This window comes from Sphingomonas larreae (genome assembly GCF_051400595.1).
Lineage (GTDB): Bacteria > Pseudomonadota > Alphaproteobacteria > Sphingomonadales > Sphingomonadaceae > Sphingomonas.
The window spans coordinates 281,420-336,450 of the sequence record NZ_JBLFFI010000002.1; the positions used below are offsets into that span (position 1 = coordinate 281,420).

Annotated in this window: 53 protein-coding genes (2 of these 53 running past the window's edge); 18 read left to right on the forward strand and 35 right to left on the reverse strand. The window is 69.5% G+C overall.

The annotated features are described in order from the left end of the window. Positions 1-587 carry the final stretch of a hypothetical protein gene (locus ACMGDM_RS09535; RefSeq protein ID WP_436803897.1) on the forward strand. 613 nt of this gene lie to the left of the window's left edge, so the window shows 587 of its 1,200 coding nt (coding positions 614-1,200); its start codon lies beyond the left edge, outside the window; the stop codon is at positions 585-587. Between the two features lie 345 nt (positions 588-932). Here ACMGDM_RS09535 and rplL read toward each other — a convergent pair whose 3' ends face one another. Then, positions 933-1,310 carry a 50S ribosomal protein L7/L12 gene (rplL, locus tag ACMGDM_RS09540; protein WP_436803898.1) on the reverse strand — a complete coding sequence of 126 codons (378 nt, stop codon included), beginning with the start codon at positions 1,308-1,310 and terminating at the stop codon, positions 933-935. Positions 1,311-1,378: 68 nt separating this feature from the next. After that, entirely contained in the window at positions 1,379-1,894 is a 516-nt protein-coding gene (rplJ, locus tag ACMGDM_RS09545; protein WP_219748368.1) for a 50S ribosomal protein L10, read from the reverse strand. A 401-nt stretch (positions 1,895-2,295) separates the two neighbouring features. Between rplJ and ACMGDM_RS09550 the strand changes: the two genes are divergently transcribed. Continuing rightward, positions 2,296-4,818, forward strand: a complete 2,523-nt coding sequence (locus ACMGDM_RS09550; RefSeq protein ID WP_436803899.1) for a PhoX family protein — start codon at positions 2,296-2,298, stop codon at positions 4,816-4,818. Positions 4,819-5,068: 250 nt separating this feature from the next. Here the strand turns inward: ACMGDM_RS09550 and ACMGDM_RS09555 are convergent, their stop codons facing one another. Continuing rightward, positions 5,069-5,926 (reverse strand): LysR family transcriptional regulator, encoded by an 858-nt coding sequence (locus ACMGDM_RS09555; protein ID WP_436803900.1) that lies wholly within the window; start codon positions 5,924-5,926, stop codon positions 5,069-5,071. A gap of 220 nt (positions 5,927-6,146) precedes the next feature. Between ACMGDM_RS09555 and ACMGDM_RS09560 the strand changes: the two genes are divergently transcribed. Continuing rightward, positions 6,147-7,148: a bile acid:sodium symporter family protein gene (locus ACMGDM_RS09560; protein ID WP_436803901.1), complete on the forward strand. Its 1,002-nt coding sequence runs from the start codon at positions 6,147-6,149 to the stop codon at positions 7,146-7,148. Here ACMGDM_RS09560 and ACMGDM_RS09565 read toward each other — a convergent pair. Beyond that, a complete protein-coding gene (locus tag ACMGDM_RS09565) occupies positions 7,135-8,040 on the reverse strand; it encodes a pirin family protein (protein ID WP_436803902.1) in 906 nt (301 codons plus the stop codon). The two genes, ACMGDM_RS09560 and ACMGDM_RS09565, sit on opposite strands and share 14 nt — an antisense overlap. Before the next feature lie 111 nt (positions 8,041-8,151). Between ACMGDM_RS09565 and ACMGDM_RS09570 the strand changes: the two genes are divergently transcribed. Then, positions 8,152-8,517, forward strand: a complete 366-nt coding sequence (locus ACMGDM_RS09570) for a hypothetical protein (protein ID WP_436803903.1) — start codon at positions 8,152-8,154, stop codon at positions 8,515-8,517. Between the two features lie 143 nt (positions 8,518-8,660). Here the strand turns inward: ACMGDM_RS09570 and ACMGDM_RS09575 are convergent, their stop codons facing one another. Then, positions 8,661-9,314 carry a TIGR02117 family protein gene (locus ACMGDM_RS09575; RefSeq protein ID WP_436803904.1) on the reverse strand — a complete coding sequence of 218 codons (654 nt, stop codon included), beginning with the start codon at positions 9,312-9,314 and terminating at the stop codon, positions 8,661-8,663. 23 nt (positions 9,315-9,337) lie between these two features. Between ACMGDM_RS09575 and phhA the strand changes: the two genes are divergently transcribed. Then, complete coding sequence (phhA, locus tag ACMGDM_RS09580; protein ID WP_436803905.1) at positions 9,338-10,195, forward strand: phenylalanine 4-monooxygenase; 858 nt, start codon at positions 9,338-9,340, stop codon at positions 10,193-10,195. A gap of 175 nt (positions 10,196-10,370) precedes the next feature. Here the strand turns inward: phhA and ACMGDM_RS09585 are convergent, their stop codons facing one another. After that, positions 10,371-10,520: a hypothetical protein gene (locus ACMGDM_RS09585; protein WP_436803906.1), complete on the reverse strand. Its 150-nt coding sequence runs from the start codon at positions 10,518-10,520 to the stop codon at positions 10,371-10,373. A 74-nt stretch (positions 10,521-10,594) separates the two neighbouring features. On the opposite strand from ACMGDM_RS09585, the gene ACMGDM_RS09590 reads away from it, so the two are divergent. Further along, positions 10,595-11,296: an NAD-dependent deacylase gene (locus ACMGDM_RS09590; RefSeq protein ID WP_436803907.1), complete on the forward strand. Its 702-nt coding sequence runs from the start codon at positions 10,595-10,597 to the stop codon at positions 11,294-11,296. A 143-nt stretch (positions 11,297-11,439) separates the two neighbouring features. Here the strand turns inward: ACMGDM_RS09590 and ACMGDM_RS09595 are convergent, their stop codons facing one another. The 5 genes from ACMGDM_RS09595 to ACMGDM_RS09615 form a co-directional block, all read right to left on the reverse strand. Continuing rightward, positions 11,440-13,473 carry a response regulator gene (locus ACMGDM_RS09595; protein WP_436803908.1) on the reverse strand — a complete coding sequence of 678 codons (2,034 nt, stop codon included), beginning with the start codon at positions 13,471-13,473 and terminating at the stop codon, positions 11,440-11,442. After that, positions 13,470-14,945: an ATPase domain-containing protein gene (locus ACMGDM_RS09600; RefSeq protein WP_436803909.1), complete on the reverse strand. Its 1,476-nt coding sequence runs from the start codon at positions 14,943-14,945 to the stop codon at positions 13,470-13,472. The genes ACMGDM_RS09595 and ACMGDM_RS09600 overlap by 4 nt, the downstream gene beginning before the upstream one ends. Positions 14,946-15,180: 235 nt before the next feature. Beyond that, positions 15,181-16,455, reverse strand: coding sequence for an L-fuconate dehydratase (locus ACMGDM_RS09605; protein ID WP_436803910.1), 1,275 nt, complete (start codon positions 16,453-16,455; stop codon positions 15,181-15,183). Positions 16,456-16,631: 176 nt separating this feature from the next. Next, positions 16,632-17,417: an IclR family transcriptional regulator gene (locus ACMGDM_RS09610; protein ID WP_436803911.1), complete on the reverse strand. Its 786-nt coding sequence runs from the start codon at positions 17,415-17,417 to the stop codon at positions 16,632-16,634. Between the two features lie 433 nt (positions 17,418-17,850). Further along, positions 17,851-20,178 (reverse strand): glycoside hydrolase family 31 protein, encoded by a 2,328-nt coding sequence (locus tag ACMGDM_RS09615; protein WP_436803912.1) that lies wholly within the window; start codon positions 20,176-20,178, stop codon positions 17,851-17,853. A 258-nt stretch (positions 20,179-20,436) separates the two neighbouring features. On the opposite strand from ACMGDM_RS09615, the gene ACMGDM_RS09620 reads away from it, so the two are divergent. Further along, complete coding sequence (locus ACMGDM_RS09620) at positions 20,437-21,300, forward strand: beta-keto acid cleavage family enzyme (RefSeq protein ID WP_436803913.1); 864 nt, start codon at positions 20,437-20,439, stop codon at positions 21,298-21,300. A gap of 316 nt (positions 21,301-21,616) precedes the next feature. Here ACMGDM_RS09620 and ACMGDM_RS09625 read toward each other — a convergent pair whose 3' ends face one another. Genes ACMGDM_RS09625 through ACMGDM_RS09655 form a run of 7 tightly spaced genes read right to left on the reverse strand, consistent with a single transcriptional unit; the run spans position 21,617 to position 28,132 of the window. After that, positions 21,617-21,976, reverse strand: coding sequence for an L-rhamnose mutarotase (locus tag ACMGDM_RS09625; RefSeq protein ID WP_436803914.1), 360 nt, complete (start codon positions 21,974-21,976; stop codon positions 21,617-21,619). Next, positions 21,964-22,692: an SDR family oxidoreductase gene (locus tag ACMGDM_RS09630; RefSeq protein ID WP_436803915.1), complete on the reverse strand. Its 729-nt coding sequence runs from the start codon at positions 22,690-22,692 to the stop codon at positions 21,964-21,966. The genes ACMGDM_RS09625 and ACMGDM_RS09630 overlap by 13 nt, the downstream gene beginning before the upstream one ends. Continuing rightward, positions 22,689-23,675: an aldo/keto reductase gene (locus tag ACMGDM_RS09635; protein WP_436803916.1), complete on the reverse strand. Its 987-nt coding sequence runs from the start codon at positions 23,673-23,675 to the stop codon at positions 22,689-22,691. Before ACMGDM_RS09635 ends, ACMGDM_RS09630 begins: the two co-directional genes overlap by 4 nt. Further along, entirely contained in the window at positions 23,672-24,481 is an 810-nt protein-coding gene (locus ACMGDM_RS09640) for an amidohydrolase family protein (protein ID WP_436803917.1), read from the reverse strand. The genes ACMGDM_RS09635 and ACMGDM_RS09640 overlap by 4 nt, the downstream gene beginning before the upstream one ends. Next, entirely contained in the window at positions 24,478-25,707 is a 1,230-nt protein-coding gene (gene fucP / locus ACMGDM_RS09645) for an L-fucose:H+ symporter permease (protein ID WP_436803918.1), read from the reverse strand. Before fucP ends, ACMGDM_RS09640 begins: the two co-directional genes overlap by 4 nt. Further along, the gene (locus ACMGDM_RS09650) at positions 25,704-27,335 is read right to left on the reverse strand and encodes an alpha-L-fucosidase (RefSeq protein ID WP_436803919.1); all 1,632 of its coding nucleotides are present in this window, start codon (positions 27,333-27,335) and stop codon (positions 25,704-25,706) included. The genes fucP and ACMGDM_RS09650 overlap by 4 nt, the downstream gene beginning before the upstream one ends. A gap of 2 nt (positions 27,336-27,337) precedes the next feature. Then, positions 27,338-28,132, reverse strand: a complete 795-nt coding sequence (locus ACMGDM_RS09655) for an SGNH/GDSL hydrolase family protein (protein ID WP_436803920.1) — start codon at positions 28,130-28,132, stop codon at positions 27,338-27,340. A 233-nt stretch (positions 28,133-28,365) separates the two neighbouring features. Between ACMGDM_RS09655 and ACMGDM_RS09660 the strand changes: the two genes are divergently transcribed. Then, a complete protein-coding gene (locus tag ACMGDM_RS09660) occupies positions 28,366-29,274 on the forward strand; it encodes a VOC family protein (RefSeq protein ID WP_436803921.1) in 909 nt (302 codons plus the stop codon). Positions 29,275-29,368: 94 nt separating this feature from the next. Here ACMGDM_RS09660 and ACMGDM_RS09665 read toward each other — a convergent pair whose 3' ends face one another. Next, complete coding sequence (locus ACMGDM_RS09665) at positions 29,369-29,830, reverse strand: DUF3429 domain-containing protein (RefSeq protein ID WP_436803922.1); 462 nt, start codon at positions 29,828-29,830, stop codon at positions 29,369-29,371. 4 nt (positions 29,831-29,834) lie between these two features. Next, on the reverse strand, positions 29,835-30,455 hold the full coding sequence (locus ACMGDM_RS09670) for a YbhB/YbcL family Raf kinase inhibitor-like protein (protein WP_436803923.1): 621 nt from the start codon (positions 30,453-30,455) through the stop codon (positions 29,835-29,837). 224 nt (positions 30,456-30,679) lie between these two features. Here ACMGDM_RS09670 and ACMGDM_RS09675 point away from each other — a divergent pair, with 224 nt between their 5' ends. Beyond that, positions 30,680-31,522 carry a hydroxypyruvate isomerase family protein gene (locus ACMGDM_RS09675; protein WP_436803924.1) on the forward strand — a complete coding sequence of 281 codons (843 nt, stop codon included), beginning with the start codon at positions 30,680-30,682 and terminating at the stop codon, positions 31,520-31,522. A 189-nt stretch (positions 31,523-31,711) separates the two neighbouring features. Here the strand turns inward: ACMGDM_RS09675 and ACMGDM_RS09680 are convergent, their stop codons facing one another. From ACMGDM_RS09680 to ACMGDM_RS09690, 3 genes are read right to left on the reverse strand one after another with little or no spacing between them, the layout of a single operon-like run. Beyond that, on the reverse strand, positions 31,712-31,891 hold the full coding sequence (locus ACMGDM_RS09680) for a hypothetical protein (protein ID WP_436803925.1): 180 nt from the start codon (positions 31,889-31,891) through the stop codon (positions 31,712-31,714). 39 nt (positions 31,892-31,930) lie between these two features. Next, positions 31,931-33,253, reverse strand: a complete 1,323-nt coding sequence (locus ACMGDM_RS09685) for a PQQ-dependent sugar dehydrogenase (protein WP_436803926.1) — start codon at positions 33,251-33,253, stop codon at positions 31,931-31,933. Then, on the reverse strand, positions 33,250-33,702 hold the full coding sequence (locus tag ACMGDM_RS09690) for a DUF2231 domain-containing protein (protein WP_436803927.1): 453 nt from the start codon (positions 33,700-33,702) through the stop codon (positions 33,250-33,252). The genes ACMGDM_RS09685 and ACMGDM_RS09690 overlap by 4 nt, the downstream gene beginning before the upstream one ends. 231 nt (positions 33,703-33,933) lie before the next feature. On the opposite strand from ACMGDM_RS09690, the gene ACMGDM_RS09695 reads away from it, so the two are divergent. The 3 genes from ACMGDM_RS09695 to ACMGDM_RS09705 all read left to right on the forward strand — a co-directional run bounded on the left by ACMGDM_RS09695 (position 33,934) and on the right by ACMGDM_RS09705 (position 36,100). Next, positions 33,934-34,527, forward strand: a complete 594-nt coding sequence (locus ACMGDM_RS09695) for a glutathione S-transferase family protein (RefSeq protein WP_436803928.1) — start codon at positions 33,934-33,936, stop codon at positions 34,525-34,527. Positions 34,528-34,652: 125 nt separating this feature from the next. Next, positions 34,653-35,363 (forward strand): helix-turn-helix transcriptional regulator, encoded by a 711-nt coding sequence (locus tag ACMGDM_RS09700; protein ID WP_436803929.1) that lies wholly within the window; start codon positions 34,653-34,655, stop codon positions 35,361-35,363. 80 nt (positions 35,364-35,443) lie between these two features. Then, the gene (locus ACMGDM_RS09705; protein ID WP_436803930.1) at positions 35,444-36,100 is read left to right on the forward strand and encodes an NAD(P)-dependent oxidoreductase; all 657 of its coding nucleotides are present in this window, start codon (positions 35,444-35,446) and stop codon (positions 36,098-36,100) included. A gap of 20 nt (positions 36,101-36,120) precedes the next feature. Here ACMGDM_RS09705 and ACMGDM_RS09710 read toward each other — a convergent pair whose 3' ends face one another. Beyond that, positions 36,121-36,810 (reverse strand): glutamine amidotransferase, encoded by a 690-nt coding sequence (locus ACMGDM_RS09710; RefSeq protein WP_436803931.1) that lies wholly within the window; start codon positions 36,808-36,810, stop codon positions 36,121-36,123. 204 nt (positions 36,811-37,014) lie between these two features. On the opposite strand from ACMGDM_RS09710, the gene ACMGDM_RS09715 reads away from it, so the two are divergent. The 4 genes from ACMGDM_RS09715 (at position 37,015) to ACMGDM_RS09730 (ending at position 41,604) form a co-directional block, all read left to right on the forward strand. Beyond that, complete coding sequence (locus ACMGDM_RS09715) at positions 37,015-37,521, forward strand: 2Fe-2S iron-sulfur cluster-binding protein (protein ID WP_436803932.1); 507 nt, start codon at positions 37,015-37,017, stop codon at positions 37,519-37,521. Next, positions 37,518-38,507 carry an FAD binding domain-containing protein gene (locus ACMGDM_RS09720; RefSeq protein ID WP_436803933.1) on the forward strand — a complete coding sequence of 330 codons (990 nt, stop codon included), beginning with the start codon at positions 37,518-37,520 and terminating at the stop codon, positions 38,505-38,507. Before ACMGDM_RS09715 ends, ACMGDM_RS09720 begins: the two co-directional genes overlap by 4 nt. Next, positions 38,504-40,843 carry a xanthine dehydrogenase family protein molybdopterin-binding subunit gene (locus ACMGDM_RS09725; RefSeq protein ID WP_436803934.1) on the forward strand — a complete coding sequence of 780 codons (2,340 nt, stop codon included), beginning with the start codon at positions 38,504-38,506 and terminating at the stop codon, positions 40,841-40,843. Before ACMGDM_RS09720 ends, ACMGDM_RS09725 begins: the two co-directional genes overlap by 4 nt. Before the next feature lie 74 nt (positions 40,844-40,917). After that, a complete protein-coding gene (locus ACMGDM_RS09730; protein WP_436803935.1) occupies positions 40,918-41,604 on the forward strand; it encodes an AcvB/VirJ family lysyl-phosphatidylglycerol hydrolase in 687 nt (228 codons plus the stop codon). A gap of 100 nt (positions 41,605-41,704) precedes the next feature. Here the strand turns inward: ACMGDM_RS09730 and ACMGDM_RS09735 are convergent, their stop codons facing one another. The 6 genes from ACMGDM_RS09735 to ACMGDM_RS09760 are packed head-to-tail and all read right to left on the reverse strand — an operon-like array spanning position 41,705 to position 46,729. Further along, complete coding sequence (locus ACMGDM_RS09735) at positions 41,705-43,126, reverse strand: efflux transporter outer membrane subunit (RefSeq protein WP_436803936.1); 1,422 nt, start codon at positions 43,124-43,126, stop codon at positions 41,705-41,707. After that, complete coding sequence (locus tag ACMGDM_RS09740) at positions 43,123-44,013, reverse strand: efflux RND transporter periplasmic adaptor subunit (RefSeq protein ID WP_436803937.1); 891 nt, start codon at positions 44,011-44,013, stop codon at positions 43,123-43,125. Before ACMGDM_RS09740 ends, ACMGDM_RS09735 begins: the two co-directional genes overlap by 4 nt. A gap of 5 nt (positions 44,014-44,018) precedes the next feature. Continuing rightward, positions 44,019-44,243, reverse strand: a complete 225-nt coding sequence (locus tag ACMGDM_RS09745; RefSeq protein WP_436803938.1) for a DUF1656 domain-containing protein — start codon at positions 44,241-44,243, stop codon at positions 44,019-44,021. After that, the gene (locus ACMGDM_RS09750) at positions 44,240-45,625 is read right to left on the reverse strand and encodes an FUSC family protein (RefSeq protein WP_436804258.1); all 1,386 of its coding nucleotides are present in this window, start codon (positions 45,623-45,625) and stop codon (positions 44,240-44,242) included. The genes ACMGDM_RS09745 and ACMGDM_RS09750 overlap by 4 nt, the downstream gene beginning before the upstream one ends. Then, on the reverse strand, positions 45,625-46,272 hold the full coding sequence (locus ACMGDM_RS09755) for an FUSC family protein (protein WP_436803939.1): 648 nt from the start codon (positions 46,270-46,272) through the stop codon (positions 45,625-45,627). The genes ACMGDM_RS09750 and ACMGDM_RS09755 overlap by 1 nt, the downstream gene beginning before the upstream one ends. Positions 46,273-46,276: 4 nt before the next feature. Beyond that, positions 46,277-46,729 carry a MarR family winged helix-turn-helix transcriptional regulator gene (locus ACMGDM_RS09760; RefSeq protein WP_436803940.1) on the reverse strand — a complete coding sequence of 151 codons (453 nt, stop codon included), beginning with the start codon at positions 46,727-46,729 and terminating at the stop codon, positions 46,277-46,279. Between the two features lie 134 nt (positions 46,730-46,863). On the opposite strand from ACMGDM_RS09760, the gene ACMGDM_RS09765 reads away from it, so the two are divergent. Next, positions 46,864-48,813: a putative bifunctional diguanylate cyclase/phosphodiesterase gene (locus tag ACMGDM_RS09765; RefSeq protein ID WP_436803941.1), complete on the forward strand. Its 1,950-nt coding sequence runs from the start codon at positions 46,864-46,866 to the stop codon at positions 48,811-48,813. 13 nt (positions 48,814-48,826) lie between these two features. On the opposite strand, the gene ACMGDM_RS09770 is transcribed toward ACMGDM_RS09765, so the two are convergent. Both ACMGDM_RS09770 and ACMGDM_RS09775 read right to left on the reverse strand, forming a co-directional pair. Further along, the gene (locus ACMGDM_RS09770) at positions 48,827-49,741 is read right to left on the reverse strand and encodes a crotonase/enoyl-CoA hydratase family protein (protein ID WP_436803942.1); all 915 of its coding nucleotides are present in this window, start codon (positions 49,739-49,741) and stop codon (positions 48,827-48,829) included. A 98-nt stretch (positions 49,742-49,839) separates the two neighbouring features. Then, complete coding sequence (locus ACMGDM_RS09775; RefSeq protein WP_436803943.1) at positions 49,840-50,094, reverse strand: hypothetical protein; 255 nt, start codon at positions 50,092-50,094, stop codon at positions 49,840-49,842. Between the two features lie 228 nt (positions 50,095-50,322). Between ACMGDM_RS09775 and ACMGDM_RS09780 the strand changes: the two genes are divergently transcribed. Continuing rightward, positions 50,323-50,643 carry a DMT family transporter gene (locus ACMGDM_RS09780; protein WP_436803944.1) on the forward strand — a complete coding sequence of 107 codons (321 nt, stop codon included), beginning with the start codon at positions 50,323-50,325 and terminating at the stop codon, positions 50,641-50,643. 47 nt (positions 50,644-50,690) lie between these two features. On the opposite strand, the gene gyrB is transcribed toward ACMGDM_RS09780, so the two are convergent. The 3 genes in view from gyrB to ACMGDM_RS09795 are tightly spaced (at most 50 nt apart) and all read right to left on the reverse strand, a layout consistent with a single transcriptional unit that may run on beyond the window. Further along, positions 50,691-53,183, reverse strand: coding sequence for a DNA topoisomerase (ATP-hydrolyzing) subunit B (gene gyrB / locus ACMGDM_RS09785; protein ID WP_436803945.1), 2,493 nt, complete (start codon positions 53,181-53,183; stop codon positions 50,691-50,693). A 50-nt stretch (positions 53,184-53,233) separates the two neighbouring features. Then, entirely contained in the window at positions 53,234-54,112 is an 879-nt protein-coding gene (locus tag ACMGDM_RS09790) for an alpha/beta hydrolase (protein ID WP_436803946.1), read from the reverse strand. Further along, on the reverse strand, positions 54,109-55,031 hold the 3' portion of the coding sequence (locus ACMGDM_RS09795; protein ID WP_436803947.1) for an MFS transporter. Its footprint extends 280 nt past the window's final position; the window shows 923 of its 1,203 coding nt (coding positions 281-1,203); its start codon lies off the right edge, out of view — the gene reads right to left on this strand; its stop codon occupies positions 54,109-54,111. Before ACMGDM_RS09795 ends, ACMGDM_RS09790 begins: the two co-directional genes overlap by 4 nt.

A 55,031-nucleotide genomic window follows, 5' to 3' on the forward strand; every position in this document is an offset into this window, starting at 1 on the left:
TGCCTGCACGCCAGCCGCGTCCGGCCGAGCCGGCGTTCCCCGCCGCCCCTACTTCGCGCTCGGCCACCCCGCCCGTCACTACCGCACCGCGCGCGCGCCTCGCGCTGGCGCTGCGCCCGCGCCGCGGCGGGATCAACCTGGTCACCGCCACGCTCGACGCCGAGCTCGAGATCGTCAACACGGGCGAGGCGACGGCGGACGCGGTCTACGTCGCCGCGCGGCTGCTGAGCGCGCATCGCGACCAGCAGGCGGAGCTCGACGCGCTTTTCGCCGAGCCGCATGTGCGTCCCGCGGTGGCGCCGTTCGCGCTCGCGCCGGGCGAGGCACGCGTGCTGCCGCTGTTGCTGACGCTGCCGCGCGCCGCCATCCGCCCGATCGACATGGGCGGGCGCGCGATGTTCGTGCCCGTTGCGGCGGTGGACGTGCGCTATGCCAGCGGGGCGGGGGATGCGCAGAGCGCCGCGGCGTTCGCCGTGGGCGTGGAGCGCGACGGCGCGGCCAAGCTCGCGCCGTTTTGGCTCGATGCGCCCGCGCGGATGCACGAGACGCTCGGCGCGCGCCCGCACGGCGAGCCGGTCCTGCGCTGACGGTGACTGGACGGGCGAACGAGCGGCGGCGGGGCCGGCGCTCGTTCACGCGCGCGGCCGGCCCCTATCACTTGGCCGTCATCCCGGACTTGGTCCGGGATCCACTCCTCCGCATACACCGCCAGACCTGCTCGTGCGGGCCGGTGAATCCCGAACCAAGTCCGCGATGACGGAGAAGGAGCGGTGAGAGTGGGGCAGACCTGCCATCGCTGACCGGTACCACGAAGCGTCGCGCCAACACCCCACACCCCACCAATGCGAACGGGGCGACCTTCCGCCAGGAAGGCCGCCCCGCTGCTGCTGAGTCCGTGACCCTGGGCGAACCCGCCGGATCCGGATATCGGCTTACTTGAGCTCGACGGTCGCGCCGGCTTCCTCGAGCTGCTTCTTGACCTTCTCGGCCTCGTCCTTGCTCACGCCTTCCTTGACCGGCTTCGGCGCGCCCTCGACGAGAGCCTTCGCCTCGGTCAGGCCGAGCCCGGTGATCGCGCGGACCTCCTTGATGACGTTGATCTTCTTGCCGCCGTCGCCGGTCAGGATCACGTCGAACTCGGTCTTCTCCTCGACGGCCGGAGCCGCCGCACCGGCGCCGCCGGCGGCCGGAGCCGCAACCGCCGCAGCGGCCGAGACGCCCCACTTCTCTTCGAGCAGCTTCGAGAGCTCGGCGGCCTCGAGGACGGTCAGCTCGCTCAGCTGGTCAACCAGCGCGTTCAGGTCTGCCATGATCTTACTTCCTATCAAGCGGGGACAGGTGCCCCATGTTCACAAACAAATGCCGGTCAGCAGCCCGATCAGGCGGCTTCCTTCTCCGCGTGCGCGGCGAGGACACGCGCGATCTGCGCGGCCGGTGCCTGGGCGATCGTGGCGATCTTCGTGGCCGGAGCCACGATGAGGCCGACGATCTTGGCGCGCAGCTCGTCCAGCGACGGAAGCGTCGCCAGTGCCTGCACGCCGGCCAGGTCGAGCGCGGTCGCGCCCATCGCGCCGCCGACGATCTCGAACTTGTCGGTCGTCTTGGCGAAATCGACTGCCACCTTGGCCGCCGCGACCGGGTCGGTCGAGGACGCCAGGCCGACCGGGCCCGTCAGCATATCGCTGAGCGAGCCATAGTCGGTGCCGTCGAGCGCGATCCTGGCAAGCTTGTTCTTCGAGACCTTGTAGCTCGCGCCGGCGTCCCGCATCCGGTTGCGCAAGTCGGTCGACTGCGCCACCGTCATCCCGAGGTTGCGGGTGACGACCACCACGCCGACCTTCGAGAAGGTATCGTTCAGCTCGGCGACGGCCGCGGTCTTCTGACTACGATCCATGCCATTCTCCACGTTGGGACAGAGGGCCGGGGCCGCCTGTCCGGGTACGGACCGCCGCGCGCGAGCGCCCGGCGGCAGTGTCCAGCGATGGGGAATGGGAGCCCTTACGGGCAGCGGCAGCACGCGCCATCGAGAGGCGCGCCGCGGCCGCGTTGGTCCTGTCCCCGTCTCGGCGGGGAATTAAGGCCCTGGAGCCACCCGCTGTCTCGGACGGTGCGTCATCGCCCGGGGGCGGGACGCGCGAGGCGGCACATAGCGGATCGTGCGCGCCAGTCAAGCCGCGGACGAGTGTCACGTAGGTGTAACTCCCGCGTCATCCGTCGATCATCAAACTGACGCGGGCCTGCCTTGTAGCGCGGCCAATAGGCCTAAGCACAAGCACATAGCGCCCAGGGAGCGTCATGACCGACCAGCAGCTCAGCCTCACCACTGCGTCTTACGACGATGGTGACGTCGATACCAACCCGACCCGCAACCCGCACCTCGCCGATCTCGTCGCGCGCCGTTACTCGCGCCGACAGCTGATGGGCGGGATGAGCGCGATGACCACCGCGGTGTTCGGCGGAGCGCTGCTGTCCGGCTGCGACGGCGACGAACAGGACATCATCACCGTGTCTGACGGGGTCAACGTCCAGACGCAGGGCGGCCGCGTCGTCACGCTCACCGCCACCGCCACCGACAACGCCAGCACGACCAAGTTCACGCAGGTCAGCGGCCCGACCGTGCCGGTGATCGCGAGCGGCAACTCGATCACCTTCACCGCGCCCAACGTCGCCCAGTCGACCGCGCTGGTGTTCGAGTTCACCGCCAGCGGCGGCAGCGGCTCGAGCAGCGCGCGCTCCACCGTCACCGTGCTCCCCGCCACGCTCGCCTTCACCGCGGTCGCCAAGAACCTCAACGACGTCGTCACCGTGCCGTCCGACTATCAGGTGACCGTGCTGTACCGGCTCGGCGATCCGATCGCGGCGGGCGTGGCGACCTATGCCAACGACGGCAGCGACGCCAACTTCGCGCAGCGCGCCGGTGACCATCACGACGGCATGTCCTTCTTCGGCCTCGCCGCGAGCGGCAACGCACCCGACACCACCAACAACACGCGCGGCCTGCTGGTGCTCAACCATGAGAACATCACCCAGGCCTATCTTCATCCCAACGGCCCGTCGCCGGCGCCACGCCCCGAGGCCGAGGCGATCAAGGAGATCGAGGCGCACGGCGTCTCGGTGATCGAGGTCACCCGCGCCAGCAACACCGGCGCGTGGAGCTATGTCCAGGGTAGCCCGCTGAATCGCCGCATCACGCCCAACACGCCGGTGCAGTTCAACGGGCCGGTGCGCGGCAATGCGGCGCTGCGCACGCTCTACTCGGTCGACGGCACGACCGGGCGCGGCACCATCAACAACTGCGCCAACGGCTATATGCCATGGGGCACCTATCTCACCAACGAGGAGAATTGGGCGGGCTATTTCCGCCGCACCGCCGGTGATGCCGCGGCCCGCGCCGCCGCGGGCAACGCGAAGCAGAACGTGTCGCTCACCCGCTACGGCATCAGCGAGGGCCGTGCCGGCAATTTCGGCTGGACCACGGTGACGCCGGCCGACCCGTCGAGCACCGTGTTCGCGCGCTGGAACGCCACCGCCACTGCCAGCGCGGCCGCGGACGGCACCGCCGACTTCCGCAACGAGCCGTTCCAGTTCGGCTGGGTGGTCGAGATCGATCCGTACACGCAGACCTCGACGCCGCGGAAGCGCACCGCGCTCGGCCGCATGAACCACGAGGGCTGCATGGCCGGCCGCGTGGTCGCGGGCGTGCGCCCCGCCTTCTACATGGGCGACGATGCGCAGAACGAATATATCTATAAGTTCGTCTCGGCGACGCCCTGGGTCGCCGCCGACGCGACGCCGAGCGACCGCCTCGCCACCGGCGACAAATATCTCGACACCGGCACGCTCTATGTCGCGCGCTTCAACGCCGACGGCACCGGCACCTGGCTGCCGCTGACCTTCGGGCAGAACGGCCTGACCCCGTCCAACACAAGCTATGCCTTCGCGGACCAGGCCGATGTGCTGATCAACACGCGCCTCGCCGCCGACGTGCTCGGCGCGACGCGGATGGACCGGCCCGAGTGGACCGCGGTCAACCCGGTCAACGGCGAGATGTATTGCACGCTGACCAACAACTCGTCGCGTACGCCGGCGACCACCGACGCCGCCAACCCGCGCGCCTATACCGACCCCAAGCTGCCGCAGGGCGACGTGGTCAACGCCGATCCGCCGACGAATGCGCAGGCGACGCGCGGCAATGCCAACGGACATATCATCCGTCTGCGCGAGTCCGGCGACACTACCGAGGCGACCGCCTTCACTTGGGACATCTACGCCTTCGGCGCCGGCAGCGACCTTGATCCCGCCAACATCAACCTTTCCGGCCTCGACGCCAGCAACGATTTCTCCTCGCCGGACGGCCTGTGGTTCGGTCTGCCGAGCAACGCCAGCGGCCAGGTCGCGCCGGTGCTGTGGATCGAGACCGACGACGGTGCCTATACCGACGTCACTAACTGCATGTTGCTCGCCGCCATGCCGGGCAGCGTCGGCGATGGCGGCACGCGCGTGGTCAACAACACGCTGACCACCGCCGCCAACACCACCTCGACGAGCACCACCACTACGCGCATCGGCGCGGCGCCGGGCAGCAAGCTCAAGCGCTTTCTGGTCGGGCCGAAAGAGTGCGAGGTCACCGGCATCACCTCGACGCCGGACGGGCGCTCGCTGTTCGTCAACATCCAGCACCCGGGCGAGAACGGCGGCCCGGCGAACATCACCTCGAGCTGGCCGGCGAGCCAAGCCGGAGCGATCACCACCCCGTCGCGGCCGCGTTCGGCAACGATCGTGATCACCAAGACCGACGGCGGTGTCGTCGGCCTCTAAGGCCGACGTGCGGGAGGCATCGCCGCCCGGCCGATGGCGGCGGCGGTGTGTTCTCGCACGCAGCTCGGTGGCTAAGGAGTCGCGAACCGTTTCTGTCGCCACCCCATGCCTTCTCTGTCGCCCCGGCCAAGGCCGGGGCTCAGTTCGGTGACGTCTCGGTAGAGCCACGACGGCCATCCCACCTGGACCCCGGTCTTCGCCGGGGTGACGGTGAAAACGGAGTGGTTCACCCAAGCCCTGTCAGCCCCTTTCACCGCACCCCGCGCGACCAGCCGAGCATCGCCGCCGCCAGCGCCGCGGTGGCGGGATCGTGCCCGGGCGCGATCACCACGAACTCCATCGCCGGCAGCGCCGGCAGAGCCGCGCCGGGCGGCAGCACGGCCAGCCCTGCGGGTAGCAGTCGCGCCGAATGCGGCATCACGCCCAAACCGGCGCGCGCCGCCGCGCTCAGCCCGGTGAGGCTCGCGCTGGTGAACGCCACGCGCCACGTTCGCCCGGCCTCCTCCAGCGTCGCGATCGCGCGGGCGCGCGTCACGCTCGGCGGCGGATACAGCAGCAGCGGTAGCTGCGCGTCCGCCTCGGCGCGCCAGCCCTCGCGCCCGACCCAGGCGATCGGCTCCTCCCACGCCAGCGTGCCGCGGCGATCTCCGCTGCGACGCTTGACGAAGATGAGGTCGAGCTGCCCCGCGTCGAACGCCTCGTAAAGGTGCTCGCTCAGTCCGGCGCGGAGTTCGAGGTCGACCTCCGGATGGCGGCGCGCGAAGCCGGCGAGCACATCGGGCAGTGCCGAGAGCACGAAATCCTCCGACGCGCCCAGCCGCAGCCGTCCACGCAGCGGCACCGCGGCGAGATGGCGCGACAGTCGGTCGCTTGCGGCGAGCACCGAGCGCGCGTGGTCGAGCAGTGCCTCGCCGTCCGGAGTGAGCGCGACGCGATGCGTGTCGCGGTCGATCAGCCGCCGCCCGGCCTGATCCTCCAGCCGGCGCACCTGCTGGCTCACGGTCGATTGACGAAGGCCAAGCGAGCGCGCCGCGGCGGTGAAGCTGCCGTGCTCGGCAACGGCAACGAAGGTGTGGAGCAGGTCGAGGGCGATGTCGGGCACGGTCATCACGTTAGATGATGACCGATATCGTGGCGATCGGCTTTCTGCATGAGCGGCGATCGCCTAAATGCAGGTGGAAGCAACGCTCATCCGCCTTATTCCGTCATTCCGCATTGGGGAGGTTCCAGACGCGCGAACCTCACGGCTGGAGGTGGGGCGTCAGCGTTTACGGATCATCGAAGCCGCATTCTCCGGGATCGACGCCCAACACAACGAAAGGCCCCGCATGTTCTCCCGCCCCTTCCGCTGGCCCCGCGTCGACCGCTACCTGCTGCTGCTGATCGCAACGGTCGCGCTCGCCGCGTTGCTGCCCGCGCGCGGCGCCTTCACGAGCGTCGCCGATGGTGCGGTGACTGTCGCGGTGGCGCTGCTGTTCCTGCTGTACGGTGCCCGGCTCGCGCCCGAGGCGATCTGGGCGGGGCTGACGCACTGGCGGTTGCAGGCGCTGGTGTTCGCCAGCACCTTCGTGCTGTTCCCGCTGATCGGTATCGCCACCGCGGCGGCGACGCGGCCCTTCCTGCCGACGCCGGCGGTGACCGGGCTGCTGTTCCTCACCCTGCTGCCCTCGACCGTCCAGTCCTCGATCGCTTTCACCTCGATCGCGCGCGGCAACGTCCCCGCGGCGCTGTGCAGCGCGTCGCTGTCTAACCTCGTCGGCACGCTGCTGACCCCGCTGCTCGTCGCGCAGCTGATGCCAGCGGCGGGCGGCGGCGTGTCGCTCGCCGCGCTGGAAGAGATTGCGGTGCAGATCCTGCTGCCCTTCGTCGTCGGCCAGCTGCTGCGCCCGCTGATCGGCCAGTGGCTGTTGCGCCACCCGAAGCTGACCGCGACGGTCGACCGCGGCTCGGTCCTGGTCGTCGTCTACGCCGCCTTCAGCGCCGGCATGGTCGCGGGGATCTGGACACAGGTGTCAGCGGTGGATCTCGTCGCGATCGTCGTGATCGCCAGCGTGATGCTGGCGCTGGTGCTGTTCGCCACCCGCGCCGCGGCCCGTGCGCTCGGCTTCAGCAAGGAGGATGAGATCGCGATCGTCTTCTGTGGCTCGAAGAAGAGCATGGCGAGCGGCATCCCGATGGCGGCGATCCTCTTCCCCGCCGCCTCGGTCGGGCTGATCGTGCTGCCGCTGATGCTGTTCCACCAGATCCAGCTGTTCGTCTGCGCGGTGCTGGCGCGGCGCTACGCCGAGCGCGCGGACACGCCGGCGCTCGCCGCGGTCACGGGTAGCTGACGGTCTTGGGCACCTCGGGGATCGGAATCCACTCCTTCTCGTCCCCGGGCACGCGCGCGAACTCGCCCGCCATCCAGGCGCGCTTGGCCTCGCGGATCGCGTCGCGCGACGAGTGGACGAAATTCCACCAGACGTGGCGCTTGGTCGAGAAGGCGGCGCCGCCAGCCAGCATCGCGCGCCCGCCCAGCGCCGAGCTCAGCGTCGCGGCGGTGCCGGGGCGCAGCACGTAAAGCTTGCGCGCCTCGAGCACGAAGCCGTCGAGCGAGGCCTCGCCCTCGGCGAGGTAGAGCGCGCGCTCGTCGGTGCTGACGTCGATCGGGACGCTCGCGCCGGGATCGAGCACGACATCGGCGTAGATCGTGTCGGCGTAGGTGGTGGTCGGCGCGCGTGCGCCCCACAGCGACCCCATGATGACGCGCGCGCGCGCGCCGCCGGCCTCCACGATCGGCAGGTCACCTGCGCCGACATGCTCGAACGCGGGGGCGATGTCCTCGCGCCCGTCAGGCAGCGCGAGCCAGGTCTGGATGCCCGCCAGCGCGGGGCCGTCCGCGCGGACGTCGGCGGGCGAGCGCTCCGAGTGGACGATGCCGGTGCCTGCGGTCATCAGGTTGACCGCGCCGGGCGTGATGCGCGCGTCGGTGCCGAGCGAGTCCTTGTGTTGGAACTCGCCATCGAACAGGTAGGTGACGGTCGAGAGGCCGATGTGCGGGTGCGGACGCACGTCGACACCGTCCCCGGGGGCGAGATGCGCCGGGCCCATCTGGTCGAAGAACAGGAACGGGCCCACCATCGTGCGCTCACGGTGGGGCAGGGTGCGATAGACCTTGAAGCCGCCGAGATCGTGGGTGGCGGGTTCGAGCGTCTGGAGGATCAGGTCGTCGCGGGTCGACATGGCGCGTCTCTCGAATGGCGGGTGATCGGGCTAGCAGGTTGGCGGCGTGGCGGAAACCTCCGGGCGGGATGGTCGCGGGAACGCGCGCGCGCGCCGCCCGTTGACGCGCGCATGACCCAGAAGAGCAAGCCGAAGGGCAAGAGCAAGCGCGGCCACAAGCCGGACCATCATCGCCGCGATCGCGCGATCGCGGCCGCCGGCCTAATCGGCGCGGTCGCCGCGGGTGTCGGAGCCGCGCTGAGGTTTGGCTGGTTTGACCGCTATTTCCCGGCCGACGATGCCGAGCATGCCGCGCCCGACCTTGCCGCGGACGCGCCGACGCCGGGCACGACCCGCGCCCCCGAGGCGTTCCGTCCCGACCCGACCGCGCCGGTGCCCGCGTCCGAGCGCGAGTCGCTCCGTCCCGCGACTGGCCCGGCCCCGACGCTCGCGGCGACGCGCGGCGAGATGGCGAACCAGACCGGCGCGGCGAACTGAGGCTGCAGGCGGGCGCTCCGTCCCGATGCCCCGGCGAAGGCCGAAGCCAATTGGGCAGGCTCTGGTAAATCTCGTGAGTGGCTCGCAACTGGGCCCAACCTCCGCAGGGGCGAAGGTCGAGAATTCAGCGAGGGCCGACCGGGCTAGAACCACCGCATTACGGTCGTAGGAAAGGGCGTCCATCGCCCGACGCGCACTCCCGCCGCCGCCAGCATGTTCCCGGTCCAGGCGTTGCACGTGGTGACCGCGTCATATCGCCCGGCGCCAGGGTAGAAAGCATCGTAGCTGTAATAGCCGCGCACCGCCGGGCCGGCGGCTCGACTCGCGCGGATCGCCGCCGCCAACCGGCGATATTCCTCCGGCCGCAGGACGATCGCGCGCACGTCGTCGCCGAGCAGCGGGCGCGGCACGTGCTCGACGTGGACGAGGGTCGAGTCGCTGCCGAACGCCGCGCCGAGCAGCACGCCCGGTCGCACATCCCACCAGGTCGGCGTGCCGAGGTAGAAGCCGCGCTCGCCCCAGCCGATCGTGATATGGTCATAGCCGGCATAGCGCGCATCGGCGAGGCCGGCGGCGGGGAAGTCGGCGGTCCAGTCGATCCCGGCGGCGCGCTTGGGCAACACCAGTCCGGTGTGGACGCCATTATCCTCCACCCAGATCGTCACGCCTCCCGCCGGGGGGCGCCAGCCATGATTGCGCGGGACCAGCCCGCCGATCGTTCCCGCCACCGCATAGCCGAAGAGCAGCAGCGCGAGCGCGGCGAGCAGGCGGCCGAGCGAGGCGGATAGTCGGGCCATGCGGCCATGCTATACCGTGCGGCATGACCGAGGAAACACACGTGCTCGATTCTCCGCCGCCCGGCGCTGCGGCCGACTGGACCGTCGCGCAGGACTGGTCGCACTACACCGCCGAGGACCATGCCACCTGGGACACGCTGTTCGCGCGTCAGCGCGCGCTGCTGCCCGGGCGCGCGGCGGACGCCTATCTGCGCGGCCTTGAGGTGCTCAACCTCTCCAAGCCGGGCATTCCCGACTTCGAGGAACTGTCCGAGCGATTGATGAAGCTGACCGGCTGGCAGGTGGTCGCGGTGCCGGGGCTGGTGCCGGACGACGTGTTCTTCGACCATATGGCAAACCGCCGCTTCGTCGCGGGCAATTTCATCCGGCGTTCCGACCAGCTCGACTACATCCAGGAGCCCGACGTTTTTCACGACGTGTTCGGCCATGTGCCGATGCTCGCTGACCCGGTCTTTGCCGATTATCTGGAGGCGTACGGCCGCGGCGGGCAGCGCGCGCTGGAGCTCGGCGCGCTCAAGCAGCTCGGCCGATTATACTGGTATACGGTGGAGTTCGGTCTGATCGACGATGGGGACGGGCTGCGGATCTACGGCTCGGGGATCGTCTCGTCGGCGGCGGAGACGCGCTTCGCGCTCGAGAGCGACAGCCCCCATCGCATCGGCTTCGATCTCAAGCGCGTGATGCGGACGGACTATCGTATCGACGATTTCCAGCAGAACTATTTCGTGATCCCGAGCTTCGACGCGCTGCTCCGCGCCACCGTCGAGACCGACTTCGCTCCGCTCTACGCCGAGATCCTCGCCGAGCCGGACATCGCGGTGGCGACGATCCTGCCCGACGACGCGGTGATCACGCGCGGCACGCAGGCGCACGTGCGCTGATCTCGCCGGGCAAGGAACCTCGGCCAGATCGCGTGCCAGGTCATCTTGGGCGCGTGCGCATGGTGGCAAGGCCGACATGTGGCGACGAGGTCAGCGTAACGGTGGCCGGCACAGGCTTACGCGGTTCGCGGCATCTCTCGGCTGAGCGATGCCGGGCAGCCCCGGAACGATCGGCTCAATCGTCGACCTGATGGTTGTGCCGGGTGAGCGTCGGATCGTGTGCGCTGTTCTTGAAGACGAGCAACACGGCGACGATCGCGACGACGCCGATCGCGATCGCGATCAGCATGCGTTTGGCGGCGAAACGACCGGGTTCACGCGGCATGGTGGGCTCCGTTGATCGATGAGGATGCATTTCGCCGCTACCCTGATGGCGCGGCGGCGGATATCACCTGGAGCATGCCGAACGTGCAGCGTCTCGTCGTCCTCACCGGTGCCGGCGTGTCCGCGGAGAGCGGCATTGCGACCTTCCGTGGTCCCGGCGGGCTGTGGGAGGGGCACCGGGTGGAGGATGTCTGCACGCCGGAAGCGCTCGCGCACGATCCCGCGCTGGTTCACCGGTTCTACGACCTGCGCCGCGCGGCGCTGGACACGGTCGCCCCCAACGCCGCGCATGACGCGCTGGCGCGGCTCGACGCCGCCTGGCCGGGCGAGCTGCTGATCGTGACGCAGAACGTCGACGATCTGCACGAGCGCGCGGGCGCGCGGCGCCTGCTCCACATGCATGGTGCGCTACGCTCCGCGCTGTGCGCCACCTGCGAAACTCGGCGTCCCTGGCGCGACGCGCTGCCGCCGGGCACGGGCTGCGACGCCTGTGGGGCGTCCGCGCTGCGCCCGGATATCGTGTTCTTCGGTGAGATCCCGTACGACATGGACCGGATCGAGGCGGCGCTGGCTCGCGCCGACCTGTTCGTCTCGATCGGCACCTCGGGCGCGGTCTACCCCGCCGCGGGTTTCGTGCGCATCGCCGCGGCCGCAGGTGCCGCCACGCTCGAGCTCAACCTGGAGCGATCGGCGGGAAGCGACTGGTTCGACGAGAGCCGGCTCGGGCCCGCGGGCGCGCTGGTGCCCGCGTGGGTCGACGAGGTACTTCACGGTTGAGGTGACCCGTACCGCATGACGCCGAGGCAGGTGAGGGACGGTCAAGCCGAGGATGACGGCAGGACTTGCGCAAAGCTTCCCTTGTAAGGGAGGAGATATCGCCTCGGCCTCAGGGCCGGTACAGCCTGAAGTGCCGTCGCGCGCTAACGGCGCCGGTCTGCCATCCGCACCACCTTGTCGTCGCTGGTCAACGCCCACAGCGCGGCGGCGAGGTCGACCTGGCGGAACGGCTTGGCCAGTTGCGGCAGGCCGAGCGCCAGGTCGCCGCCGGCATAGCCGGTGACGACCAGCACCGGCAGCGACGGTCGGCGGCGATGGACCTCGGCGGCCAGCTCGGCGCCGTTCATCCGCGGCATCATGTAATCGGTCATGACCGCGTCGACCTCCAACCCGGCGTCGAGCGCGGCCAAGGCTGCGGCGCCGTCATTCGCCTCGGTGACGCGATGCCCGAGATCGCGCAGCATCTCGGCGGTGCCGGTGCGCACCAGATCCTCGTCGTCGACCAGCAGGATCGCGCGGGGGCGGGACGGGGCGAGGGGTTCGCCCGTCGCACGGTGCGGGGCAGCGGCGCGTCCCGCGTCCGCCGCTGGCAGGTACAGGTCGGCGCGGGTGCCCGCACCGGGAGCGCTGGTGATCACAAAGGCGCCGCCCAGCTGCGCGGCGAGCCCGTGAACCATCGAGAGGCCTAGCCCGGTGCCTTTGCCGCGCTCCTTGGTCGAGTAGAAGGGCTCGATCGCACGCGCGAGCGTCGCCTCGTCCATGCCGGTGCCGGTGTCGATCACCGCGAGGCGGACATAGGCGCCGGGTGACAGCCGCAGCGGCGAGCCGGGGCCGACCGCCGCGGTCTCGGCCACGACGGTCAGCCGACCGCCCTCCGGCATGGCGTCGCGCGCATTGACGCACAGGTTGAGCAGCGCGAGCTCGAGCTGGTTCGGATCGGCCAGCGCGGGTGGCAGATCGTCCGGCAGCATCAGGTGCACCTCGACCCGACCGCCCACCGAACTCGCGATCAGGTCGCGCATCCCCTCGATCAGCGTGGCGGTGTCGACCGCGCGCGTCTCCAGTGCCTGCCGCCGCGCGAACTGGAGCAGACGCTGGACCAGCGTCTTGGCGCGCTCGGCCGATTGCAGTGCGCCGTCGATCAGCCGGGCGGAGCGCGTGTCGTCCGCATAGCGTTTTCCCAGCAGATCGAGCGCGCCGGTGATCGGCGTGAGCAGGTTGTTGAAGTCGTGTGCCACGCCGCCGGTGAGCTGGCCGATCGTCTCGAGCTTCTGCGCCTCGTGGAGCTGCGCCAGCGCGACTTCGCGCTCGCCGATCGCCGCCGCGACCCGGCGCTCGAGCGAGTCGTTGAGGTCGCGCAGCGCGACCTCGGCGCGTTTGCGCTCGGTCACGTCCTGAAAGATCACCGCCACCTCGCGCCGGCTCGCCGGCTCGACCCGGAACGCCGCCAGTTCGAGGTGTCGCTGCGTCGCCACCAGTTCGCGTTCGAAGCGGATCGACTCGCCGCTGGTCAGCACGTGGCGGTACAGCTCGATCCAGCCGTCTGCCTCGTCGGGCACGATCTCGCGGACGGTGCGCCCGACCACGTCGGCGATCCCGGTGTGGCGGGTGTAGGCGGGATTGGCCTGGAGATGGAGATAGTCGCTGAGCGGACCATGCGGTCCGTCGTGGAACTGGATGACGCAGAAACCCTCGTCCATCGTATCGAACAAGGTGCGCAGCCGCGCCTCGCTCTCACGGATCGTGATCAGCCGCGCGCGTGCGTCATATTGGCGCCGTCGCCCGCGGATCGCGGCGCGAGCGAGGCTGATCAAGGTGGTCGGGTGAAACGGTCGCTCGAGGAAAGTGACGTTGCCGAGCAGGTCGAGATGGCGCACCGCCGCCGGATTGCGCTCCAGCCCGCCGCCCCGGTTCGTCAGCAGGATGAAGGGGAGGTCGGACCATTCCTCCTGCTCGTCGATCCAGCGCGCCAGCGCCCGCACGTCGGCGGTGGCGATCGCCTCTTCGGTGACGATGACATAAGCGGCGCCGCGGTCGAGCTCGGTCACGAGGGTGTCGAGCGAGTCGCACGCGCTCGCTTCCAGTCCGGCTTCCGCGAGCATCCCCGTCGCCACGGCGGCGTCGCGCCCGCGTGGCGCGAGGACCAAGGCGCGTTCGGAGAGGGTGGTGCGCTTCACGTAGCCTCGCTGCGCAGCAACCTGCCGTCACCGTGCAGCTCGGGCACGCCGCGCAGGATGCCCTGGAAGGCGGTGAGCGGCTCGCCCAGCGTCACCCCGCGCGCACCGATCCGATATTCGCGGATCGTGTCCTCGTGCGGACCCGTGCGCTTTTTGATGACCGACATGGCGCGGCGCACCCGCCCGACCGCTTCAAAATAGCGCAACAGTACCACGGTATCGGCGAGATACGTGACGTCCACCGGGCTGCTCATGTCGCCCACCAGCCCATGCTGCGCGACGGTGAGAAAGGTGGTTGCGCCGGAGCGGTTGAGGAATTGCAGCAGCTCATGAAGGTGCAGCACCAATGCTTGCTCGCCTGGCATCGCCGCCTGGTAGCCGTTGAGGCTATCGATCACCACGGTGCGCGCACCAATCGACTCGACGCAGCGCCGCACGCGCGCGCTGAACTCGCCCGGCGTGAGTTCGGCCGCGTCCACCTGCTGGAGCGTCAGCGCGCCGCTTTCGAGCATGGGCACGATGTCGATCCCGAGCGCGGCGGAGCGCTGCACCAACAGCCCGATCTCCTCGTCGAAGACGAACATCGCCGCGCGCTCGCCGCGCTCCACCGCGGTCTTGACGAAGGTGAGCGACAGCAACGTCTTGCCGGTGCCCGCCGGCCCCAGCACCAGCACGCTGGAGCCGCGCTCGACGCCGCCGCCGAGCAGTGCGTTGAGCTGCGCCGAGTCGGTGGTGATCAGGTCGCGAGCGAAATGGCCGCGGTGCTCGGACGAGACCAGCCGCGGGTAGACGCACACTCCACCCCTTTCGATCGTGCAGTCGTGATAGCCACCGCGGAAGCCCCGCCCGCGATATTTGATCACGCGCAGCCGTCGCCGTTCCGCACCATATTCGGGAGATAGCTCCTCCAGCCGAACCACGCCGTGCGCGACCGAGTGGACTGTCTTATCGTTCGCGTCCGTGGTGAGATCGTCCAGCATCAGCACGGTCGCGCCGCTACGTGCGAAATAATGTTTGAGCGCCAGGATCTGGCGCCGGTAGCGCAGCGAACTCTGTGCCAGCAGCCGTATCTCGGACAAACTGTCGATAACGACGCGATCGGGTTTAATACGTTCGAACGCTTCGAAAACCCGCTTGGTAGTTTCGCCGAGTTCGAGATCGGACGAGTAGAGGAGGCTCTGTTGCTGGTCCTCGTCGAGCAGGTTCTCAGGGGGGACGAGCTCGTAGATGTCCACACCCACGACGTCCCAACCATGCCCCGTCGCGGTGGCGCGCAGCTCGTCCTCTGTCTCGGAGAGCGTGACGTACAGGCAGCGCTCGCCGTGCTGCGCGCCGGTGATGAGAAACTTCAGCGCGACGGTGGTCTTGCCGGTTCCTGGGCTGCCTTCGAGCAGGAAAGATCGCGCCCGTGCGAACCCCCCGCCGAGCACGTCATCCAGTCCTTCTATCCCGGCCTGGGCGTCACCTGACATCAATGCTGGCATTCACACCCTCCGCCCTTCGCGGGCGTCACTTAGCACAGCCGCGGTGGGAACATAGCGCCGGTGGGGGTGACCCGGATCAAGTGGCGGTACGTTAGTGAGGCGCTGGCGTCGACACGCCCGGGGCCCCGTGGTGCCAAACACATCGGGGATGAGGGCAAACACCATCGCCATGGTTGCCCTGGTCGGGAACGTGGAGCCAGACGCGCCGGTCCGCCCCCGCTCGTCAACGGTGCCGGTAGTCGATGAAGGTCTGCGGTCGCATCTCGATCGAATAGCCCGGCGCGGTCGGCACCTGATAGGCGCCGTCGCGAACGACGCAGGGCGCCAGGAAATGCTCATGGAGATGGTCGACATATTCCGCCACCCGCCCGTCCGCGGTGCCAGCGAAGCAGAGATAGTCGATCATCGCGAGGTGCTGGACATATTCACACAGTCCGACGCCGCCGGCATGCGGGCACACCGGCAGCTCCGCCTTGGCGGCCATCAACAGCACCGCCAGCACCTCGTTGACGCCGCCGAGCCGGCAGGCGTCGATCTGCACCACGTCGATCGCGCCCTCGGCGATGAACTGCTTGAAGATGATCCGGTTCTGGCACATCTCGCCGGTCGCGACCTGCACCGGCGCGACGCCGCGCCGGATTGCGGCATGGCCGGCGATGTCGTCAGGGCTGGTCGGTTCCTCGATGAACCACGGCCGCGCAAAGGCGAGCGCGTTGACATGGTCGATGGCCTGTCCGACCTCCCACACCTGATTGGCGTCGATCATCAGCACCGCGTCCTCGCCGATCGCACGGCGCGCGATGCCGACGCGGCGGACGTCATCCTGCAGGTTCACCCCGACCTTGAGCTTGACGTGGCGGAAGCCCTCCGCGATCGCCTCGCGGCACAAGCGCTCGAGCTTCTCGTCCGAATAGCCCAGCCATCCCGCCGAGGTGGTGTAGCAGGGATAGCCCGTGCGCTCGAGCGCGGCGATGCGCTGCTCCTTGCCCGCCGCGCGGGCGGTGAGCAGCGCCAGCGCCTCATCCTCGGTGACATAGTCGGTGAGGTAGGTGAGAGGGATCTGCCGCACCAGCTCGGCCGGTGTCATCTCGGCGACGAGCCGCCACACCGGCTTCCCCGCCTCTTTCGCAAGCAGGTCCCACACGGCGTTCACTACCGCTCCGGTGGCGAGATGGATCACGCCCTTGTCGGGTCCGACCCAGCGCAGCTGGCTGTCGCCTGTGATGCGGCGCCAGAAGGCGGCGCCGTCAGCGCGGACCATGGCGAGGTCGACCCCGACCACCAGCGGCCGCAATGCCTCGATCGCGGCGCAGCACAGGTCGTTGCCGCGCCCGATCGTGAAGGTGAGCCCATGTCCGGCAAGCCCGGGCGTGTCGGTTTCGAGGATACAATAAGCGGCGGAGTAATCGGGATCGGGATTCATCGCGTCGGACCCGTCCAGCGACGCAGAGGTCGGAAAGCGGAGATCGAGCACCTGCAGGCCGGTGATGACGGTCACGCCGCGCCCCCGATCAAGACGGCGCCGACTGCTGCGTTGAGATACCCCGAGATGATCCTGCTCCCCGCCCTATTGTTCGCGGGTGCTAACAACTTTCAGGGGTGCGCACAACATGGGCGAATTGGAAGCACGAGGGAGCTTTCACCATCCCTTGCCTCGCCCTGTTCCAGCGCCTCTCAATACAATCGGCTGTCCGCCTCGACGAGCTGCGCCGAGATCGCGTCGGCGGCCTCGCGCACCCGCCGGGCCGCGGCGCGGGGAACGAGATCGGCGCCGATCTTCTTGAGGAACGGCACGGTGAGCGCCGCGGCGGCGGCACCGCCGCGCATTACCGGCGCCGATATGTCGGTAACGCCGGTGACGAAGGGGCTCGGCGTCAGCTCGACCCGTCGATCGCGCACCGCGTCGGCATGCGCGCGGAACGCGGCGAGTTCGTCCGCGGTAAGCGCCGGATCGAACAGCGCCTCCCAGCGGCGGCGCACGTCCTCCGGCTGAAACGCGTACAGCACCGCGCCCGAGGCGACCTGCGCGAGCGGTTTGCGATAGCCCACGCGGACCGAGAAGCCGAGCTGCTCGCTCGATTCCATCCGAGCCACCACCACCATCTCGCCCAGGGTGTGAAGCGCGAGGTGGCACGATTGCTGGATGTCGAGCGACAGCTGCCGCATCACCGGCAACGCGACCTCGACCAGGCTCTGCGTACGCGGCTGCTTCATGCCGAGCGAGAACAGCCGGTCGGTGAGGAAATAGCCGTCGTCCGCAGGATCCTGGTCGAGATAGCCGCGGAATTGGAGCACCTGCACCATGCGGAACAGCTCGCCATGGCTGCGCCCGAGCCGATGGACCATCGCGGTGAAGGTGAGCGGGGTCGGCGCGGCGGCGAGCAGCTCGAGGATGTCGAGGCCCTTCTCGAGCGCGGGGGCGCGATAGCGGCGCTCGTCCTCGGCGCTGTCCTCGGTCATGTCGGTCCCTCCCTGATCGCGTTCGTTCGCGCGTGTGCCGCTGTGTAGGCGGGGACGGGGGCGGCGGGTCAAGAGGGAGGCGAGGAGGGAAGGCGAGCGACCGCCTCAAACATCCGGCATGCGGGCTCGAACCCGGCATGCAGGGCGCCGCGTATCTCTAACGCGTTGCTCTTGCGGTAACATGGAGTCCGGCCCGAACGGAGACCGCCGTGAACGTCCCCGAGCGCTCCTCTTTCGTCATCCCGCCTGGTTCCGGGATCCACTTTTCCGAGAAAGTATCGCCTTTTGATGGCGCGGCGCGGTGGATCCCGGAACAGGTCCGGGGTGACGGAGGAGTTGCGCAGAGGTGCCGCTCGATGCGCAAACCTTGGCAGGGGCAAGCGCGCCCACCTGTTGCCGCGGTCTCCCGCATCGAGTGGACTTCTCGCGGCCGCTACCGGCCCACCACCTTCACCAGCGCCGCCGCCGACTGGCCCGTCGGCAGCGCGCCCGACGCGGTCAGCCTGCCCGACGCCTCGTCCCAGCGCAGCGTGGCACTGCGGCCGCCGTTCTTCTGATAGGCGTTGGTGGTGCCATCGTCGTCGTACAGTCGCGCGGTCGCGTCGCGCCCGGGGAATACGCGAATCTCGGCGAGCGCTTGCTTCGTCGAGGTGTTCGGCACCGGCGCGCCGAGCGGGACGATCGAGCCCGCACGCACGAACAGCGGCATGCGATCGATCGGCGCAGCGGCGTCGATCCACTGGCCGCCGCTGTGCTTTGCGTTGGTCCACCAGTCATACCAGTCGGTACCCGCGGGCAGATAGACGCGACGGGTGGTTGCCCCCTGCTCGGTGACCGGTGCCACGAGGAAGGCGGGGCCGAACATATATTCGTCGCCCACGGTGGCAACCTGCGGGTCGCCGGCGAAGTCCATCCATAGCGCGCGCATGAACGGCGCGCCGCTCTCGTAGGTCGTCCGCGCCAAGGGATAGATATATGGCAGCAACGCGTAACGCAGCCGCGACCAGGCGGCGAGGATCGGTTCGGCGGCGGCGCCGTAATCCCAGATCGAGGCTGCGGGGCGCTGGCCGTGGATCCGTAGCGTGGGCGTGAAGCTGTTGTACTGGAACCAGCGAACGAACAGCTCGGGGTAATCGGGATAGTCCGCGCCCATCGCCTTGGCGCCTGCGGGGGCGACCAGCGGCGGGTGGGTCGCGGTGCCGCCCGACGGCCATTGCCAGCCGCCGGTGTCGCTCGACCACAGCGCAATGCCCGACGCGGTCATGTTGAGCCCGGTCGGCACCTGGCGCCGAAGCGATTCCCACGTGGAGCGGATGTCGGACGACCAGAACAGGCAGCCGTTCGCCTGCGTGCCGAGATAGGCGGCGCGGCACAGGATCATGTTGCGAACATCGGGGCGGTCGCGCTTCGCGCCGTCGGCCGCGCCCGCGGTGTGAAGCAGCGGGAAGACGTTGTGATAACGATCACCCGAGCCGATCGAGTAGAAATAACCATCCGGCACGAGATCGGGCTCGGTCTCGTCCAGCCATAGATAGTCGAAGCCCTGGCTGAGGATATTGTCCCGCACCGTGTTCCAGAACCAGCCGCGCGCCGCCGGGTTGGTGGAATCGATCAGCGCGCCGGCGCGATCGCTGCGGACCGGCAGTCCGTCGACCGGCTTGCCGTCGGCGTCCTTGAGGAACCAGCCCTTGGCGGCGAGCTCGTTGAAGTAACGGCTCTCCTTCTCGAAACGCGGCCATACCGAGATGATCGAGTGGAGCCCGCGCGCATGCAGTTCGCGGTTCATCCCCGCCGGATCGGGAAAGAAGTTCCGGTCGATATCGAGCTGGCCCATGCGCGTCCAATGGAACCAGTCGAGTACCATCATGTCGAGCGGATAGCCGCGGCTGCGATAGCCGTCCGCGACCGCCATCAGCTCCTGTTGACTCTCGTAGCGCGCCTTGGACTGGATCAGCCCGAACGCGGCCTTGGGCGGCAGCGGAGTCTTGCCGGTCAGCCGCGCATAGCCGGCGTACAGATCGTCGCTCGACTGGCCGGTGATGACGAAGAAGCTGACCCGCTCGCCCACCTTCGACTGGAAGCTGGTTTGGCCGTGCAGCCCGGGGGAGACGCTGGTGGCGGACGGATTGTCCCACACGATCGCGTAGTTGCGGCTCGAGACCAGCATCGGCACGCAGACCTGCTCGCCGGCCGGGGCATCATACCAATGGCTGCAGTCGATCGTGCGGCCGCGCAGGTCGAGGATACCCTCCTGATTCTGGCCGAGCCCGTAGAAATGCTCGTCCGCCGTCGCGTCGAAATTGGCGCCGACGAGGAAGGTCGGCTCGCCCGCGACCTCGTGCGGCGCCATCGACCAGCCGCCCATGTTGATGGTGCGCCCGTCGGCGGTGGTGATCGCGACCGACACGGGCGGGAGCGAGGGCGCGAAATACCGCTGCATCTGCGTCGGTGCGCCCGGCCAGGGCTGCGCCTTCACCGTCACGGTCAGCGCGCTCGAGGCGAACACGTCGCCCGCAGCGGTGGTGCGGTGCGACCAGCCGGCCGCGTCGGCGGCGCCGCTGATACCATAGCCCGGCTTGGCGTCGGCGCGGTCGCGCTCCGTCGCGATCGTGACTCGGACGATGTTGGGCGCATAAGGCTCCACCGCGACGAGGCTGCCGTGGCGATCCACCGTGGCGAGCGGGTCGGCCAGTGCCGGGCCGCCGATCGCCAGCCACGTCAATGGTAGCGCCTCCAAAGTGCGCACCAGCCTGCGGTTCATTATCATCCCCTCTGATTGATCAGACAGCTTCTGCCGCGGCACGTGCTCGCGCTCAAGCCGTTTTCGGTAGCGGTATCATCGCACTTACCGGTTCCTCCTCGAGCAAAGGCCGGGGTGATCGGCTTTCCGGGTCGGCGACCGACGCCAGGCCGGCGCCAAGCCAGCTATGTAGAAGCTGGCGCGTGGGGCGCATCCGCGCGCCAGCGGCGTCGCGGCGCTCCGCCGCCGCATGACAACGCAACGGGCGCAGGATACGACATGGGTGACCTCATCATCAACTTTGCTCCCACCGGCATGGTGCCGACGAAGGAGCTGACGCCGCACGTCCCGATCACGGTGAACGAGATCGTCGACGACGTTCTTCAGGCGCATGAGCTGGGCGCCAGCATCGCGCACTTGCACACGCGCGACGCCGCGACCGGGGTGCCTGAAGTCAACCCCGACACCTTTGCCGCAATCATCGCGGGCATCCGCCGGCACGCGCCCGACATGATCGTGTGCGTGTCGCTAAGCGGCCGCAACGTGACCGACCCCGAGAAGCGCGCCGCGCCGCTGCAGCTCGATGGGGACGTGAAGCCCGATATGGGCTCGCTGACGCTGTCGTCGCTCAACTTCGTCAATCAGGCGAGCGTCAACAGCCCGTCGACGATCCAGTTCTTGGCCAAGCGCATGCTGGAACGCGGCATCGTCCCGGAGTTGGAGGTGTTCGACCTCGGCATGATCAATTACCTGAAATATCTTCGCGGCAAGGGGCTGATCGAGGGGCCGTGCTATTGCAACGTGCTGTTCGGCAACATTGCCGGGCTGCAGGCGACCTACACCGAATTTGGCGCGGTGGAGAGCGCCATGCCCGCCGGCGTGACCTGGGCGGCCGCAGGAATCGGCGCGGCGCAGTCGCCGGCCACGACGCTGGCGATCGTCGGCGGACGAAGCGTGCGGGTCGGGGTGGAGGACAATATCTGGCTCGATCGCGCGCGCACCACACTTGCGACCAATCGTCAGCTGGTTGAGCGCGTCGTGCGCGTCGCCGAACTGGCGGAGCGTGCGCCCATGCCGGCGGCGGCGGTGCGCCAGCTGCTCGGCATGCAGCTGGGCCATGGCCGCTACGGACGCGCGGTGTGATGCGGTCGCCGTGAAGCGACGGCGGTGAGGCGGGGAGGGGATAGTGTCGCAGGAGGCGTGCCCGCGACACTGCCGCTGGTTTCTCAACACGTGTCAGACTTCGGCCGAGCGCCGGGCGTTGTTGATGCCCGCTGCCCCAATCCGTCATCCCGGACTTGGCCCGGGATCCACCGTGCCGCGCACTCACCGGCCTCGACTTTGCGGACGGGTGGACCCGGGACCAAGTTCGGGATGACGGACGGGGAGATGGTTCGCATTTGGTCGCCGCCGCCTGCCTTTGCGGCGAGTGGTCGAAACGGTCACGCCGCCGCTCGCCTCAGCGCTGGTCCGCCAGATCGAAGATCAGCGTCGCGGGCACCCACTTCTGCCCCGGCTCGGCCCAGGGCAGTCGCTGCTGGAAATCGTCCATCAGCCGCTCCCAAGCGACCACGTCGGGATCGCTCGCATCGGCGCGCGCCTTTGCTGCCGGGTCGAACGCATCGGTCACGTCCATCAGCATGACCAGCCGGTTGCCGCTGCGGAAGATCTGCATCGCCGCGATCCCGGCGGCGCGGATGCTCGCTATCACAGGAGCGGGCACCGCGCCGGCGGCGTGCCACGCCTCGTAACGCGCGATCGACGTCGGATCGTCGATAAGGTCGAGCAGCAGGACGTGGCGCTCGGTCAATTGATCCACCCGCCATCGATGATGTGCGCCTGACCGGTCGTGAAGGCGGACTCGTCGCTGGCGAGATACAGCGCGAGCGCGGCGACCTCCTCGGGACGACCGAGCCGTCCCATCGGCTGGCGCGCGGTGAAGTCGGCGCGCGCCTTCGCGTAATCGCCGGTATCGTGGAGCCGCTGCTGCAGCGAGGGTGAGTCGATCGTGCCCGGGCAGATCGCGTTGCAGCGCACGCCGCGGGCGACGAAGTCCGCCGCCACCGACTTGGTCAACCCGATCACCGCCGCCTTGGTCGCCCCATAAGCGAAGCGGTTGGGGATGCCCTTGATCGAGCTGGCGATCGACGAGACGTTGACGATGCTGCCGCCGCCGCGCGCGAGCATCACCGGAAGATAGGCGCGCACCGTCCGGTACATGGCGGTGACGTTGAGGTCGTTGGAGAAGGCCCAGGCTTCCTCGTCGCAGTCGAGGATCGTGCCGCTGTGGACGAACCCGGCGCAGTTGACGAGCACGTCGATGGGCCCGGTGCGGTCCGGCAGCGCCGCCACCGCCGCGGCGTCGCGCACGTCGAGCGCGAGCGTCTCGGCGGCGAGCCCGTCCAGCTTGGCGGGATCGATATCGCTCGCGATCACGCGCGCGCCCTCGCGTGCGAACAGCTCGGCGGTGGCGCGGCCGATGCCCTGGCCCGCGGCGGTGATGAAGGCGGTCTTGCCCGCGACGCGATTGCTCATCGCGCTAACTCCTGTGGTGAAAGGTCGTGGAGCGCGGCGCGACATGCGTCCCACAGCGCGTCCGGTATAGGCCAGCGCGCGTAACGCAGTGTGTCCGCCACCTGCGCCTCGCCCACCAGCCCGGGGATCACGCCCGCCACGGCGGCTGCGCGCGTGGGGAACTGAAGCGCGGCCGCGGGCAGCGGAACAGCGTAACGTGCACACACGCGCTCCAGCGCGGCGACGCGCGCGATCACGGCGGCGGGCGGAGGCGCATAGTCGAAGTGGCGCGCCGTTGCGCTGCCCTCGACCAGGATGCCGCTGTTATATGGCCCGCCGATCACCACCTGCGTGCCCAGGCGCGCGCAGCGTTCGAGGAGCGCCGCGGCGCCGTCCGGTTCGAGCAACGTGTAGCGGCCGGCGAGCAGGATGACGTCGAGCTCGACCGCGTCCAGCAGCCGGTCGCACACCGCGATCTCGTTGACGCCGAGCCCGATCGCGTCGACCGCACCGGCGTCGCGCAGATCGCGCAGCGCGCGGTAGCCGCCGTCCAGGAAGGCGCGGAGATGGTGCTCCGCCTCGGCGCCATGCGTCACCTCGCCGAGATCATGCGCGAAGAGGATGTCGATGCGCTCGCGCCCGAGCCGCACCAGGCTCGCCTCGTGACTGCGTCGCACCGCGTCGCGCGAATAGTCGAAGACCGGCTCGAGCGCGGGCGCGTCGACGAAGCCGTGGCGCTCGTTGGCGGTGCTGTCGGTCGTCATGAGCAGGCGACCGATCTTGGTGGAGACGATCGCGCGCGCGTCGGGGTCGTGGCGCGCCAGCGCGCGGCCGAGCCGCTCCTCCGCCAACCCGAAGCCATAATGCGGCGCGACGTCGAAATAGCCGATGCCTGCCGCCAAGGCGGCGGCGACGGTCGCGTCCGCGGTGGCATCGTCGACCGCGCGATAGAGATTGCCGATCCCGGCACATCCCATGCCGAGCGGCGGTAGTGTCAGACTCATCCGGTAATCCCGTAGGTGGCGCGCGCGTTGGCATCGAACACCGCCCGGTGCAGCGCCGCCGGGACCAGCGCGCGCGCCTGCGCCAGCCAGCCGGCATAATCACCCGCAAGCTCCAGCACCGGCCAGTCGCTCCCCCAGATCAGCCGGTCGGGGGCAAACAGTTCGAGCAGCGCCGCAGCGGCGGCGTTGATGGCATGCGGCGGGTCGTCCGCGCGGCGCTCGGTGAGCAGCCCGGAGAGCTTGCAGCGCACCTGCGGCAGCACCGCCAGGGCGGCGAGATCGGAACGCCAGCCGGCGAGATCGTCAAGCGTCGGCTTGGCGCCATGATCGATGACGATGACGAGATCGGGATGCCGCGCCGCCAGTCGCGCCAGGCTGCGCAGGTGGCGCGGGCGCACCAGCGCGTCGAGCACGAGCCCGGTGCGCGCCATCGCCGCCCAAGCGCGGTCGCGCGCGGGATCGTCGTACCAGTCGGCGGCGAGGTCCTGCACCATCGGGCGCAGCCCGCGCAGTTTCGGCGCGCGCGCCAGCCGCTCGATCGTCGCGACCGCGTCGCTCGCGTCGACGTCGGCCCAGCCGACCAGCGCGAGCACCTGTGGCTCGCGCGCGGCGACGTCGAGGAGCCAGGAGGTGTCAGCCGCGTCGGGCTGCGACTGCACCAGCACCACGCCATCGAGCGCCGCCGCGCCGGACAGGGCGCGCCAGTCGTCGAGCGCGATGTCGCGGTGGATTGCGGTGAGATCGGGCGTCGGCCATGCGAAGCCGTTGGCCCCGACCGTCCACAGATGGACGTGCGCGTCAATCACGCGTGCGCGCGCCGGAGCGAGAGCGCAAACAGCAACACCACCAGGAAACAGGCCCCCGGCACCGCCATCGCCACCACGATCGAGCCGGTGCGGTCCGACACCAGCCCCATCACTGCGGGGAACACCGCGCCGCCGACGATCGCCATCACCAGCAACGCCGCCGCCGACTTGGTCAGCGCGCCGAGATCGCTCACCGTCTCGGCGAAAATCGTCGGGTACATGATCGACATGAAGAAGCTGGTGAGCACCAGCGCCGCGATCCCGACCGCGCCGCCGATCAGCGCCGCCGCCAGCGTCAGCGCGCCCGCCGCGGCTGCAAAGCCGGCGAGCAGCCGCGCCGGCGCGACGCGCGCCATCAGCGCGGTGCCGGCGAACCGTCCGGCCATGAACAGCACCAGCGAAGCGGTGAGGTAATCCGCGGCGGTGCGCTCATTGGTGCCGGGCACCGCGACCTCGCTGTAGCGGATCAGGAAGCTCCAGATGCCGACCTGCGCGCCGACATAGAAGAATTGTGCCACCGCGCCGGCACGTACGCGCGCCGAGCGGATCACGTTGGCGAAGTCGCGCGCCGCGCCGACGCCTTCCTCCACGTCGCGCTCGGTCGCGATCGGCGGGAAGGGGGTGAAGCGGATGAGCACCGCCCACACCAGCACCACCAGGCCGATGACGAGATACGGCATCTGTACCGCGGCGGCTTCCGCGGCACGGCCGGCAGCGGTGGTCACCGGACCCGATTGGCCCGAGAGGATGAAGTGGCTGCCGATCAGCACGCCCGTGATCGAGCCAAAGGGGTTGAACGCCTGGGCGAGGTTGAGGCGCCGCGCCGCGGTCTCCTCGCTGCCGAGCCGCGCCATCAGCGGGTTGGCCGAAGTCTCGAGAAAGCCGAGCCCGCTGGCGATGACAAACAGCGCGAGCAGGAAGGTGGGATAGCTCTGCCACTCCGCCGCCGGCCAGAACATCAGCGCGCCGGCACCATAAAGCAGCAGCCCCAGCAACACCGCGGCGCGATAGCCATATCGCCGCATCGTCAGCGCCGCCGGGATCGCGAGGCAGAAATAGCCGAGATAGAAAGCGGACTGGACCAGCCCGGCGCCCAGATCGCTGAGCACGAACAGCTTTTTGAAGTGCGCGATCAGCACGTCGTTGAGATTGTTGGCGACGCCCCACAGGAAGAAGAGCGCGACGACGAGGACCAGCGACAGCCGCCGCGACGCGGCGCCGGTCATGCCAGCCCGCGCCCCTCGATCCGCACCGCGGGGACGAAGCCGGCGGGCGCGCGCCCGGTGAGGTCGAGTTCGAGCCCGCGCGGGGTCTGACGGTGCGGGACCGTGCCGCCGCCGAGCAGCGTGACCCGCTCCACCGCCGCGGCGGACGCGCCGCTCGCCAGCGCGGCGATACGCGCGGTGCCGGTCGGCGGCCTGAGGAACAGCGCGTAGAGCGCGCCGCCGCGCGTGGTGAAGCGGACATCCTCCGCGGTAAAGGGCTTGGCCTTTTCCTCGTTCATCATGCCCGCTGCGACCTGCGTTGGCCCCTCGCCATAGACGCGCCACGGCCGCGAGGCGAAGATCGCCTCGCCGTTGATCGTGGTCCAGCGCTCCATCGCGTCGAGGATCTTCTCCTCCTCCGGATCGAGCGCACCATGCCCGGCCAGCGGGATCGACAGCAACAAATTGCCGTTCTTCGACACGACGTCGGCGAGCCGTTGGATCACCGCCTCGGCGGACTTGTAGCTGCGGTCGTTGAGACGTGCGACATTGTAGAACCAGTCACCGATACAGGTGTCGGTCTGCCACGGCTCGGCGCGAAGCCGGTCACTGAAGCCGCGCTCGACATCCTCGACGATACCGCCGAGCTGATGCGGCTCGAGCTTCTTGCCGGTCAGCACCACGTCGGGCGCGCCATGCCATTGGATCGCGCGGTTGTAATAGTCCGCCGCAGCCTCCAGCCCGATCGCGCCGAAAGGCAGGCCGGTGTCGTCCATGTAGCAGAGGTCGGGCTTGTACTTCGCCATGAGGTCGGCCTGCCGCAGCAACCACGTCGCGGCGAACTGCGGATCAGCCGGCGGGGCGGTCTCGATCCATTGGCCGTCGTGCGCCTCGTGCCAGGCGTTCATCGCCGCGATCGTGCGGATGCCGTCGGGTGCGACCATGTGGCGCCCGGTGTAGAGCTGCTGCGGGTCGAGCCCTTCCCACCAGGTGCCGCGACCGTCGGCCTTGGTCAGGCGAAAGGCGTCGTAGCGCTGCCCCGCGCGATCGCCCTCGGGATCATAAGCATAAGCGGTCTGATACCAGTGCCAGCTGTGCGCGGCATGGTTCGACACGCCGAACTTGAGCCCGGCGCGACGCACCGCGCGCTCCCAGATGCCGATCACGTCGCGCTTGGGCCCGACGCGCAGCGAGTTCCACGCGTGGTAGCGGCTGTCGTAACAGTCGAGATTGTCGTGGTGGCAGGCGAGCGCCATGAAATATTTGGCGCCGACGCGCTTGTAGCGCTCGACCAGCGCCTGCGGATTCCAGCGCTCTGCCTTCCACAGGTTCTGGATATCCTTCATCCCGAATTCGGTCGGGTGCCCGTAGCTGCGCAGGTGGTGCTGATAGTCACTATGCCCCTGCATGTAGAGCAGGCGCCCGTACCAGTCGCCCTGCTCGGGTACCGACTGCGGACCCCAATGCGCCCATAGCCCGAGCTTGGCGTCGCGGAACCAGTCCGGGTAGCGGTAGTGCGCGCGCAGCGACTCCCAGGTCGGCTGGACCGGACCGCGCGCGCTGCCGGTGGGGCTCGCGGCGAGCGAGGCGCGCGCCGCGGTGACCGCGGCCGAACCGGCGAGGAAGCCGCGGCGGCTGAGCGTGCTCATAATCAGCGGCCCAGCGCGCGGCGGATCGAGGCGAGCGCCACCGGCGCCATCGCCGCATAGCCCGCCGCGGTCGGGTGGACGCCGTCGCTCGCCAGTCCCTCGCGCATCGCGCCGTCGGGGGTGGCCAGAACCGGATGATAATCGACCCAGGTCGCGCCGCTGCGCCGCGCATAGTCCTTGAGCCAGGCGTTCAGCGCGGCGATCTGCGGCGCCGGGCGCTTGCCCGGGCTCCACGGGAAAGCGGCGGCGGGCGGCACCGAGGCGAGGATCACCTTGATCCCGTGTGCGCGCGCCAATTCGGCCATGCTCTCGATATGGCCCTCGACCGTCTCGATCGTGGTCGCGCCGGTGTTGCCGGCGACATCGTTGGTGCCCGCCATGATGTGCACCGCTTGCGGGTGCAGTTCGATCACGTCCTGGCGGAAGCGCAGCAGCATCTGCGACGTGGTCTGTCCGCTGATGCCGCGATCGACCCGGCCACCGCGCCAGAAGTCGGGGGCAAGATTGATCCAATTGTCGGTGATCGAATCGCCCATGAAGACGACCCGCGGGCGTTCGGTCAGCGCGCGATTGGCGGCGGCGTAGCGACAGAGCTGGCCGTGGTCGCGCGTGAGCATGTGGAGGTTCCACAATGTCTGACCGGCCTTGTCGTGGGGTCTGGGATGGGACGGGCAGGGATCGGCCACGATGCCGGACGGGTCATCGGCGTACGGATCGCCGGGCACCCTGGTCTGCGCCTGCGCGATCGCGGTGAGGAGCAATGTCGTGGCGAACGCCGAGATGAGCGATGCACGCATGGCCTGCCGTCCCCTCCATTCGGCGCCGTCGCTCGGCGCTCCTCGCGAGAGGCTACAGCAGAGTCGGACAGGAACGCAACATGGCATGAATCACGGTTTTACTGGTGAATGTTGGTTTGCAGCCTCTCTCCGTCAGCCCCAAGGAGCGGCAGATCGTGATCCGTGACATCGTCGAACTGGCTGGCTAAGATACCGATTAGACGACGATAATCGGGAAGATTGGGGGAGCGGCGATGCGGTTCGGACAGGTGGTGATGGCGCTCGCCGCGATAGTGACGATCGGCGCGCGCGCGCCGCAGCGGCCGCCGATCACCGGCATCTCGCACCTTGCGGTCTACAGCCGTGACATGGCCGCCTCCGAGCGCTTCTACGTCGGCGTGCTCGGCGCGCGGAAGGGCGCCGATCCGGAGCAGGCGCGCGGGATGCGCTTCTACGTCAGCGGATCGCAGTTCGTCGAGGTGCTGCCCGCGCCGCCGACGCTCGGGGCCAGCGTGTTCGCGCACGCCGCCTATCGCACGCCTGACGCCGCGGCGTTGCGGAGTTGGCTGATCGCGCGCGGCGCGCCCGCGGTCAGTGCGTTGGAGGCGGACGGCGGCGAGCGTCGTTTCGCCGCGCGCGACGCCGAAGGGAACGAGGTCCAGTTCGTCGAGCGTCGCGGCGGCGATACGGCGGTGCCGGGCGCGGTGAGCGGGCACATCATCCACGTCGGCCATGCGGTACGGAACCGTGCTGCGCAGGACGGCTTCTACCGCGGCCTGCTCGGCTTTCGCCCTTATTGGTTCGGCGCGTTCGAGCCGCCCAAGGTCGACTGGGTGTCGCAGCAGACGCCGGACGGGCGCGATTGGCTGGAATATATGATGGTGGGCGACGGCTCGGGCGTGAGTGAGGCGCGGCTCGACGCGCGCCAGCTCGGCGTGCTCAATCATCTGTCGTTCGGCGTGCGCAACATGCAGGCCGCGGTGACCGAGCTGTATCGCAGCAAGAAGATGACCGGGCGCCACGACGGCCCCCAATTGGGGCTCGACGGCAAGTGGCAGGCCAACCTCTACGACCCCGACGGCACGCGGGTCGAGCTGATGGAGTTCCACGCGGTGGTGCCGCCGTGCTGCTCGCCCTTCACCGCCGCCGATCCGGTCAAGTGACACGCGCCGGCCGCTCTCCCGTGGACCTGACGGCGAAAGCGTGTGGCGTCGTATTTTGTCGCGTTCCAGTCCGTTTGTTTGGGACGCTAGTCGGTTAGTGGGCGAGCAGCGCCAGCAGCAGCGTGAGGACGCCGAGTCCGCCCGAAAGCGTCAGCCGCAGGCGCCACCAGCCGGGCAGTTCGCGCACTGCGACCGAGGTGGCGCGGTCGGCCAGAGGGGACACCAGCACCGCGGCACCAAGCGCGAGCAGCGACGACGCGGGCGGCGCACCGCCGAGCAGCCAGGCGAGTAGCGCTGCCCAGGCGACCAGGCTGGGCGCTACCGCCAGCACGTACGGTGCCGCCGCGTGGACGCGGCGTTCGAGCGAGTCCATCCACCACAGACCACCCAGGAACGACAGGATCACCGCGGCATAGACCCCGCCCACCAGCGTTGCCGCGGGTTGCAGCGCGGGAAGTGCGAGCGCGACCGCGACGCAGCCGGCGGGCGGCAGCAGCCCGGACAGACCAAGCCAGCGCGGCGCCGTCGGCAGCGGGCGGGGAGTCGGGTCGCGCATGCGGTCAGGCGGGCTGTGTGACGCCGACCGGCCCCACCGCCGCGGGCTCGCCGCGCGAGTAGGTGCCGACCAACATGCCGGCCGCGAGCACGCGGCCCCGCAGTGCCTCCAGCACCGCGCTCCGGCCCGGGTTGACGTCGAGCGCCGCTGCCTTGCGCAGCGCGAAGAGCTGGAAGACGTAATCGTGGCTGCCATGCCCCGTCGGCGGGTCGGGCGGCAGCCAGCCTTCCTGCTGGTAGCTGTTGCGCCCCACGTCCGAGCCATCGTAGCCGCCGCGCCCGTCCGCCACGATCGCGCCCTCCTCGAGCCCTGAGGAGTCGGCCGGGAGGTTCCATACCACCGCATGGACCAGAGGGGTGGGCGTGGGCGCGTCGGGATCCTCGACCACCAGCGCGAGCGCGACCGCTCCGGCGGGCACGCCCGACCACGTCAGCGGCGGCGATACGCCCTCGCCGTCGGCAGTGAACCGCTCGGGCAAGCGTGCGCCGTCGGCGAAGGCAGGGCTGCTCAGCGTCAGTTGCGCGCCGCTCTCGACGACACCGTCCTGCACGATCACCAGCTTGGAATGACCCGCCCGGACATTGTGCAACAGGCTGCCGAGCCAATGGGGAACATGTTCGAGCATAGCGTCTCCTGCGGTCGCGATGGCTGAACCGTCGGCGCCGCGCGTGGTTGCGCCAACGCTGTTCCGTGGCTTGCAGGATCACTCTGCGCGATCGTCCCGTCGCCGCGAAGTTCACCGCCGTGACTGGTTCCTAGACGCTCGGCGATCACGGCGGTGAAGGTGACGCCACGATCGATCGCGCTGCGGCGGCTTGCTCCCCCCGTTGCTCGCGCTACACTCCCCCTATGGTCACAAGGCGACAGGTCATCGGCACATCCCTCACGCTCGCCGCGGGGGCGGCGATCGGCGCGCCCGCTCCGTCATCCAAAAGGCGGCTGAAGCAGTCGGTCAGCCGCTGGTGCTACCAGAAGATCCCGCTCGACCAGCTCTGCGCCTTCGCCGCCAAGATCGGGCTGGAGGGCATCGATCTGCTCGAGCCCAAGGACTATGACGTGCCGCGTCGCTACGGCCTGCGCTGCACCATGGGCTATGCTGCGGACGTGATGCAGATTCCCAACGGGCTCAACCGCATCGAGAACCACGCCGCGATCGAAGCGCAATACCGCGTCGGCATCCCGCAGGCAGCCAAGGCCGGCGTTCCCAACGTCATCGCCTTCTCCGGCAACCGCAAGGGCATGTCGGACGAAGAGGGCGCGGCGAACACGATCGCGGGGCTGAACCGCGTCAAGAAGATCGCCGAGGACAATAACGTCACGATCTGCCTCGAACTGCTCAACAGCAAGGTCGACCACGCCGATTACATGGCGGACCATACCGCCTGGGGCGCACGCGTGATGGAGGCGGTCGGCTCGCCGCACGTCAAGCTGCTGTACGACGCCTATCACATGCAGATCATGGAAGGTGACCTGATCGACACGATCCGCAAGAACATTCGCTGGATCGGCCACGTCCACACCGGCGGCGTCCCCGGTCGCCACGAGCTGGACGATACGCAGGAGGTCAATTGGGGTGCGTTCGCGCGCGCGCTCGCGGACACTGATTTCACGGGCTATCTCGCCCACGAGTTCGTGCCGCGCGGCGATCCGCTGCCAGCGCTGGCGCAGGCGGTGAAGACCTGCGCGGCGTGAGGCGCGGGTAGGGGCGAGATGCGGCAGCTTTGGCCGCTGGTTCGCGTGCGACCGCCGACGCATTCTCTTTCGTCATCCTGAAACGAGTTCAGGATGACGCCAGTACGGAGAGGACGACGAAGCGTAGCAGCCGAGCGGGTGCATCACGCTTCATAGCGGACCGCACGGACGGTCCGCCCAAGCCTCGCCCTAATGCAATTTCGCGGTCGACAATCCGTCCTGCTTGGCGCGCTCTTTCACGGACTCCTCGCTGCGCGTCAGCGCCTTGGCGATGGCCTTGAGCGCCATACCCTTCTTCGCAAGCGTGTGGAGCTTCTGGAGCTCGTCGGGGCGCCACGGCTGGCGATGTCGTTCGAAGCGTTCGGCCATGCCGCCTGCTAGCCGGCCCATGCGCCGCTGGCTACCACATCAACCGCCCGCATAGCTCACCCGCCAAACCGTGCCGCCGACATCGTCGGCGATGAGCAGCCGCCCGCGCGGATCGATCGCCACCCCGACCGGACGACCGCGCGCCTTGCCGTCCTTGAGAAAGCCGGTGACGAAGTCGCGCGGCGCGCCGGCGGGACGGGCGTTCTGGAAGGCGACGAACGCCACCTTGTAGCCGTGCGGATCGGTACGGTTCCAGCTGCCGTGCTCCCCCACGAACGCGCCGCCGCGATAGCTCGGGGGGAAGCTCGGCCCGGTGTAGAAGGCGAGGCCGAGCGGAGCGACGTGTGAGCCGAGCGCATAGTCGGGTGCGATCGCACGTGCCACCAGATCGGGCCGCTGCGGCTTGACCCGCGGGTCGAGGTGCTGGCCGTAATAGCTATAGGGCCAGCCGTAGAACGCACCAGGACGCACCGAGGTGAGGTAATCCGGCACGAGATTGGGGCCGAGCTCGTCGCGCTCATTGATCACCGCCCACAGCGTGTCGGTGCCCGGATAGAAGGTGAGTCCGTTGGGGTTGCGCAGCCCGGTAGCGAACGGCCGCGACGCGCCGCTGCGCGGATCGACCTCGAACACCGCGGCACGGTGCATCTCGGCGTCGCTGCCGCGTTCCATCGCATTGCTGTTCGATCCGACCCCGACATAAAGTCGCGTGCCGTCCGGACTTGCGGTGAGGCTCTTGGTCCAGTGATGGTTGATCGCGCCGGCGGGCAGGTCGGTCAGCCTCACGCCCGGCGTAGTGATCCGCGTCTGCCCCGTCACGAACGGGTAGCGCATGATCGCATCCGTGTTGGCGACGAACAGCTGATCACCGAGCACCACCACCCCGAACGGCGCGTTGAGATGATCGACCAGCACCGAGCGCGCGTCTGGCTGCCCGTCGCCATCGGCATCGCGCAGCAACGTCAGGCGGTTGCTGGGCGCGGGAGCGTCACCGCTCTGGGTCTGCGAGTGCGCGCGCGCCATGAACCAGTCGCGGATCGGGTCCTTGGGTCGTTGGATGGGTTCGCCGCCCTCGTTGCGCGACTCCACCACCAGCACGTCGCCGTTGGCCAAAGCGACGACGTTGCGCGGATTGCTCAGGCCGCTCGCCAGCGGCTCGATTCGGAAGCCGGCGGGCACGGTCGGCGTCTCGCCCTTCTTCCATCCGACCGTCTGATACACGCCCACGTCGGCGATGAGCTGCTCGTGCGGCTCGGGGAGCGGCGGATTGGCGCCATATTGACGGTTGGGATCGATCGACGGGCCGCTCCCGCAGGCGGCGAGCGGCAGTGCGGCGAGGGCGATGGCGAGGCGGCGGGTCATCGCGGCGCTCCCGCAACGTAGCGCGGCACCGCCTGCCAGAACCAGCCCGCCGCGAGCGCGAGCACGGTAGCTACGACCGACAGCGTCAGGCCGCCGGGCACCACCGCGGTCCAGCCATCGCGCGCGTGCAAGAAGGAGTTGAACACCTCCACGATCCAGGCGGCGAGCAGCAGGACGAGGTGAAGCGTCAGCGCCCCGCGCCGCGCCGCGCCGGCGCGCACGAGCTCGACCAGCAGCAACGCGCCCGCCACGCCGCCCGCGATCAGCCCGGCCAGTAGCAGCCAGGACGAGAAGTCGAGCCACATCATCTCGGCGGTGCCGGTGTAGGCAAGATCGGTAAGCAGCGCGCCGACGAAGCAGGTGATCGGCACGGGCAGCAACGCCGGATAGATCGGCCGACGCGCGATCGCGAGAGGGGCGAGCGCTGGCCGCCCGGGGCTCGATGCCATGGCTCTTCTCCGTTCGATCCGACTGGCGCGAGTACGAGTGGGTGTCTCACCCAGTTCCACTCGGCGGCTCCGGGATCGCACCGATCGAGATCAAGGGCGGAGCGAGCAGGGCAATCGTGGCGGCTGGCACCCTGCTGACGTGCGCCACCGGCGACGCTGCTGCCACAACGCTGGCAGCAGCGGTCATCTAGTCCCGACGTCATGGCCATGCCGGCCCGAAGGAGACCCATGATGCTGACGTTGTTCCACGCCCCGCAGTCGCGCTCGAGCCGCATCATCTGGTTGCTTGAGGAACTCGGCGCGACCTACCAGCTGCGTTACGTCTCGATCCGCTACCGGGATGGCAGCGGCGACGGTCCGGACGCGACCAATCCGCACCCCGACAAGAAGGTGCCCGCGGTGCAGGACGGCGATGTTCTGGTCACCGAGAGTGCGGCGGTGGCGACGTATCTCGCCGATCGGCTCGACGGCGCGGGGCTCGCGCCACGGATCGGCGACAGCGATCGCGGCGCCTATCTGACATGGCTCAGCTGGATCGAGGGCGAGTTTGGCCCCGCGATCTTCGAGCGACTGGCTGTGGCATCAGAGGCACCCGCCCCGGCCGCCTTCACCGCAGCAATGTCACGGCTCGAGCGCGCGCTGGTGACCGGTCCCTGGCTGCTCGGCGAGCGGTTCAGCGCCGCCGACGTGATGCTGGGGGGCACGCTCGGCTGGGCGCATCATCTGATGCCAGCCGACGGTCCGATCGCCGCCTATCTCGCGCGACTTGTCGCCCGGCCAGCGTTCGCGCGCGCGGCGGCACGCGACGCGGTGCCCGCGGCATGACGCGGCGCGATCTCGGGCTGGCTGCGGCAGGGTTCGCGGCGACCGTGCTGCTCATCCTGGCGAGCGCGGCGCCGCCGTGCGGTCCGGTGCTCGCCTCCGCACACGGCGGGCGGTAGGTTACGCCGATGCGCCGTGCCGACCGCCTTTTCGAGATCGTCCAGCTGCTTCGCCGCGCTACCGCGCCGATGACCGCGGACGCGATCGCGGCGGAGCTCGAGACCAGCCGTCGCTCGGTCTACCGCGACATCGCCGCGCTGGTGGCGCAGCGGGTCCCGATCCGCGGCGAAGCGGGGATTGGCTACGTGCTGGAGCGTGGCTTCGACATGCCGCCGCTGATGCTCACCTCGGACGAGGTGGAGGCGGTCGTGCTCGGCGCGCAATGGGTGCTGGTGCACGCCGACGAGGGACTGGCGCGCGCCGCGGCCGACGTGCTGGCGAAGGTGGCGGCGGTGATTCCCGAGCGGCTCCGCGCCGCGATCGACGAGCCCGCGGTGATCACTCCGCCGGCCTGGGGCGAGCGCGCCGACGCGGGCGTGGACGTGGCGCGCTTGCGGGCGTGGAGTCTGCAGGGGCGCAAGCTGCGCATCGCGTATCGCGATGCCGAGGGCGACGCGAGCGAGCGTACCGTCTGGCCGTTTCTCGTCGGCTATATGGACGGCAAGCGCATGCTGATCGCCTGGTGCGAGTGGCGCGGCGCGTTCCGCATGTTCCGTACCGACCGGCTCGCCGCAGTCGACTTTCTCGAGGAACGCTATCCCGAGCGGCGCGCGACCCTGCGACGGCGCTGGCTGGCAATGATGGCAGCGCGGCGCGAGGCCGAAGCGGTGTCTCACTAGCGGAACATAGCGTCCAGATCGCGTGGCTTTTCGCTCGATCTCGGATCGACACATTCGTGGCGTCAGATCAGGAGGCAGCCATGACCAAAACGTCATCTAGGCGCAGCGCGAACGTCCTCGTCCTAGGAGCAACAGGTGGCACCGGGCGCCGCATCGTCGAGCAGGCGCAGGTCCGCGGTCTCCGCGTCAGTGCGCTGGTGCGTTCGCGCGCGAGCGCGGACGGGCTGGGCGATGCGCGTGTCGTGCTGGGTGACGCGCGCGACACGGCCGCGCTGCGCGAGGCGCTGCGCGGACAGGACGCGGTGGTGAGCGCGCTCGGCACCCCGGCCAGTCCGTTCCGCAAGGTGACGCTGCTGTCCGAAGCGACGCGGGCGCTGGTCGATGCGATGCGGGCGCAAGACGTGCGTCGGCTAGTGGCGATCACGGGCATGGGCACGGGAGACAGTCGCGGACACGGCGGTCCGTTGTTCGACCGGCTGATCTTCCCGCTGCTGCTGCGCCATGTGTATGCGGACAAGGACCGCCAGGAGACGATCGTGCGGGACAGCGATCTCGACTGGACGTTGGTGCGTCCCGCCGTGCTCAGCGACGCACCCGCGCGGGGAAGGGTGCGCGCGCTAGAGGACCTGTCCGGCTTCCACGGTGGAACGATATCACGCACCGACGTCGCCACATTCGTGCTCGACGCGCTGGACTCGTCCACCTGGCGGCAGCACGCGCCGCTGATCGCGTGGTAACGCCGGCTGCGTTCGTCCTGCTACAAAGCGGACAACCAGCCGGCGACCACCGCAGTGGCGGCATTTCGCAACGCCGCATCGTGCGCCGCGGCATCGCGCGCGAGCGTCGCCGGATCGATCGCGGCGTCGTGCAGCTCGGCGGCATGGCCGCTCAGCCAGCGCTCGATCGCATTCGCTTCCAGGTGGAATTGCAGTGCCAGCACCGCTTCGCCGACGGCAAAGGCCTGGTGACGGTAGGCGGCGGTGGACGCCAGCAGGGTGGCACCGGCCGGCAGGTCGAAGGTGTCGCCATGCCAGTGTAGCACCGGCTGCCCCCGGCCGAGCACCTGAAGCGGAGAGGCGGCGCCCGCCGCGGTGAGCGCGACCGGCGCATAGCCGATCTCCTTGGTCGCGCCGGGATAGACCGCGGCGCCGAGCGCGCAGGCAATGAGCTGCGCGCCCAGGCACACGCCCAGCACTGGTCGCCGTGCCGCCAGTCGCCGCTGCAACACGTTCAGCTCGTCGTCGAGGAACGGGTATTGCTCGGTCTCATACACGCCCATCGGCCCGCCGAGCACGATCAGCAGGTCGTCACCATCGGGGTCGATCGCGGCGTTCGTCGCGCTCGCGTCGACGTAGCGGACATCATAACCGGCAGCCTCGAGCGGCGCCGCGAAATGGCCGAGATCCTCGAATGCGATATGGCGGATCGCGACGGCAGCTTTGCGCACGGGAACAACTCCACGACGAAGCGCGACCGGCGGACGACTCGCGGGCTCGGCGTTGGCTGTCTTAGCGCCCCGCCAGACGCGCGCCATAGCAAGGCGCGGACGCGCCCGAGCGAGCGACGTACGTCGCAAAATAGCGCGTGGGGCCGTAACTTGGTGTAAGTTAATCAGGTGTCGTCGCGTCGAACGAGAAGGGGACAAGCTTCCATGCCGCTCATCATCAACGGCACCGAGGTCGCACCGCCGGACGATCCGCGTGTCTCGCTGCTCGACCATCTCCGTGAGACGCTGCATCTCACCGGCACGAAGAAGGGCTGCAACCAGGGCGCTTGCGGCGCATGCACCGTGCTGGTCGACGGCGAGCGGATCCTCTCCTGCCTCGCGCTCGCAATGCAATATGAGGGTCGCAGTATTACCACGATCGAGGGGCTCGCGGGCGAGGATGGGCTTCACCCGCTACAACAAGCCTTTATCGAGCATGACGGGTTCCAGTGCGGCTATTGCACGCCGGGCCAGATCTGCTCCGCGATCGGCATGGCGGCGGAGGCGAACCGCGGTGTGCCGAGCCATGTCAGCGCCGACCTTAATGCGCCGGTCACGCTCACCCGCGAGGAAGTGCAGGAGCGGATGAGCGGCAATCTGTGCCGCTGCGGCGCGCACAACGGGATCGTCGACGCGATCCGTGCCACCGTCGCGGCGGAGTGGGCGGCATGACCCCGTTCCGCTACGCGCGTGCCACTGACGCGGCCGAGGCGCTGCGGCTCGGTGCGGTGAACGCCACGGCCTATCTGGGCGGCGGCACCAACCTGGTCGACCTGATGCGCGAGACCGTGGCCCGGCCCGACGGGCTGGTCGATGTCACCGGTCTCTCCGCCGCGATCGAGGAAACCGACGGCGGCGGGCTGCGGATCGGCGCGGCCGTGCGCAACACCGCGCTCGCCGAGCACCGCATCGTCCGCGAGCGCTATCCGATGCTGTCGCGCGCGATCCTCGCGGGCGCCTCGGCACAGATCCGCAACATGGCCACGGTCGGCGGCAACCTGCTCCAGCGCACGCGCTGCACCTATTTCTACGACACCGACGGATCGCGCTGCAACAAGCGCACCCCGGGCCAGGGTTGCGACGCACGCGACGGCTTCACCCGCATCCATGCGGTGCTCGGCGCGTCCGCGGCATGCGTCGCGACGCACCCAAGCGACATGTGCGTGGCGCTCGCCGCGCTTGACGCCTCCGTGCACGTGGCAGGTGCCGAGGGCGCGCGGATCGTGGCGTTCGCCGATCTCCACCGTCTGCCCGGTGACGCGCCTGAGCGTGACACGGTCCTCGCGCCGGGCGAGCTGATCATCGCGATCGAGCTGCCCGCCATGCCGCTGGCGGCGCGCTCGACTTATCGCAAGGTGCGCGACCGCGCGAGCAATGCCTTTGCGCTGATCTCGGTCGCCGCGGCGCTCGAGCTGGACGGCGATCGCGTGGCCGACGTGCGGGTCGCGTTCGGTGGCGTGGCGCACAAGCCGTGGCGCGCGCTGCGGGCGGAAGAGGCGCTGCGCGGCGGCCCGCCGACGTCGGAGGCGTTCCACGCCGCTGCGGCGCTGGAGTTCGCCGACGCCGCGCCGCTGCGGCACAATGCGTTCAAGCCGGCGCTGGCGGGGCGGACGCTCGCCGCGGTGCTGGGCGATCTGGCCAAGGGAGAGGCGGCATGAGCATCGTCGACACGGTCAAGCAGAGCGCCCAGGGCCTGGTGCAGGGCGCGATGACCAAGCTGGTCCCGCTCGCGCCCGACAGCTGGATTCCCGGCGGCGTCCCCGATCCGCTGATCCAGCACAAGCACGGGCTGATCGGCGCGGCGGTGTCGCGTCTCGACGGACCGCTCAAGGTCAAGGGCGCGGCGCCGTTCGCGGCGGAGTTCCGCTTCGACGACATGGCCTATTGTGCCTTGGTCTATGCCACCATCGCGCGCGGACGCATCACCGCGATCGACGCCGCCGCGGCCGAGGCGGCGCCCGGCGTGGTGCTGGTGATGTCGCACGTCAACGCGCCCCGAATGAACAAGCCGCCCGCGTTCGGCTCCACGCCACACGGCGTCGGGCCGGCCGATCTCCCGATCTTCCAGGACGATCGGGTTCATTGGAACGGCCAGCCGATCGTCGCGGTGCTGGCCGAGACGCAGGAACAGGCCGACCATGCCGCCGCGCTGGTCGAGGTCACCTACGCCGCCGAGCCCTCGACCACCTCGCTCGAGGGCGCCAAGGCCAACGGCATCGCGCAGGGCCTGTTCATGGGCCAGCCTTTGCTCAACGAGATCGGCGACGCCGAGGGCGCGCTGGCGCGGGCCGCGGTCAGGGTCGACGCGGTGTATCGCACGCCGCGGCACAACCATAACCCGATCGAGCCCCATGCCGCGACGATCGCCTGGGTCGGCGACGAGCTGGTGATCCACGACGCCAGTCAGATGGTGACTCAGCAGGCGCAGACGATCGGCGAGGTGTTCGATCTCACCCCCGAGCAGGTGCGGCTGACCTCGCCCTATGTCGGCGGCGGGTTCGGCAGCAAGGGGCTGTGGGACCATCAGGTGATCGGCGCCGCCGCGGCGAAGATGTCCGGGCGCCCGGTGCGGATCACGCTGTCGCGCGAGGGCGTGTACCGCGTCGTCGGCGGCCGCACGCTGACCGAGCAGCGCGTCGCTATCGGCGCCAGCGCGGAGGGCCGGTTCGAGGCGCTGATCCACACCGGCCTGTCGGTGATGTCGCCGCACAACAACATGCCCGAGCCGTTCATCCTCGGCACGCGCGCCGGTTATGCCTGCCCCAACATCCGGCTGCAGGTAGAGGTGACGCAGATGAACATGCTCGCCAACACCTTCATGCGCGCGCCGGGCGAGGCGGTCGGTACCTTCGCGCTCGAGTCGGCGATAGACGAGCTGGCGGTGGCGCTTGCGATCGACCCGGTCGAGCTGCGGTTGCGCAACGAGCCCGACAAGGACCCCACCACCGGGCTGCCCTTCTCGTCGCGCCACATCGATCAGGCGTGGCGCGATGGCGCCGCACGCTTCGGCTGGTCGCACCGCGGCGCGCCGGGCGCGCGGCGCGAAGGCGAGTGGCTGGTCGGCACCGGCTGTGCCACGGGAACCTACCCTTATTACCGCATGCCCGGCGCCGAGGCGCGGATCACGCTACGTCGCGACGGCGACGGCGTGCGCGCACTGATCGAGGTGGCCGCGGCGGAGATGGGGATGGGCACCTCCACGACCACCGCGATCGTCGCGGCCGAGCGGCTCGGCCTGCCGCTCGACCGCATCGAGGTCGCCTATGGCGACTCCGCCATTCCCGGCGCGATCATGGCGGGCGGGTCGCAGCAGACCGCGGCGATCGGTGCGGCGGTGATCGCCGCCCACAACGCTTTGGTGGCCGAGCTGCTGACGCTGGCGGGCAACGACTCGCCGCTCGCCGGGCTCGCGGCGGGCAACGTCGGAAGCGAGGACGGCGGCCTCGCCAAGCTCGACGACGCGGCGCGGCGCGAGAGCTATGCCTCTATCCTGGCGCGCGCGCAGCGCGACAGTGTCACGGTCACCAAGGCCGGCACGCCGCCGCTCGAGCTGATGCACTGGTCGATGCACTCGCACAGCGCGCTGTTCTGCGAGGTGAAGGTGAATGCGGTGACGGGCGAGACGCGGGTCAGCCGCTTCCTCGGCGCGTTCGACTGCGGGCGCATCCTCAACGCCAAGACCGCGGCGAGCCAGTTCCGCGGCGGCATCGTCATGGGGCTGGGCCTCGCGCTGATGGAGGAGACTCAGTTCGACGAGCGCAACGGCCGGATCATGAACCCCAGCCTCGCCGAATATCACGTGCCGGTGCACCTCGATGTGCCCGAGATCGACGTCATCTGGACCGACATCCCCGACCCGCACACGCCGATGGGCGCGCACGGCGTCGGCGAGATCGGCATCACCGGCGTCGGTGCGGCGGTGGCCAATGCGATCTACAATGCCACTGGCCGGCGCGTGCGCGACCTGCCGATCACGCTGGACAAACTGCTATAGCGTGGCGGTCGGGCCGACGCGCCGCGCCGCGCCAGGAAGGAGCTGCGCGCTCCGCCTTCTGGCGCGGGGTTCGGGTGACGCTGGTCAGCTCGGCCGTCGTCTGCGTGGCGGTGGCGGCAGCGGGCTATTTCGACCGCGACGCGGTGCACGTCTATCCGGCAGCGGCGCCCGTGCACGATGTCGCGGTGGTCAATGTGTCGGGCGACATGGGGCTGCGTTTCCTGCTCGGCGCCTCCACCTCGCGCGGGCTGACCGAGCATCATGTGAACGTGGTGGGCATCGCATCGCCCGTGTATTTCCGGCGCCGGCGTACACGCGCCGAGGCCGACGGCTTCATCGCGGAGGCGGTGCGCACTGCGCTGGCGCGAACCGGCGCGCGCCGGCTGGTGGTGATGGGCCAGTCCTACGGCGCCGACATCGTCCAGACCGGGATGGCGCATCTGCCGGCCGAGCTGCGTGCGCGTGTGGCGGGGATCATTCTCGTGCTACCCGGCGACGCGGTCTTCTATCGCGCCGACCCGACCGGCTGGGCCTATCGCGGCACGCCCGACAGCGTCGCGGTGACGACTGCGCGCACGCTGACCTGGACGTCGCTCACGTGCATCTACGGAGCCGAGGAGGACGACAGCCTGTGCCCACTGCTCGACCTGCCCAACCTGCGCAAGGTGGCCATGCCGGGCGGGCATAATATCAACCATGACGCCGACGGGCTGCTGCGCCACGTGCTGGCGGCGGTGGGGCGGGCCGAGGCGGCGAGGTAAGTAGGCTTCAGAGCCGCTACCCATCTCCTGCCGTCATCCTGAACCAAGTTCAGATGACGGCGGTGTGTTTGAGGATCACCGTATAAGTCGCGGCCCGGCACTACGCCTCCCAGCCGCCGCCCAGCGCGAGGAAAAGCTGGACCTGATCCGCCGCAAGCCGGCTGTCCGCCGCGGCGAGCGTCTGCTCGGTGCCGATCAGCGTCCGCTGCGCGTCGAGGACGGGGAGGAAGCCGGAGCGCCCCGCGGTGAACAGCCGCTCCGAGTCTGCCGCCGCCCGTGCCGCCTGCGCCCGCGCCTGCGCCAGCGCCGCACGCCGATCGAGGTCACGCGCGTAGACGGTGAGCGCAGTCTCGGTCTCGCGCAGCGCTGCCAACACGCTGCCGTCGAAGCGCGCCACCGCGGCGTCGGCCTCCGCCCGCGCGCCCCCGATCCGTGCGCGGACGCGGCGGCGGTTCGGGAACTCCCAGCTGATCAGCGGACCGAGCGAGAATTTGTACGTGTCACCGGCGAAGGCGTTGCTCAGCAAGCCGACCGAGCCTGCCGAGGCGCCGAGCGTCACGCGCGGGTAGAGCGCTGCCTCGGCCACGCCGATCCGCGCGGTGGCGGCGTGAAGCAGCAGTTCGGCGCGGCGCACGTCGGGGCGGCGGCGCAGCAGCGCGGCGCCGTCGCCAATCGGGATCGCGCGGTCGAGCCGCGGTTCCTGCGTGCAGGTGGCCACCGCGGTGTCGAACGCGGCCGGCGGCTGCCCGGTCAGCGTGGCGAGCCGAAAAAGCGCGACCTGCCGCGCCGCCAGCAGCGTCGGCAGGGTCGCCCGCACCTGCTCCTCCTGCGCACGCGATCGGGTCGCGTCGAGCGAGATGCCGCGCCCGGCGCGCACCAGCCGCTGCGTCAGCGCGGTGGTGCGCTGCTGGAGCGCCAGCGCGCGCTGCGCCACGCCGATCTCGCGCCCTGCCGCGCAGGCGTCGACATAAGCGCTGGTGGTGTCCGCCACGACGGTCACCTTGACGGTGTCATAGGCGGCGCGGGTGGCGGCCACATCGGCACTGGACGCCTCGACCGCGCGGCGCACCTGCCCGGCGAGGTCGAGCTGGTAGGACACGCCGACCCGTGCCGAATAGACCGGGGAGGAGGGCAGCGCGGCCCCCGGGAGCAGCTCCTCCTCGGCCGAGCGTTGCGCATAGCCGGGCGCGGCCTCGATCTGCGTCTGCGGCGTGCGATCGGTCGCGGCGAGGTCCAGCGCCGCCTGCGCGCGGGCGATGTTGGCGCTTGCGATACGCAGGTCGGTGTTGTGCGCGATCGCCGCGGTGACCAGCCGGTCGAGCAGCGGGTCCTGGTAGAGCCGCCACCAATTGTCCGGCAGCGGCGCCGGGGTGAACGCCGCCGAGCTACCACTGACGAAGGCGCCGGTCGCGCTCGGCCGCTCGCTCAGCGCGCTGGCGGGACGGTGATAATCGAGGCCGGCGGCGGCACATCCGGCGACCAGCGCGGCGAGCAGCGCGGGGGCGAGGCGGGCCGAGATCATGCGCGATGCTCCCGCTGCGGAGCGGTGGCGGGAGGCACCACCTCGACCGTGGCGGTGCGCCCGACCACCAACGCGGTCCCGCGCGGCACCCGGTCGATCGTGACGCGCACCGGGATGCGCTGCGCCAGCCGCACCCAGCTGAAGGTTGGGTTGACGTTGGCAAGCAGGTTGGCGCCGGCGCTGCGATCGCGGTCTTCGATGCCGCCCGCGATGCTCTGGACGTGACCGGTCATTGCGCCGGTGTCACCCATCAGTCGCACCCGCACCGCGTCGCCGACATGGATGCGCGGCAGCTTGGTTTCTTCGAAATAGCCGATCACGTGGAGCGAGGCCCGGTCGATGATCGCGAACTCGGGATGTCCAGCGCTGGCATAGTCGCCCGGGCGCAGCTCCAGGTTGGTCACCGTACCCGCGACGCCAGCGCGCACCAGCGTCCGCGCAAGATTGAGCTGGGCGGTGTCAAGCGCGACGCGTGCCTGTGCCAGCGTGGCCTCAAGCTGCGCCGCCTTGGCGAGGCTCTGTTCGCGCACCTCGCCCGCGACCAATTCGCCGAGCGCGCGATCGCGCCGGGCCTCACGGCGCGCCTGCGCGAGCTGAACCTGCTGCGCCGCGATCGCGGCGCGCGCTTGTGCTACCGCAAGCCGGTAGCGCGGCCGGTCGACCTCGAAGAGGGGCGTGCCCGCGGCGACCGGCTGGTTGTCGCGGACATAGACGTGCGTGACCAGCCCCGAGACGTCGGGGGCGACCTGCACCACGTCGGCGCGGACGCGGCCGTCGCGGGTCCAGGGTTCCTCCTCATAATGAGACCACAGCCGCTGCGCCGCCAGCGCCGCCAGCGCGACCACGGCCAGCGTCACGGCGACGCGGATGATGACGGTCGTTCGCATAAGTCCTAGCCGAAGAGAGCGGCGGGGGCGGCGCCGCCGATTAGCGCGGCGCAGGCCGCCCAGAGGATGACCGTCAGCGCGACGTCGAAGAGGCCGCGATGCCAGACGAAGCGGTAGACGACGAGCCGCGCGAGTGCCCAGCCGATCGTCTCGGCGGCGACGAACGCGAGCATCGCAGCCAGCAGCAGCGGATGGACGTACACGCCGGCCAGGTCGATCTCGCCGCTCATGCCGCCGCCTGTCCGTCGCGCCACGCCGGCGCCGAGGGGAAGAAGTTGCGACGCAGTCCGGTCAGCGCGGCGAGCCGATCGCGCGGGCGTGGCGTCTCGGTAAGGGCGGCGGCGATGGCGCTGTCGAGGCGGACCAGCAAAGCGTCGTCCTCCATCGTGGGGCCGCCGCGTTCCCGCGCGCGGTAATGCGCCGCGACGCCGCGGCGGAGCGGCGTGAGCCGGTCGGCCGCGAGCGGATCGGATGTTGGAGCGAGCTGCGCCAGGTTCACACCGACACGCAGGTCGCGCAGCGCCGCCATGCCGGCATCGCGCTCGCCCGCCTCGAGATCGCCGACCCGTGCGGCGAGCAGGCCGACGCGATCAAGCATGCGACTCTGCCAGCGCGACAGCGCGCGCTGATGGGGTCGCATGGCGAGATCGGCGAGCTCGCGCCAGCCGGCGCGACGCAGTCGGCGCAGCGCGGCTCCGGCGCCGAGGCTGCGGAACAACCGCGTCGCCACCATCGCCGCGGCGACGCCAGCGAGTTGCGCGATGCTGCCGTTGAAGAAACCGGCAGCGTCGGCGCTGAAGCCGTTGGTGAGCGCGAGCCCGCCGGCGAGCCCGATGAGGAGCGGCATCATGCGGCCATACCAGCGCGGCAAGGCCATCAGCGCGCCCGCCACCAGCAGCACCGGCGCGAGCACCAGCGCCATCGTCTCGAAGCTATGCACCCTCGGCAGCAGCGCGAACAGGTACAGCGCGGTGAGCGGCAGCGACACCGCCGTCCAGATCAAGAAACCGCGCTGTGCGGGCACCGGATCGTCGAGCGTAGCGAAGAAGCAGCACACCACCGCCGCGATCATCGCCGCGACCGCGCCTTCGGGCCAGGCAGTGGCGATCCAGAACGCGCAGCAGGCGAGGATCGCAACGAAGGTCGCTGCGGCGGAGAGCAGCGCGAGCGGAAGGTCGCGGTGCAATGGTCGCCCTCGCCGTGCATGCAGCAGCGCGTTGACGCGCTCGGGCGGCGCCGCGACGGGGTCGATCGCCTGTGCCGCGATCAGCCGCGCGCCGTCGAGCGCGTCGATTAGCTCGTGCAAGCGGTCGAGCAGATTAGCGACCAGCAGCGCGTGCCAGTCGCTGCCATCGTGCGTGGCGATCAGCGCGGCGCAGCGCGACCCCATAGCCCCCGGCGTGGCGGAGCCGGTGTCGCGCGCCCACGCCCGGATGTCCTCGATCAGCGCGGCGACCGCGGGTGGCATCCTTCCCTCGGCCACGACGGCCTGGATCCGGTCTTCCACTGCCGACACCAGCGGGAGCAACAGCACGAAGCGGTCCTGCAGCGCGCTCAGCACTGCGCGCGTCGGGCGCACGGCCGCGGTGTCGAACGGCACATGGGTGGCCATCACGTGCAGCTCGGTGACGTCAGCGGCGAGCCGGCGACGCTCCTGGTCGGTGTGAGCCGGCGACGCTCCTGGTCGGTGTGAGCGGGCGGCACTGGCGCGAGCGCGTCCGCGATCCAGCGCTCGGCCTCGTCGAGCAACGTCCGCACGCGCGTGCCGAGCAGGCGCGAGACGCTGCGCGGCCACACCGTGGCATGAACCAGCGCGGCGCAGACCACCCCGATCCCGATCTCCTGCGCACGCAGCACCGCAACGTCGAAGATCGCCTCTGGATTGCCCACGGTGGGGAAGCCGATCAGCGCCGCGGTGTAGCCGGCCAGCATGAACATGTACGACCGCGGTGTGCGGTCGAGCAGCGAGACGAACTGGCACAAAGCGACCCAGCCGGCGAGCGCAAGCGACAACAACACCGGCGCGTCGACGAACAGCGGCACTATCACCACCGCCGCGCTGGCACCGACCATTGTGCCAAGCAGCCGGAACACCGCCTTGGAGCGCACCGCCCCGCTCAGCGGCTGGCTGGTGATATAAACGGTCGCCATCGCCCAGAACGGTCGCTCCAGCCCGAGCCCGAACGACACGAACAGCGCCGCCATTGCGGCGACGAAGCAATTGGCCGAAAAGACGAGTTCGCGCACGCCGATCCGCACCGCGTCACACCTCGTCGCTGGTGCCGAGCGCGAGGGCCAGCCGCTCGAGCACGGCGGTGGCGGTGGCCAGCTCGTCCGCACTGATACCGGCGAACAGGACGCTGCGTACCTCGGTCGAGCGCACCTCCGCGGCCTCGGCGAGCGCGCGTCCGGCGGCGGTCAGATGAATCGTTCTGGCGCGCTTGTCGCCGGGATCGACGCGACGCTCGGCGAGGCCCGCGCGCTCGATCTGGTCGAGCATCGGCACCACGGTTGGCGGTTCGACGCCGAGCTGCTCGGCAAGCATGCCCTGGCGCACGCCATCCTCCATGCGGCCGAGGAGCATGACCGCCAGCGCCGACGAGTGCGACAGCGACAGATCGGCCAACGCGCGATCGAGGTGGCGGCGGTAGAGCCGCGCAAGCGGAACGAGGAGTGTGGTTAGCCGCCGCGCGGCGAGGGCAAGATCGTCGTCCACAACAAAAGTAGATAGCTATCTATCTAAATGGCGGCAAGAGAAGTTCGGTCGGCCCGGACGGCTCTGTCGCGACCCGAGCCTTGGTTAAGGTGGGTCTTTAGGGGACGTAGATAGTTGACCCTTATGAGGAAGTTATGGCGCGTTTGATTCAACGGCTGCGGCAGCTGCGCCACTCGGACGAGCGGATCACCGCCGAGGTGCGCGCCACGCTGGTGGAGTCGCTCTACGCGTCGCCGCAATCGTTGGTGATCGGGGCGCTGACCAGCAGCGTGATCGCCGCCGTCGTCGCTTCGGTCAGTCGCGACCTCGGACTGGCGATATGCGCGCTCCTCATCGCGGTGGTCGGCGGTATCCGCAGCGTCGATGCGGTGCGGCTGCACCGTCAGCGCACGGCCGCCGGCGCGGCTGGGGCGGTGCGCCGGCAGGAGGCGGGCTATCGGCTCGCCGCCTTGAGCTATGCCGGGCTGCTCGGCCTGTTCGGGCTGCTCACGCTCGCGCACACGAATGACGGCGTGTTGCAGCTGCTCGCCGTCACCACCGCGATCGGCTATGCCGCCGGGATCGCGGGGCGCAATGCCGGCCGCCCGCTCATCGCGCTGAGCCAGCTGTGCGGCGCGTCGCTGCCGCTGGTACTGGGTCTGCTCGTCGCTCTGGATCCGCTCAAGACCGTCCTCGCCGTCGTGATCCTTCTCTTCGTCGTCGCAATGATGGAGATCACGCTCCAGACTTACGAAGCGATCCTCCGCGCGGTGGTCGTCTCGCACGAGAAAGCGGCGCTGGCCGAGCACAATGCGACGATGGCGCGGCGCGACGATCTCACCGGCCTTGCCAATCGAACTGCCTTTCGCGAGCAGTTCGAGGCGCAGCTTCGGGCGCTCGGCGGCGGCCGCTCGCTGGCTCTGCTATGGCTCGATCTCGACCGCTTCAAGGAGGTGAACGACACCTACGGCCATCTCGCCGGCAACGCGCTGCTGGCGACTGTCGCCGACCGTTTGCGGCGCGCGTTCGGGGGTAGCTGTGTTGTCGCGCGCCTCGGTGGCGATGAGTTCGCCATCACCTGTGCGATCGAGCATGCGGACGAGGCGGTGGCGCTCGGGCAGCGCTTGCTTACGGTGATCGGCGAGCCCGCACAATGCGACGGTCACCGGCTGCGCAGCGGCGGCTCGGTCGGGGTCGCGATCGCGCCGCGTGACGGCACCGATGCCGACACGCTGCTCAAGAGCGCCGATCTCGCGCTGTATCGCGCCAAGGAGAGCGGGCGCGGCCAGCTCTCGGTCTACGAGCCCGCGATGGACGAGAAGATCGCGCGCCGGCGCCAGCTCGCCGCAGAGCTTCATGGCGCACTGGAGCGCGGCGAGTTTCACATGGTGTACCAGCCGATCTTCGATCTCGCGGGCGAGCGCGTCAGCTCGTGCGAGGCGCTGCTGCGCTGGACCAATCGCCATCATGGTGTGGTGTCGCCGGCCGAATTCATCCCGCTCGCCGAGGACAACGGCCTGATCGTCACCATCGGCGATTGGGTGCTGCACCAGGCCTGCCAGGCCGCGCTGGCATGGCCGGCCGAGGTGTCGGTCGCGGTTAATCTTTCACCGATCCAGCTCCGCGCGGTTGATTTGCCGGCGCTGGTAAGCGGCGCCCTGCAGGCGAGCGGGTTGCCGCCGCGCCGACTGAGCCTGGAAGTGACCGAATCGGTGTTGCTGGACGACGTGGAGGCGTCGCTTGCGGCGCTGCGCGCGCTCAACCGCCTTGCGGTCCAGACCACGCTCGACGATTTCGGCACGGGTTATTCGGCGCTCAGCTATCTCGCGCGCTTCCCGTTCCAGACGCTCAAGATCGACCGCTCGTTCATCGCCGACCTGGATCACAGTCCGGCTTCAATCGCGATCGTGCAGACCGTCGTCGATCTCGCGGCGCAACTCGGCATGCGCACCGTTGCCGAAGGCGTCGAGACCGCGGCCCAGCTCGACCAGCTGCGCCGCACCCGCTGCGATGCGGTGCAAGGCTATCTGCTCGCGCGGCCGATGCCGGCGGACATGGTCGCCGCCATGTTCGCCGGCACCTTACGCCGCGCGGGGAACGGCTGAACCCGAACGCCGCTTATGCCGCGACGCGCTCTAGCAGTCGCGTCTGCGCGCCGGTCAAACGCCGCATCAGCTTGAGGTCCGCCTCGCTCAGCCGCAGCGCGGCGTCAGCCCAAAGTTCGACCACGCCTTCCAGTTCGGCGAGCGGAAGCGGGTTCACCGCGCGCGACGCCTCGTAGATCGCGCAATGCGCGCTGTGACGGCGGCGGTTCTGGCGGATATAGTCCTCCACCATGCCGCAACCGGCGCCCGGCTCGGCCAGTGCATGGACCAGGCCGAGATCGTAGAGTTCTTCCGCACTATAGGTACGCCCGCTGAGGATCATCTGCTCGGCGCGCGCTGCACCGAGTCGCCGCGACAGGAAGCAATGCGCTCCCATTCCGGGGAAGAGCCCGAACAGCGTCTCGGGCAGGCCGAAGGTGGCGCCGCGCTCCGCGATCACGACGTGGAACGACAGCAGCGCCTCGAAGCCGCCGCCGAGCGCGTGGCCCTCGACCAGCCCGATCGTGACGATCGGCCGTTCCAGCCCAGACATATTGCGGTGGAGGATCTGCACGCAGGCGCGACCGTAGCGCACCAGCGCGTCGCGATCACCCGCGCGAATGTGGTGCGAGAACAGGTCGAGGTCGCCGCCGAGCGAGAACACGCCCGGAAAGCGCGAGCCCAGCACCAGGTAGCGGATCGGCATCGCACCGCTGTCGCTGGCGATCTCGATATCTTCCTGCCACGTCACGAAGTCGCGTAGCAGATCGGGGTTGAAGCTGGGACGCGTGCGCGGCCGCATATAGGTCCACAAGGTGTCGAGCGCGGGATCGAAGCTGACCTCGAGCTGATCCAATTCGAACAGCGCGCGGGAGTCGGGTCGTGCCGGATCGCCGGATGCGAGGCGATGGCGAGGCCGGGGTGCGACCGGAGGATGTTCGCGTGTCATGAATATTTTCCTCTTCTCGTACAGCAGGTTGCTGCCTGAGAAGAATATCGCGGAGCGCGCGTGGATGCTGGCGCTGTTATACGTCCCGCGATGACGCGTCAGTGCGCCTCGAGCTCCACTACCTCGAACGTGAAGGAGCGCCAGCCGCGCTGGCGCGCCGCCTCCTGCGCAGGTCCGCGCTTCGCGAGCGCGTCACGATGCGACGACTCATGTCCCCAGAACACCTCGGTGCGGCCATTCTCGAGCAGCGCGACGATCCGCCAATAGTGGGTGAACGGCGCCGCTGTGGGGCCGATCGTCTTCACATAGCCGTCAGGTAGGGTCGCGGTAAGGTAACGTTTCTTTTTTGCCATGCCTCAACCGCGCTCAATCTTTGTGGCGGAGGCAGACACGCCCTCCGCCCCTCGCCGGCACGTCATCGACTTTGTAAGGAGGTGACGTGCTGCACAAGTCCGGATCTCCGCCGGCAGCTACCGGAACTGGACAATAGATCCCTCGGCGCCTATCGCGCGCCGCTCGCGGCCTCTTCCGGGTTTCCGGCTGCGTTTGATCCACACCGAGCCCGCGAGAAGGAATCGCTCATGGCGTGGCTCATCCTCGGCGTAGCCGTCATCACCGAGATCATCTGGGCGCTCAGCCTGAAATGGGCGGCGATGTGGCCGAGCATGCTCGTGTCCACCGTCCCAATCGTGCTCAGCTTCGTCAACATGGGGCTGCTCGCGCTGGCGATGCGTGGCCTGCCCGCCGGCACCGCTTACGCGGTGTGGACCGGGCTCGGTGCGGTCGGCGTGACGCTGCTCGGCGTTCTGCTCTTCGGCGAGAAGCTCAATCCGACGCAGGTCGGCTTCATCGCGCTGATCATCGTCGGGGTGGCGGGCACCAAATTCTTCGCCTCCACCTGAGCGCATGGCGGGGGCGGGCCACGACGCCGCGGCCCGTCCCGTGCCGATCACACGTCCAGGTTGGCGACGCTGAGCGCATTCTCCTGGATGAACTCGCGGCGCGGCTCGACCACGTCGCCCATCAGCCGGGTGAAGATCTCGTCCGCCACGTCGGCCTGATCGATCGCCACCTTGAGCATCGAGCGGTTCGACGGATCGAGCGTGGTTTCCCACAATTGCTCCGCGTTCATCTCGCCAAGGCCCTTGTAGCGCTGGATCGCCAGACCCTTGCGCCCTGCCGCCAGGATCGCGTCGAGCAATTGCGACGGACGCGCGACGAGCGACTCGCCGCGGCCGACCGTCACCGTCTCCTCCCCCTCCTCGTCGGTCGCGACCGCGTCGGCGGGCGCTTCGACGGCCGCGCCCTTCACCGGCACCAGTTTGGAGGCGTGCGCGAAATTCTCGGCCTGCTCGGCGGCGAGCGTGTGCAGCTTGCGCGCCTCGGCCGAAGCCAGGAACGCCGGCTCGACGATGTGGTGATCGGTGACGCCGCGCCACAGCCGTTCGAGATGGATGCCGCCTTCCTCGGTGAGCCGCGCGCTCCAGGTCGCCTCGCTGTCACCCTGGTCAAGCCGCCGCGTCACCTCGGCCACCGCCTCTGCGCGCGCCTCGCGCGTCAGGTCGGGGGCGAGCGCGCCGCCGAGCGCGAGCGTCTCGATGATCACGGGATCATAGCGGCGCGGCACGTAGCGCATCAGCGTCCGCATCCGCCGCGCATGCTCCACCAGTGGCCGCAGGTGCGCGCCGGTGAGCGCCTCCGCGCCACGGTCGAGCGCCATCGCGCCAAGCCCCGCGTCGACGAGATATTCGTCGAGCGCGGCGTCGTCCTTGAGGTAGACTTCCGACCGGCCGCGCGTCGCTTTGTAGAGCGGCGGCTGCGCGATATAGAGGTGCCCCTGCTCGATGATCTCGGGCATCTGGCGATAGAAGAACGTCAGTAGCAGCGTGCGGATATGCGCGCCGTCAACGTCCGCGTCCGTCATGATGACGATCTTGTGGTAGCGCAGCTTGGCCAGGTTGAAGTCGTCACGTCCGATGCCGGTGCCCATCGCCTGGATCAGCGTGCCGATCTCCTTCGAGCCCAGCATGCGGTCGAAGCGCGCGCGCTCGACGTTGAGGATCTTGCCGCGTAGCGGAAGGATGGCCTGGAAGTGACGGTCGCGTCCCTGCTTGGCCGAGCCGCCGGCCGAGTCACCCTCGACGAGGAACAGCTCGGACTTGGCAGGGTCGCGCTCCTGGCAGTCGGCCAGCTTGCCGGGCAGCGAGGCGATGTCCATCACTCCCTTGCGCCGGGTCAGCTCGCGGGCGCGCTTGGCCGCCTCGCGCGCCGCGGCGGCGTCGATGATCTTGCCCACGATCGCGCGTGCGTGCTGCGGATTCTCCTCGAGCCACTCGGCCATCTTGTCGGCCATCAGGCTCTCGAGCGGCTGGCGCACCTCGGACGAGACGAGCTTGTCCTTGGTTTGCGAGCTGAACTTGGGATCGGGCAGCTTGACCGAAACGATCGCGGTGAGCCCCTCGCGCATGTCGTCGCCGGTAAGGCTGACCTTCTCCTTCTTCAGCAGCCCCGACTTGTCGGCATAAGCGTTCAGGGTGCGGGTCAGCGCCGCGCGGAAGGCGGCGATATGCGTGCCGCCATCGCGCTGCGGGATGTTGTTGGTGAAGGCGAGCACGTTCTCATAGTAGGAGTCGTTCCACTCCAGCGCGACCTCGATGCCGATCTGGTCGCGCATGCCGGCGACCGAGATCGGATCGGGAAATAGCGGCTGCTTGTTGCGATCGAGCCACTTTACGAAGGCAGCGATGCCACCCTCGTAGAACAGCTCCACCTGCTTGGCCTCTTCGTGCCGCGCGTCGGTGAGGAACAGGCGCACGCCCGAGTTGAGGAAGGCCAGCTCGCGATAGCGATGCTCGAGCTTGTCGAAGTCGAACTCGGTGATCTTGAACGTGGCGGGGGAGGGGAGGAAGGTGACACGCGTCCCCTTCTTGCCCTCGACCGTGCCGACCACCTTGAGCGGCGCAACCGCATCGCCATGGGCGAAGCGCATGTAATGCTCCTCGCCGTCGCGCCAGATCGTCAGATCGAGCCATTCGGAGAGCGCATTGACCACCGAGACGCCGACGCCGTGGAGCCCGCCCGACACCTTATAGGCATTGTCGTCGCTGGTGTTCTCGAATTTACCGCCGGCGTGGAGCTGGGTCATGATGACCTCCGCGGCGGAGACGCCTTCCTCCGGATGGATGCCGGTCGGAATGCCGCGGCCGTTGTCGGTCACCGACACCGAGCCGTCGGGGTTGAGCGTGATGTCGATGCGGTCGCAATGGCCGGCGAGTGCCTCGTCAATCGCATTGTCGCTCACCTCGAACACCATATGGTGGAGGCCCGAGCCGTCGTCGGTGTCGCCGATGTACATGCCGGGACGCTTGCGTACCGCGTCCAGGCCCTTCAGCACCTTGATCGAGGAGGCGCCGTATTCGCTGGAATTCTGCTGTTCTGCCATAGCGGGCATATAGGCAGCCAGGCCCCGCAACGGAAGCGAAATGGGCCCGTTCAGCGGAGGAAGCGGTCGATCCGCGCCAGCACGCGGTGCCGGATCGGGTCGGCCTCGCGCAGCAGCTCGTGGCCGCGGCCGGGCAGCAGCTCGAGTTCGCCCAGCGGCAGCGTGCGGGCGGCCCGCGCCACGGCCCGCGGCGAGACGATCGGATCGCGCCGCGACACCAGCAGCAGCGCGCGCGTGTCCACCGCGGCGAGCGCGGCGGGGCGGATGGTCGCGATCGAGGCGCAGGCGGCGCGGGTCCAGCCCCAGCTCGGCGCGCCCGAGGCAATGTGCGGATGGTTGGTCTTCCACCAGATTTTGTCCGCCTGACGGTCCGGGCAGGAGGTCATCCGCCCACCGACATTGCCCGCGTCGCCCTCCCAGACGCGGTGCTCGCCGCGCCCGGCGCGCGCGGCGACGGCGGCGAGCGCGGCGATTGCACGGGTGCCAAGCGGTCCCGCGCGCAGCCCCAGCATCGGCGACGACAGCACCGCGGCGTCGAAGCGCGCGCGCTTGGCCGCCAGCAGCCGCAGCAGCAGGTGCGCGCCCATCGAATGCGCCACCGCCACCGTCGCCGGGCGTGCGCCGCAATAGTCGGCGAGGTCGTCGAGCAAGGGGTCGAGGCTGTCGAGATGGTTGATCAGGGGATCGCGTCCGACACGCCCGGAGCCGCCCTGGCCGCGCCAGTCGAAGCCGGTGATGCCCCATCCATGCGCGCGCCAGTGCGCCATTGCTTCCAGATACTTTTCCGCGAAGTCGCCACGACCACCGAGGAAGAGCAGCCGGCCGCGCGGGTTCGGTGCCGGCCAGTCATAGGCGCGCAACGCCCAGCCGTCGCGTGCGCGCCAGGTGCCGAAGGCGAGCCCGGGCGGGTGGCAGCGCCGATCGATCATCCGGCGGCGCGCGGGCGCAACGAGAGGAACAGCATCGCCGCCGCCACCATCGCCGCCGTGCCGAGCACCAGCGCGACATCATACGAGCCGGTCGCGTCGTGCAGGCGACCGAAGCCCACCACACCCGCCGCGGTACCGAGCAACGCCACGACCAGCAGCGAACCATAGGTCTCGCCATAGGTGCCCACGCCGAACAGCCGCGCGGCGAAGAATGGCAGCAGGTCGTTCTCCGCGCCGTTCATCAGGCCGGCGACGAAGACAATCAGCCACAAAGCAGCGAGCCCTGGCGCGCGTATCTCGAGCAGCGCAAAGCCGCTCGCCGAGACCAACGCCACCACCGCGGCGACGCGGTGCGGTGCGAGCCGATCGACCAGCGCGCCGATCACGACGCGCGCGACCAGCTGCGCGCTGCCGAAAGCGGTCACCAGCAACGCGGCTCCGGCCATGCCCAGGCCGCGTTCGAGGCCGAGCGGCACCAATTGCGTCACCAGGCCGACGGTGGCGAAGTTGACGCAGAAGGCGGTCAACCCCAGCCGCCAGAAGCGCGCGTCACGTCGCGCCGCGCGTGCGCTGTCCTTGGATTGCGACACCGGCTCGATCGCGGCAACGCGCGGCAGTGCGACCAGCGCCACCGGCAATGCCACCGCAACGACATAGCCGGCGAGCGCGATGAAACCGCCGCGCCAGCCGTGCTGCGCGATCTGCGCCCCCACGATCGGCGGCATGAGCAATGTGGTGAGCGACAGCCCCGATGTGGCCACGCCGAGCGCCAGTCCGCGATGCGCGACGAAGCCCGTCGCGATCAGCCTCCCATAGGCCACCGCGCTCGTGCCTGGCACGCCGAGTGCGAGGCACAGCACCATTACCTGATAGTGCCACAGCGCGCCTGCCATGCGCGTGAACGCGAAATAGGTGGTGC

What these genes read in the sequence shown, in the direction of transcription:
- ACMGDM_RS09630 (WP_436803915.1), bottom strand. Translation starts at nt 22,692, where the DNA reads ATGAGCAATCGCGTCGCGGGCAAGACCGCCTTCATCACCGCCGCGGGC.
- ACMGDM_RS09615 (WP_436803912.1), bottom strand. Translation starts at nt 20,178, where the DNA reads ATGAACCGCAGGCTGGTGCGCACTTTGGAGGCGCTACCATTGACGTGG.
- gyrB (WP_436803945.1), bottom strand. Translation starts at nt 53,183, where the DNA reads ATGGCAGAACAGCAGAATTCCAGCGAATACGGCGCCTCCTCGATCAAG.
- ACMGDM_RS09790 (WP_436803946.1), bottom strand. Translation starts at nt 54,112, where the DNA reads ATGATCGATCGGCGCTGCCACCCGCCCGGGCTCGCCTTCGGCACCTGG.
- ACMGDM_RS09735 (WP_436803936.1), bottom strand. Translation starts at nt 43,126, where the DNA reads ATGATCTCGGCCCGCCTCGCCCCCGCGCTGCTCGCCGCGCTGGTCGCC.
- ACMGDM_RS09570 (WP_436803903.1), top strand. Translation starts at nt 8,152, where the DNA reads ATGACCCAGAAGAGCAAGCCGAAGGGCAAGAGCAAGCGCGGCCACAAG.
- ACMGDM_RS09715 (WP_436803932.1), top strand. Translation starts at nt 37,015, where the DNA reads ATGCCGCTCATCATCAACGGCACCGAGGTCGCACCGCCGGACGATCCG.
- ACMGDM_RS09550 (WP_436803899.1), top strand. Translation starts at nt 2,296, where the DNA reads ATGACCGACCAGCAGCTCAGCCTCACCACTGCGTCTTACGACGATGGT.
- ACMGDM_RS09670 (WP_436803923.1), bottom strand. Translation starts at nt 30,455, where the DNA reads ATGCTCGAACATGTTCCCCATTGGCTCGGCAGCCTGTTGCACAATGTC.
- ACMGDM_RS09555 (WP_436803900.1), bottom strand. Translation starts at nt 5,926, where the DNA reads ATGACCGTGCCCGACATCGCCCTCGACCTGCTCCACACCTTCGTTGCC.
- ACMGDM_RS09665 (WP_436803922.1), bottom strand. Translation starts at nt 29,830, where the DNA reads ATGCGCGACCCGACTCCCCGCCCGCTGCCGACGGCGCCGCGCTGGCTT.
- ACMGDM_RS09655 (WP_436803920.1), bottom strand. Translation starts at nt 28,132, where the DNA reads ATGCGTGCATCGCTCATCTCGGCGTTCGCCACGACATTGCTCCTCACC.
- ACMGDM_RS09675 (WP_436803924.1), top strand. Translation starts at nt 30,680, where the DNA reads ATGGTCACAAGGCGACAGGTCATCGGCACATCCCTCACGCTCGCCGCG.
- fucP (WP_436803918.1), bottom strand. Translation starts at nt 25,707, where the DNA reads ATGACCGGCGCCGCGTCGCGGCGGCTGTCGCTGGTCCTCGTCGTCGCG.
- ACMGDM_RS09725 (WP_436803934.1), top strand. Translation starts at nt 38,504, where the DNA reads ATGAGCATCGTCGACACGGTCAAGCAGAGCGCCCAGGGCCTGGTGCAG.
- ACMGDM_RS09685 (WP_436803926.1), bottom strand. Translation starts at nt 33,253, where the DNA reads ATGACCCGCCGCCTCGCCATCGCCCTCGCCGCACTGCCGCTCGCCGCC.
- ACMGDM_RS09620 (WP_436803913.1), top strand. Translation starts at nt 20,437, where the DNA reads ATGGGTGACCTCATCATCAACTTTGCTCCCACCGGCATGGTGCCGACG.
- ACMGDM_RS09660 (WP_436803921.1), top strand. Translation starts at nt 28,366, where the DNA reads ATGCGGTTCGGACAGGTGGTGATGGCGCTCGCCGCGATAGTGACGATC.
- ACMGDM_RS09635 (WP_436803916.1), bottom strand. Translation starts at nt 23,675, where the DNA reads ATGAGTCTGACACTACCGCCGCTCGGCATGGGATGTGCCGGGATCGGC.
- ACMGDM_RS09695 (WP_436803928.1), top strand. Translation starts at nt 33,934, where the DNA reads ATGCTGACGTTGTTCCACGCCCCGCAGTCGCGCTCGAGCCGCATCATC.
- ACMGDM_RS09680 (WP_436803925.1), bottom strand. Translation starts at nt 31,891, where the DNA reads ATGGCCGAACGCTTCGAACGACATCGCCAGCCGTGGCGCCCCGACGAG.
- ACMGDM_RS09780 (WP_436803944.1), top strand. Translation starts at nt 50,323, where the DNA reads ATGGCGTGGCTCATCCTCGGCGTAGCCGTCATCACCGAGATCATCTGG.
- ACMGDM_RS09750 (WP_436804258.1), bottom strand. Translation starts at nt 45,625, where the DNA reads ATGGCCACCCATGTGCCGTTCGACACCGCGGCCGTGCGCCCGACGCGC.
- ACMGDM_RS09765 (WP_436803941.1), top strand. Translation starts at nt 46,864, where the DNA reads ATGGCGCGTTTGATTCAACGGCTGCGGCAGCTGCGCCACTCGGACGAG.
- ACMGDM_RS09720 (WP_436803933.1), top strand. Translation starts at nt 37,518, where the DNA reads ATGACCCCGTTCCGCTACGCGCGTGCCACTGACGCGGCCGAGGCGCTG.
- ACMGDM_RS09575 (WP_436803904.1), bottom strand. Translation starts at nt 9,314, where the DNA reads ATGGCCCGACTATCCGCCTCGCTCGGCCGCCTGCTCGCCGCGCTCGCG.
- ACMGDM_RS09585 (WP_436803906.1), bottom strand. Translation starts at nt 10,520, where the DNA reads ATGCCGCGTGAACCCGGTCGTTTCGCCGCCAAACGCATGCTGATCGCG.
- ACMGDM_RS09650 (WP_436803919.1), bottom strand. Translation starts at nt 27,335, where the DNA reads ATGAGCACGCTCAGCCGCCGCGGCTTCCTCGCCGGTTCGGCCGCGGTC.
- ACMGDM_RS09775 (WP_436803943.1), bottom strand. Translation starts at nt 50,094, where the DNA reads ATGGCAAAAAAGAAACGTTACCTTACCGCGACCCTACCTGACGGCTAT.
- ACMGDM_RS09700 (WP_436803929.1), top strand. Translation starts at nt 34,653, where the DNA reads ATGCGCCGTGCCGACCGCCTTTTCGAGATCGTCCAGCTGCTTCGCCGC.
- ACMGDM_RS09745 (WP_436803938.1), bottom strand. Translation starts at nt 44,243, where the DNA reads ATGAGCGGCGAGATCGACCTGGCCGGCGTGTACGTCCATCCGCTGCTG.
- ACMGDM_RS09565 (WP_436803902.1), bottom strand. Translation starts at nt 8,040, where the DNA reads ATGTCGACCCGCGACGACCTGATCCTCCAGACGCTCGAACCCGCCACC.
- ACMGDM_RS09690 (WP_436803927.1), bottom strand. Translation starts at nt 33,702, where the DNA reads ATGGCATCGAGCCCCGGGCGGCCAGCGCTCGCCCCTCTCGCGATCGCG.
- ACMGDM_RS09705 (WP_436803930.1), top strand. Translation starts at nt 35,444, where the DNA reads ATGACCAAAACGTCATCTAGGCGCAGCGCGAACGTCCTCGTCCTAGGA.
- ACMGDM_RS09590 (WP_436803907.1), top strand. Translation starts at nt 10,595, where the DNA reads ATGCCGAACGTGCAGCGTCTCGTCGTCCTCACCGGTGCCGGCGTGTCC.
- ACMGDM_RS09560 (WP_436803901.1), top strand. Translation starts at nt 6,147, where the DNA reads ATGTTCTCCCGCCCCTTCCGCTGGCCCCGCGTCGACCGCTACCTGCTG.
- ACMGDM_RS09600 (WP_436803909.1), bottom strand. Translation starts at nt 14,945, where the DNA reads ATGTCAGGTGACGCCCAGGCCGGGATAGAAGGACTGGATGACGTGCTC.
- ACMGDM_RS09610 (WP_436803911.1), bottom strand. Translation starts at nt 17,417, where the DNA reads ATGACCGAGGACAGCGCCGAGGACGAGCGCCGCTATCGCGCCCCCGCG.
- ACMGDM_RS09770 (WP_436803942.1), bottom strand. Translation starts at nt 49,741, where the DNA reads ATGACACGCGAACATCCTCCGGTCGCACCCCGGCCTCGCCATCGCCTC.
- phhA (WP_436803905.1), top strand. Translation starts at nt 9,338, where the DNA reads ATGACCGAGGAAACACACGTGCTCGATTCTCCGCCGCCCGGCGCTGCG.
- ACMGDM_RS09740 (WP_436803937.1), bottom strand. Translation starts at nt 44,013, where the DNA reads ATGCGAACGACCGTCATCATCCGCGTCGCCGTGACGCTGGCCGTGGTC.
- rplJ (WP_219748368.1), bottom strand. Translation starts at nt 1,894, where the DNA reads ATGGATCGTAGTCAGAAGACCGCGGCCGTCGCCGAGCTGAACGATACC.
- rplL (WP_436803898.1), bottom strand. Translation starts at nt 1,310, where the DNA reads ATGGCAGACCTGAACGCGCTGGTTGACCAGCTGAGCGAGCTGACCGTC.